50 protein-coding genes, 2 pseudogenes and 1 riboswitch (1 of these 53 only partly in view) are annotated in these 56,895 nt (G+C 64.3%); of the genes and pseudogenes, 11 read left to right on the top strand and 41 right to left on the bottom strand.

The features are described from left to right. The 6 genes and pseudogenes from ABE456_RS15625 to ABE456_RS15600 all read right to left on the bottom strand — a co-directional run. Positions 1–651: the 5' portion of a tryptophan 7-halogenase gene (locus ABE456_RS15625; protein WP_346644719.1), read on the bottom strand. It extends 645 nt beyond the left edge of the window; only the first 651 of its 1,296 coding nucleotides appear in the window; its start codon is at positions 649–651; the stop codon falls past the left edge of the window. Then, on the bottom strand, positions 644–1,321 hold the full coding sequence (locus tag ABE456_RS15620; RefSeq protein WP_346644718.1) for a peptidase S8 and S53 subtilisin kexin sedolisin: 678 nt from the start codon (positions 1,319–1,321) through the stop codon (positions 644–646). Before ABE456_RS15620 ends, ABE456_RS15625 begins: the two co-directional genes overlap by 8 nt. Further along, entirely contained in the window at positions 1,311–3,044 is a 1,734-nt protein-coding gene (locus ABE456_RS15615; RefSeq protein WP_346644717.1) for an ABC transporter ATP-binding protein, read from the bottom strand. The genes ABE456_RS15620 and ABE456_RS15615 overlap by 11 nt, the downstream gene beginning before the upstream one ends. Before the next feature lies 1 nt (position 3,045). After that, the gene (locus ABE456_RS15610) at positions 3,046–4,956 is read right to left on the bottom strand and encodes a sigma-54-dependent Fis family transcriptional regulator (RefSeq protein ID WP_346644716.1); all 1,911 of its coding nucleotides are present in this window, start codon (positions 4,954–4,956) and stop codon (positions 3,046–3,048) included. A 223-nt stretch (positions 4,957–5,179) separates the two neighbouring features. Further along, on the bottom strand, positions 5,180–5,416 hold the full coding sequence (locus tag ABE456_RS15605; RefSeq protein WP_346644720.1) for a hypothetical protein: 237 nt from the start codon (positions 5,414–5,416) through the stop codon (positions 5,180–5,182). Between the two features lie 514 nt (positions 5,417–5,930). After that, a pseudogene (locus tag ABE456_RS15600) lies at positions 5,931–6,144 on the bottom strand (CsgG/HfaB family protein); the annotation flags it as partial. Positions 6,145–6,309: 165 nt separating this feature from the next. On the opposite strand from ABE456_RS15600, the gene ABE456_RS15595 reads away from it, so the two are divergent. Further along, positions 6,310–7,335 (top strand): RHS repeat-associated core domain-containing protein, encoded by a 1,026-nt coding sequence (locus ABE456_RS15595; RefSeq protein WP_346644715.1) that lies wholly within the window; start codon positions 6,310–6,312, stop codon positions 7,333–7,335. A gap of 105 nt (positions 7,336–7,440) precedes the next feature. Here ABE456_RS15595 and ABE456_RS15590 read toward each other — a convergent pair whose 3' ends face one another. The 28 genes from ABE456_RS15590 to mdcA all read right to left on the bottom strand — a co-directional run bounded on the left by ABE456_RS15590 (position 7,441) and on the right by mdcA (position 36,899). Beyond that, positions 7,441–8,289, bottom strand: a complete 849-nt coding sequence (locus tag ABE456_RS15590) for a CsgG/HfaB family protein (RefSeq protein WP_346644714.1) — start codon at positions 8,287–8,289, stop codon at positions 7,441–7,443. A gap of 34 nt (positions 8,290–8,323) precedes the next feature. Further along, positions 8,324–8,737, bottom strand: coding sequence for a curli assembly protein CsgF (locus ABE456_RS15585; RefSeq protein ID WP_346644713.1), 414 nt, complete (start codon positions 8,735–8,737; stop codon positions 8,324–8,326). Continuing rightward, entirely contained in the window at positions 8,734–9,132 is a 399-nt protein-coding gene (csgE, locus tag ABE456_RS15580) for a curli production assembly/transport protein CsgE (protein ID WP_346644712.1), read from the bottom strand. Before csgE ends, ABE456_RS15585 begins: the two co-directional genes overlap by 4 nt. Next, entirely contained in the window at positions 9,129–9,656 is a 528-nt protein-coding gene (locus ABE456_RS15575; RefSeq protein WP_346644711.1) for a type II secretion system protein, read from the bottom strand. The genes csgE and ABE456_RS15575 overlap by 4 nt, the downstream gene beginning before the upstream one ends. Then, complete coding sequence (locus tag ABE456_RS15570) at positions 9,631–10,005, bottom strand: type II secretion system protein (protein ID WP_003247965.1); 375 nt, start codon at positions 10,003–10,005, stop codon at positions 9,631–9,633. Before ABE456_RS15570 ends, ABE456_RS15575 begins: the two co-directional genes overlap by 26 nt. 5 nt (positions 10,006–10,010) lie before the next feature. Next, a complete protein-coding gene (locus ABE456_RS15565) occupies positions 10,011–10,490 on the bottom strand; it encodes a type II secretion system protein (protein ID WP_346644710.1) in 480 nt (159 codons plus the stop codon). Next, on the bottom strand, positions 10,487–12,352 hold the full coding sequence (locus ABE456_RS15560; protein WP_346644709.1) for a secretin N-terminal domain-containing protein: 1,866 nt from the start codon (positions 12,350–12,352) through the stop codon (positions 10,487–10,489). Before ABE456_RS15560 ends, ABE456_RS15565 begins: the two co-directional genes overlap by 4 nt. Further along, complete coding sequence (locus ABE456_RS15555) at positions 12,349–12,858, bottom strand: hypothetical protein (protein WP_346644708.1); 510 nt, start codon at positions 12,856–12,858, stop codon at positions 12,349–12,351. The genes ABE456_RS15560 and ABE456_RS15555 overlap by 4 nt, the downstream gene beginning before the upstream one ends. After that, entirely contained in the window at positions 12,858–13,421 is a 564-nt protein-coding gene (pilO, locus tag ABE456_RS15550) for a type 4a pilus biogenesis protein PilO (protein WP_346644707.1), read from the bottom strand. The genes ABE456_RS15555 and pilO overlap by 1 nt, the downstream gene beginning before the upstream one ends. Further along, positions 13,408–13,950: a PilN domain-containing protein gene (locus ABE456_RS15545; protein WP_346644706.1), complete on the bottom strand. Its 543-nt coding sequence runs from the start codon at positions 13,948–13,950 to the stop codon at positions 13,408–13,410. The genes pilO and ABE456_RS15545 overlap by 14 nt, the downstream gene beginning before the upstream one ends. 1 nt (position 13,951) lies before the next feature. Further along, entirely contained in the window at positions 13,952–14,731 is a 780-nt protein-coding gene (locus ABE456_RS15540; protein ID WP_346644705.1) for a hypothetical protein, read from the bottom strand. Next, positions 14,715–16,493 (bottom strand): GspE/PulE family protein, encoded by a 1,779-nt coding sequence (locus ABE456_RS15535; RefSeq protein WP_346644704.1) that lies wholly within the window; start codon positions 16,491–16,493, stop codon positions 14,715–14,717. Before ABE456_RS15535 ends, ABE456_RS15540 begins: the two co-directional genes overlap by 17 nt. 60 nt (positions 16,494–16,553) lie before the next feature. Beyond that, on the bottom strand, positions 16,554–17,087 hold the full coding sequence (locus ABE456_RS15530; protein ID WP_346644703.1) for a response regulator: 534 nt from the start codon (positions 17,085–17,087) through the stop codon (positions 16,554–16,556). A gap of 249 nt (positions 17,088–17,336) precedes the next feature. Further along, positions 17,337–17,978 (bottom strand): SurA N-terminal domain-containing protein, encoded by a 642-nt coding sequence (locus tag ABE456_RS15525; RefSeq protein ID WP_346644702.1) that lies wholly within the window; start codon positions 17,976–17,978, stop codon positions 17,337–17,339. Positions 17,979–17,990: 12 nt separating this feature from the next. Then, positions 17,991–19,481, bottom strand: coding sequence for an ABC transporter substrate-binding protein (locus ABE456_RS15520; RefSeq protein WP_346644701.1), 1,491 nt, complete (start codon positions 19,479–19,481; stop codon positions 17,991–17,993). Between the two features lie 209 nt (positions 19,482–19,690). Next, entirely contained in the window at positions 19,691–20,356 is a 666-nt protein-coding gene (locus tag ABE456_RS15515) for an SCO family protein (protein WP_346644700.1), read from the bottom strand. Further along, the gene (locus tag ABE456_RS15510) at positions 20,353–21,009 is read right to left on the bottom strand and encodes an SCO family protein (protein WP_346644699.1); all 657 of its coding nucleotides are present in this window, start codon (positions 21,007–21,009) and stop codon (positions 20,353–20,355) included. Before ABE456_RS15510 ends, ABE456_RS15515 begins: the two co-directional genes overlap by 4 nt. Continuing rightward, complete coding sequence (locus tag ABE456_RS15505) at positions 21,006–22,982, bottom strand: cytochrome D1 domain-containing protein (protein WP_346644698.1); 1,977 nt, start codon at positions 22,980–22,982, stop codon at positions 21,006–21,008. The genes ABE456_RS15510 and ABE456_RS15505 overlap by 4 nt, the downstream gene beginning before the upstream one ends. Positions 22,983–23,291: 309 nt before the next feature. Then, positions 23,292–29,141 (bottom strand): manganese-oxidizing multicopper oxidase MnxG, encoded by a 5,850-nt coding sequence (gene mnxG, locus ABE456_RS15500; protein ID WP_346644697.1) that lies wholly within the window; start codon positions 29,139–29,141, stop codon positions 23,292–23,294. A gap of 326 nt (positions 29,142–29,467) precedes the next feature. After that, a complete protein-coding gene (madM, locus tag ABE456_RS15495) occupies positions 29,468–30,232 on the bottom strand; it encodes a malonate transporter subunit MadM (protein ID WP_346644696.1) in 765 nt (254 codons plus the stop codon). Positions 30,233–30,234: 2 nt separating this feature from the next. Next, positions 30,235–30,657: a malonate transporter subunit MadL gene (gene madL, locus ABE456_RS15490; RefSeq protein WP_346644695.1), complete on the bottom strand. Its 423-nt coding sequence runs from the start codon at positions 30,655–30,657 to the stop codon at positions 30,235–30,237. Between the two features lie 101 nt (positions 30,658–30,758). Further along, complete coding sequence (gene mdcH / locus ABE456_RS15485; protein WP_346644694.1) at positions 30,759–31,679, bottom strand: malonate decarboxylase subunit epsilon; 921 nt, start codon at positions 31,677–31,679, stop codon at positions 30,759–30,761. Further along, positions 31,676–32,290, bottom strand: a complete 615-nt coding sequence (locus ABE456_RS15480) for a malonate decarboxylase holo-ACP synthase (RefSeq protein ID WP_346644693.1) — start codon at positions 32,288–32,290, stop codon at positions 31,676–31,678. The genes mdcH and ABE456_RS15480 overlap by 4 nt, the downstream gene beginning before the upstream one ends. A 1-nt stretch (position 32,291) precedes the next feature. Continuing rightward, the gene (gene mdcE, locus ABE456_RS15475) at positions 32,292–33,083 is read right to left on the bottom strand and encodes a biotin-independent malonate decarboxylase subunit gamma (RefSeq protein ID WP_346644692.1); all 792 of its coding nucleotides are present in this window, start codon (positions 33,081–33,083) and stop codon (positions 32,292–32,294) included. After that, a complete protein-coding gene (locus ABE456_RS15470; protein WP_346644691.1) occupies positions 33,080–33,928 on the bottom strand; it encodes a biotin-independent malonate decarboxylase subunit beta in 849 nt (282 codons plus the stop codon). Before ABE456_RS15470 ends, mdcE begins: the two co-directional genes overlap by 4 nt. Continuing rightward, entirely contained in the window at positions 33,921–34,220 is a 300-nt protein-coding gene (locus ABE456_RS15465) for a malonate decarboxylase subunit delta (RefSeq protein ID WP_346644690.1), read from the bottom strand. The genes ABE456_RS15470 and ABE456_RS15465 overlap by 8 nt, the downstream gene beginning before the upstream one ends. 1 nt (position 34,221) lies before the next feature. Continuing rightward, the gene (locus ABE456_RS15460) at positions 34,222–35,238 is read right to left on the bottom strand and encodes a triphosphoribosyl-dephospho-CoA synthase (RefSeq protein WP_346644689.1); all 1,017 of its coding nucleotides are present in this window, start codon (positions 35,236–35,238) and stop codon (positions 34,222–34,224) included. After that, on the bottom strand, positions 35,238–36,899 hold the full coding sequence (mdcA, locus tag ABE456_RS15455; RefSeq protein WP_346644688.1) for a malonate decarboxylase subunit alpha: 1,662 nt from the start codon (positions 36,897–36,899) through the stop codon (positions 35,238–35,240). The genes ABE456_RS15460 and mdcA overlap by 1 nt, the downstream gene beginning before the upstream one ends. 287 nt (positions 36,900–37,186) lie before the next feature. On the opposite strand from mdcA, the gene ABE456_RS15450 reads away from it, so the two are divergent. Further along, a complete protein-coding gene (locus tag ABE456_RS15450) occupies positions 37,187–38,257 on the top strand; it encodes an enoyl-CoA hydratase/isomerase family protein (protein WP_346644687.1) in 1,071 nt (356 codons plus the stop codon). Between the two features lie 16 nt (positions 38,258–38,273). Continuing rightward, complete coding sequence (locus tag ABE456_RS15445) at positions 38,274–39,425, top strand: acyl-CoA dehydrogenase family protein (RefSeq protein WP_346644686.1); 1,152 nt, start codon at positions 38,274–38,276, stop codon at positions 39,423–39,425. A 147-nt stretch (positions 39,426–39,572) separates the two neighbouring features. Here ABE456_RS15445 and ABE456_RS15440 read toward each other — a convergent pair whose 3' ends face one another. Then, positions 39,573–40,505, bottom strand: coding sequence for a LysR family transcriptional regulator (locus ABE456_RS15440; protein WP_346644685.1), 933 nt, complete (start codon positions 40,503–40,505; stop codon positions 39,573–39,575). A 125-nt stretch (positions 40,506–40,630) separates the two neighbouring features. Between ABE456_RS15440 and ABE456_RS15435 the strand changes: the two genes are divergently transcribed. Continuing rightward, complete coding sequence (locus ABE456_RS15435) at positions 40,631–40,891, top strand: DUF2790 domain-containing protein (protein WP_346644684.1); 261 nt, start codon at positions 40,631–40,633, stop codon at positions 40,889–40,891. A gap of 1 nt (position 40,892) precedes the next feature. On the opposite strand, the gene ABE456_RS15430 is transcribed toward ABE456_RS15435, so the two are convergent. Next, positions 40,893–41,585 (bottom strand): tRNA (adenine(22)-N(1))-methyltransferase TrmK, encoded by a 693-nt coding sequence (locus tag ABE456_RS15430; RefSeq protein WP_346644683.1) that lies wholly within the window; start codon positions 41,583–41,585, stop codon positions 40,893–40,895. A gap of 137 nt (positions 41,586–41,722) precedes the next feature. On the opposite strand from ABE456_RS15430, the gene ABE456_RS15425 reads away from it, so the two are divergent. Both ABE456_RS15425 and ABE456_RS15420 read left to right on the top strand, forming a co-directional pair. Beyond that, positions 41,723–42,103, top strand: coding sequence for a RidA family protein (locus ABE456_RS15425; RefSeq protein WP_346644682.1), 381 nt, complete (start codon positions 41,723–41,725; stop codon positions 42,101–42,103). 248 nt (positions 42,104–42,351) lie between these two features. Further along, complete coding sequence (locus ABE456_RS15420; protein ID WP_346644681.1) at positions 42,352–44,352, top strand: U32 family peptidase; 2,001 nt, start codon at positions 42,352–42,354, stop codon at positions 44,350–44,352. 103 nt (positions 44,353–44,455) lie between these two features. Here the strand turns inward: ABE456_RS15420 and ABE456_RS15415 are convergent, their stop codons facing one another. Continuing rightward, positions 44,456–45,781, bottom strand: coding sequence for a sigma-54 dependent transcriptional regulator (locus tag ABE456_RS15415; protein WP_346644680.1), 1,326 nt, complete (start codon positions 45,779–45,781; stop codon positions 44,456–44,458). Positions 45,782–46,125: 344 nt separating this feature from the next. On the opposite strand from ABE456_RS15415, the gene ABE456_RS15410 reads away from it, so the two are divergent. Both ABE456_RS15410 and ABE456_RS15405 read left to right on the top strand, forming a co-directional pair. Then, positions 46,126–46,392 (top strand): hypothetical protein, encoded by a 267-nt coding sequence (locus tag ABE456_RS15410; RefSeq protein WP_013972506.1) that lies wholly within the window; start codon positions 46,126–46,128, stop codon positions 46,390–46,392. Positions 46,393–46,913: 521 nt separating this feature from the next. Then, positions 46,914–47,699, top strand: coding sequence for an RHS repeat-associated core domain-containing protein (locus ABE456_RS15405; RefSeq protein ID WP_346644679.1), 786 nt, complete (start codon positions 46,914–46,916; stop codon positions 47,697–47,699). Positions 47,700–47,777: 78 nt separating this feature from the next. Here the strand turns inward: ABE456_RS15405 and ABE456_RS15400 are convergent, their stop codons facing one another. The 4 genes from ABE456_RS15400 to cobW form a co-directional block, all read right to left on the bottom strand. Beyond that, entirely contained in the window at positions 47,778–48,347 is a 570-nt protein-coding gene (locus ABE456_RS15400) for a VWA domain-containing protein (RefSeq protein ID WP_346644678.1), read from the bottom strand. 101 nt (positions 48,348–48,448) lie between these two features. Next, positions 48,449–49,462, bottom strand: a complete 1,014-nt coding sequence (locus ABE456_RS15395) for an AAA family ATPase (protein WP_346644677.1) — start codon at positions 49,460–49,462, stop codon at positions 48,449–48,451. A gap of 1 nt (position 49,463) precedes the next feature. Beyond that, on the bottom strand, positions 49,464–53,225 hold the full coding sequence (gene cobN, locus ABE456_RS15390) for a cobaltochelatase subunit CobN (protein WP_346644676.1): 3,762 nt from the start codon (positions 53,223–53,225) through the stop codon (positions 49,464–49,466). A gap of 3 nt (positions 53,226–53,228) precedes the next feature. After that, entirely contained in the window at positions 53,229–54,296 is a 1,068-nt protein-coding gene (gene cobW, locus ABE456_RS15385) for a cobalamin biosynthesis protein CobW (protein WP_085623274.1), read from the bottom strand. 99 nt (positions 54,297–54,395) lie between these two features. Continuing rightward, a riboswitch (cobalamin riboswitch) is annotated at positions 54,396–54,613 on the bottom strand. 101 nt (positions 54,614–54,714) lie between these two features. On the opposite strand from cobW, the gene ABE456_RS15380 reads away from it, so the two are divergent. The 3 genes and pseudogenes from ABE456_RS15380 (at position 54,715) to ABE456_RS15370 (ending at position 56,729) form a co-directional block, all read left to right on the top strand. Continuing rightward, a complete protein-coding gene (locus tag ABE456_RS15380) occupies positions 54,715–55,092 on the top strand; it encodes a glyoxalase superfamily protein (protein WP_346644675.1) in 378 nt (125 codons plus the stop codon). After that, positions 55,089–55,447: pseudogene (locus ABE456_RS15375) on the top strand (hypothetical protein). Before ABE456_RS15380 ends, ABE456_RS15375 begins: the two are co-directional and overlap by 4 nt. Positions 55,448–55,709: 262 nt before the next feature. Continuing rightward, positions 55,710–56,729 (top strand): branched-chain amino acid aminotransferase, encoded by a 1,020-nt coding sequence (locus ABE456_RS15370; protein WP_346644674.1) that lies wholly within the window; start codon positions 55,710–55,712, stop codon positions 56,727–56,729. Positions 56,730–56,895 lie beyond the last annotated feature (166 nt).

Below are 56,895 nucleotides of genomic sequence, written 5' to 3'. Positions count from 1 at the left end.
ACGCCGCGCCACGCAGTAATCCGCCAACCCGGCCTTGCCCGGCAGGCCTGCGGCGTCCAGGGTGACCTGCCAGTAGCAGCGGCCATCTTCCAGCCGTGCCATCCATGCCCAACCATCCTCAAGGCTTTCCACCGCTGAGGCTGGTGCCCCGGGGCTGCCCTGCCAGACATTGAGCAGGCTGACCGACTCCGGCCCACGAAGGCGGTCTGCAGCCAGCGGTGCCTGGCGGCCTCGGGCCTCGACCAGGAAATCGGCCGCCAGCACCTGCCCATCGTCCAGGCGAACACGATGGTCGCCCTCGTGAGCGACCTCACGCACCCGCGCCTCGACCACACTCACGCCCGCCCGTTGAAGGTCTTCGCGCAGCGCCCGGTCAAAACGTTGCCGGTCGAGCAGAAATTCCTGGTTCATCTGCAGATGCTGGCCATTCCAGTGCACTTGTCTGCTGGCCGGCATGGCCGCCTGGCTCAAGGCCCCGCCAAGGCCTGCGTGACGCAAGCCTTCCAGCACCCGCTGGGATACCCCTTCGACAGCCGCAAAGCGGCGCCAATCCGATACCACCGTCACGGCGTATCCCTGCCGCCGCAGGCCAATGGCCGTAGCCGCGCCGGCAGGGCCGGCGCCCAGCACCACAATGCGCGGTTCAGCCATGGCTGGTACCTCGTCGCTCGGGGCCAGTGAAGGCCGCATGGTCACGCAACCAATCATGCACCTGCTGGCGGCTCATGCCCGGTTGATCACGCAGCAAGGCTGCAATCCTGCCGCTCAAGGCCGCGCAGCCGAGGCTCGCCCCCGCCCTGCCGCCCTCACCCACGTAACCGCCAAAATCCGCTTGCCGAGTACCCAGCCACGACCATTGGCCCGGTGTACAGCGGGCATCGCCGGTAATCCGGATGACCCCGGGGTAGCGAGCCGGGTATACCGGCCCACCCTGCGCCGGGCTGGAAGCGCACAACAGCACACCGGCGGCCAGCGCTTCGGCACAGGCCTGGTGCAGCACTGGCCGGTCCTGTTGCAGGCCAAGGCTGAGGTTGACCAGCGTAGCGCCCGCTTCCACCAGCCACAGCAAGGCAGCTGCCACCTGCAAGGCGCTGGTACTGGCCTGGGCACTGAATACCTGAGCCACCAGTACCGGCACCGGCCCGGCCTCACGTTGCAAGCCGGCAAGCACCGCACTGCCGTGCCCCAACTGGTCAGGCAGCATATCCCCTTCACGCAAGTGGCCGCCTTCCAGCCAGAAACGGCGGGCGTCGAGCAATGCGCTGGCCTGCTCTGGCGAGCAGCCACTGTCGATTACGCCAATGCGCACGTCAGTGCCCATGCTGGGTTGCCTCCTGCGGCAGCACCTGCAACTGGCCGTCATGCAAGTACAGGTGCAAGTCGGCATCGGCCAAGGTCGACGCACGGTGGCTGATCAGGATGCGTGTGCGGCCGGCGAACAGTTGGTCGATTGCCGCGATCACTTCGCGCTCGGTGGCTTCATCCACCGCCGAAGTGGCCTCGTCCAGCACCAGGATCGTCGGGCTCTGCAACACCGCGCGAGCAATGGCGATGCGTTGCTTCTGCCCGCCGGACAACTGCTGGCCACGCTCGCCGAGCAGGCCGTCCAGCCCCAGCGGCAGGCTCTCGACCAGGCTGTCCAGCCGCGCCAGGCGCACCACCCGCTCCAGCTCTTCAAGGCTGGCCTCAGGCACACCATAGGCAAGGTTCTGCGCCAGGGTGCCACGGAACAGCACGATGTCCTGGCTGACCACGGCGATGCGCCGGCGCAGCGCGGCGAGGTCCAGCTCGCGCAGGTCGGTGCCATCCAGCAAAATGCGCCCGGCGTCCGGGTCGTAGAAACGCTGCAGCAGGTCGATCAGGGTCGACTTGCCCACCCCCGAGGCACCGCTGATGGCCACCTTGAGCCCACCCGGCACGCACACCTGCACGTTGTTCAGCACTGCGCCCTGGCGGCCTTCATGGGCAAAGCTCAGCGCCTCCAGGCGCAATTCGCCCGGGCCATCGGGCATGGGCTGCGGGTTGGACGCCTGATGCACGGCCACCGCCTCCTGCTTCAATTCCATCACCCGCCCCAGGCTCACGGCCATGCGCTGCACCGCCACGTACAGGCCCAGCAGGCTTTGCACCGGCCCCACCGCCATGCCCATGTAGGTGGAAAACGCAATCAGCGCGCCCAGCTGCCAGGTGCCCTGGATCACCCACCAGCCACCGACCAGGAACGCGCAGGCGCGGCACCATGAGGTCAGCGTGCCGGGGATGGCCTGGGTGAAGAATTCGGTTACCTGCACCTTCAGCAGCTGGCGCATGTAGCCCTGGCCCAGCTGGTCCAGGCGCCCCGCCTCGCGGCCTTGCTGGCCGGCCGCCTGGATGAACTTCATCGCTGGCAGGGTCTCGACCAGGAACGACGACACATCCGCCGAGCGCTCGCGCAGGTTGCGCACTTCACGCTCCACCTTGCGCCGCATCCAGCGCAGCCACAGCACTTCGATCGGCACCAGCAGCGCCAGCAACAGCGACAACTGCCACGACAGCATCAGCATCAACGCCACCGCGCCAACCAGGCCGATCACCGCCGATACTGCCGAGAACAGCGAGTCCACGGCAAAGCGCTGGATCTCCGCCACATCGCCGTCCAGCCGCGAAAGAATGTCGCCGATGCGCCGCCGCCCGTAAAACGTTGGCGACAACTGCTGCAGGTGGCGGTACAGGTCGTCGCGCAGGGCAAACAGAATGCGCCCCGACAAGCGCGTGTGCAGGTAGCGATTGACCCCGGCCAGCACGGTACCCAGCAAGCCGGCGCCGATCATGATCGCCGCCATGTGCCAGAGGGTCTGGTAATCCTTCGCCAGCAACCCCTCGTCGATCAGGGTCTTGACCAGCCAGGGTTGCGCCAGGGCCAACAGCGAGGCACCCAGCGACAAGCCGAGCAACAGGCCGATGGCACGCCGATGCGGGCGCACGAAACCATACAGCCAGGCCAACGCCTGGCGCATGAGTACTGGGTCGCTGGAGTCCACCAGCCTTGCGAACAGGCCGCCCATGTCAGCCGCGCAACTGTTTGAGCTTGCGGTACAACGTCGCCCGGCTGATCCCCAGCGCCTCGGCCGCAGCCGAAACGTTGCCCTGGTGGCGCGCCAGGGCGCCGCGGATCTGTTCCAGTTCGTTGTCCTTGAGGCTGCCGGAGGGCGCCGTGCTGCTGGCCAGTTCGTCCAGCAGGCAGTCGGTGAGGTGGTCGAGGGTCAGCACCTGCTCGCCGTCCTCGCGCATGGCCAGCGCGGTGCGCACCACCATTTCCAGCTGGCGGATGTTGCCCGGCCAGTCGAAGCCTTCGAGCAGTGTGGCCAGTGCCGGGTCGAGGGTAACGCCGCGGGCTTCGGACTTGTCCAGCAGGCCCTGGATGATCGCCGCCAGGTCATCGCGCTCGCGCAACGCCGGTAGGCGCAGTGACACGCCGTTGACTCGGTAGTACAAGTCTTCGCGAAAGTGCTGTTCCTGCACCAGGCGCTTGAGGTCGCGGTGGGTGGCGCAGATCAGTGCCACGTCGATGTCCTGCTCGTCCCCTGCCCCCAAGGGTGCTACACGACGCTCCTGCAAAACCCGCAGCAGGCGCGCCTGCAAAGCCAGGGGCATGTCGCCGATTTCGTCGAGGAACAGCGTGCCGCCATGGGCCTGCATCAGCCGCCCGACCATGCCACCACGGCGGGAACCGGTGAAGGCGCCCTCGCGGTAGCCGAACAGTTCAGACTCGATCAGCCCTTCGGGGATAGCCGCGCAGTTGACTGCCACGAACGGCTTGTCGGCACGCGGGCTGGCCTGGTGCAAGGCACGGGCGACAACTTCCTTGCCAGTGCCGGTCTCACCTAGCAGCAGCACTGGCAAGCCATTGCCCAGCCCCTGGCGGGCCATGCGCAGGTTGCGCGCCAGGCGTGGGTCGCCACCGGCCAGCGCGTCCAGTGCGGGCGATTGCTTGCTCAACGCCGGTTTACTCACCGGCGTGCTGCCGTTGACCCGGCCATGGCGTGGCAGCTGCAAGGCGCGGAAGTAGAACTCGCCCTTGGCAGTTTGCACACTGCTTACCCCGCCCTGCCACAGGCGGGCGATGAAGGCTGGCGAGCGTTCGCCCAGCAGGTCGGTGCTGCGCCGGCCGATCAGCTCGTGGCGTGGCACTTGAAGCAGTTGGCAGGCACTGTCGTTGGCAGCCAGCACTTCACCGTCAAGGCTCAGCGCCAGCAGGCCATGCCAGGCGCTGTTGAGGTATTGCGGGCGGCTGTGGAAGGCCAGCACCAGCTGCTCCGGGTGGCACAGGCCGAACATGCGGCTTTCAATGTTGCCGGCGGCCAGCATCAGCGTCGACAGGCTGTCCTGCGGCTGCGCCATCACCCCTTCACGGGTGATGTCGAGCACACCGATCACCTCGCCGCGCGGATCGCGCAGCGGCACGGATGTGCAGGAAAACGCGCTGAGGCGGTCGAGGTAATGTTCACCGCAGTTGATCAGCGTCGGCCGGCCTTCCACCACGGCGGTGCCGATGGCATTGGTGCCGCGCAGCGACTCGCTCCAGCAGCTGCCCGGGTGCAGGTCACGCAGGCCCTCGCGGCTGAGCACATGGGTTTGGCCTTCGATTGCCAGCACGTTGGCCTGGGCGTCGCCGAGGATAATGATGCCTGCCTTGCCCTGGCGTGCGACCAGGTAGTCCAGTTCCGGGGTAACGGCGTCGACCAGTAGGCGGTTGCGTTCCAGCAGCATGCGCAGGTCGTGGCCCTGCTCCAGGCCCAGACCGACCTGTTCACCTTGCAGGCAATCCAGGCCATGGCCCAGGCTGCGCCGCCAGGAGGCATCGATCTCGTCGCGCAGCATGCCCAGCGGCAGCTCGCCTTCGCTGGCCAGCTTCAGGCGGGCCTGGCGGGATTCGTGCAGCGGGTCTTGGGCGTTTGTTATTAGTTGTCGCGCCATTTTCTACTCCGGCTGTGCCCCGCAAGGTGGCGGGGTACGGGCTTGGGAATTTTCCGCAGTGTGCGGGAGAAATGGCCGGGCGTCATCTGGTTGATGGATTGCGTAGTGGCTGGGGGTATGGCTTGGGTTTTGGGTGGGGCTGACATCGAGCGCCGCCCGCGCGGCGCTCGATCTCACAGGCGCCAAATCTCTATCGCCAGGCGCTTAGAAACCCAAACCGCGCTTAGACCGACACCACATTCCCCCGCCCGGGCAGCTGCTGCCGTTCAACCCCATCCAGCAACGCCTCCACCACCGCCTTGGCCGAGTCCAGCCCATGGTCATTGCTCAGCAACAGATCACGGCAGGTGCCCTTGGCCAGCTCCAGCGCCTTCAGATTGGTCGCAAACGCCCCTTTCAGCAGCGTTGACAGGTGCACCAGCGCATCTTCGTAGTCCACCCCCGAGTGCACGGCAAACAACGGCGGGTGTCTGCATTCACAGGTAGAGAAACTGGAGGACGCCGTGGTGGCGCGTACGGGAGGATCAGGTAAGCCTTTTGTCATTGTGTCGCTCCTTGATTCACTATAGCCGCCACAAATCGCTACCAAACGAAAGGGTGACGGCTGTACGCAGGTTGGTAGACCGGGAATCAAGGAAACCGGCGCGCACGAAGGCGCCCTACGCACAGCCGCCATAAAACGAAACAGCCGGGCACAAAAAAGCGCCAACTGTATCGCAGAGCGGGCACTTGTGCGCCTTGATTGATTGCGGGCTACCAAACCCGGCTGCTGGACTTACAGCAGCGGTGAAAGACTACCGGTGTCGGGGAGGCGTTTCAAGCGAAGGGTAAGCGCTGTAACACTTCTTCCGCCGGCCTTCACTTCCTCACCCGCGGACGCGGTCACTGTGGGAGCAACTGTCTTGCTCAATTTCTAAAAGCTGGCGCGATCCCTGTGGGAGCGGGTTCACCCGCGAAGAGGCCCTCAAACCCAATCACTGCTGCTGATTCTGGCTCAGGTACTTGTCCACCGTAGCCTGCCCTGCTGCCGTATCCCCGCCAGCTGCCACAACCGCCGCTCAATCCCCTGCGCCAGCAAATGCCCCACCGCCGCTTCGATCGCCGACAGCACGCACAGCTGCGCTGGCTCGTTGGTGTTGTACCCGCCTCGGCTTCCAGCAGCTTCTTCAACTCGATCAACTCGAACACCCGGCACTGCGCTCGACCGAGTGCGCTCGATCCCACAAGCGCCAGCCGCCTCGGTACCTCTCAAAGCATTCATCTTCGGCATTCCCACTGATAAATCTACCAGTTCTCCAATACTGCCTCAGCACCTTAAGCTACGCATGTCACGTCGACTCAGGACTTTGGCACATGGCTATCGATACCCGGTATTTCTATCAGAGATCACAACCCAACGTCGCATCGCGCCCTGGGCTGATAACGCACTTTTTCCGTGTAGGGTCGTTGCCACTGGCGGAAGCAGAACATGAAAGTGTGCAAACTCACGCCACACTACTGATCGCCGACAGCAACCACTCAGTATTGAATCGGCAAGGTGTAGACTCAAAGTCTTCAAGTGAAATTAACTACACCGCGTATGGGCTTGACGGTGCCCTGCTGCCTCTACAGCAAGGTTTCAATGGGCAGCTGAAAAATATCGCCCGTCCGCTATACCATTTAGGCAACGGCACCCGCATCTACAGCCCCACACTCATGCGTTTCTGCCAGGTGGACGCTTATAGCCCATTCGACGCAGGCGGCATTAACGCCTATGCCTACTGCAACAACGACCCCATAAATTTTACAGATCCTTCTGGCCATGTTAGAGGCCGGTCTCCCTCTCCGCTGAACACTCCACCCTCGAGCCCTCTTGCTACTCGTGGCCGCTCCCAGTCGCCAATGTATACGCCTGAATGGGGCAGCGTCTCTGAGTTTACGCGTGAACGCAGCCGCTCTCGATCTCCCATCACTGCCGTGGCGCCAGCAGAACGCAGCCGTTCTAAATCCCCCATCACTGCGCCTATATCACATCACCAGTCTGCTCCCGCCCCCGCTCATGAAGCATTGGGTTCGCCACAATATCCTGCCTTTCCAGGGAATGGCGATCAGGGCGCCATGACAGAGTTTTTTAACAGTCTGCCTAGAAAGGATCAACCCAGGCAGACCGGCACGTTAACATTATCACTAAATCAAGCTGTACATTTAAGCATGGAAAACTTGACAACCCAGCCGCTTGAAACCCAAAGGATTCGACAAGCTTTTATATATAGCAGATACACAAACAAACCCATAGGCGACATCACACATTCAATGTCAATTAAACACACCCCTGCAACACTGCCACTAGCAGCGAGCGCTTTTTTAAGATGGGCAAACAGCAATAAGGATGCTTCTTAAAAACAGGAGCGTAACCTATTACTAAAAACAAACGCTTACTCATTACCTATTTACCTGCCACCTCAGCACATATCCTGAGGTGGCAGAGGTCTCGATGAGTTTCCATCAAGGCTGCTGATTCTGGCTCAGGTACTTGTCCACCACAGCCTTGCCATCCCCCGCATCCCCCGCCACCTGCCACAGCCGCCGCTCGATCCCCTGCGCCAGCAAGTGCCCCACCGCCGACTCGATCGCCGACAGCACGCACAGCTGCGCCGGTTCGTTGGTGGTGTACCCCACCTCAGCTTCCAGCAGCTTCTTGAACTCGATGAACTTGAACACCCCGGCATTGCGGCCAACCGAGTAGATGGTCTTGCTGGTCATCACGTTGGCCAGCACCTGCCCGGTGCGCACGTCCACCGCGCGCAGGTTCACGGTCACCTGGTCGACCCGGTACTCGCGGGAGATGTCGATCCCCAGGTAGCGGGCGCCTTCGCCGCCGCTACGCACGTTGGTGTCGTAGGCGATGATGCCCCCCTCCAGCATCAGGTTGGCGGCCTGCAGCGGTGGCAGCTCGCCCATGATGTTTTCCGCCACGTCTGGCTTTTTCTGCGAAGCACGGATGATCTTGCGCTCGGTCAGCAGGTTCTGCAGGCCTTCACGCTCCAGCACCACGAACCAGCCACTGGCGTTCAGGGCGTCCATCAGCATGCTGGCTGCGCCCTGGGTGACGCTGGTGGAGAACGAGCTGGCCGGGGTCGGCTTGTACTGCCCGGTCTGGTCGCGGAAGCCATACACCACTGCCATCAAGCGGCCCTTGGGCCGGGGCATGTTGATCAGGTCGTAATAGGTGGAGGCGCGAGGGGTCAGGGTCGGGGTTTCCGAGTCCTGTTCGGCCGACATGGGTTCGCGCAGGCTGCAACCTTGCAGGCCCAGGGCGGTGAGGATCAGCAGCGTGCTCAGCAGACGTTTCATGGTGTTCTCTCCCCAACATAAAAGCCCTTCCCTCTCAGGGGTTCAGGCCGCTGACCTCAATGATCGAAGTTTCTCCTGTGGCGCGATCGGTGACCTTGATGCTCAAGGCCCCGGAATCGTCGATGACGTCGATGAGAAACGCATCGGTCGCCATGCTGCCGGTATTGCCGTTACTGATGTTGTCCAGCAACTGCGACAACATCCGTGACTCAAGCTGGTTGCTGAAGCGCTCCAGGGCCGAGGTGCCAGAAAACGCCGAGGCACGGTCCTTGAGGTCGGGGTCGTCGTAGTCGTTCTGCGCCTGGGCGTTGTTCAGCAGCCAGGTGCCATTCAGCGGGTTGCCGCCAAATGCCGGGTTGATGGGCGTGTACACCAGCTCGGTGGCCTGGGCAGCACATGCACTGGCCAACAGGCAGGCGGCGATGCAACGGGGTATGCGGTGATTCATAGCTCATCCCTCTCCAGATCGGTGGTGTCCTGTAGCAGGCGTTGCAGCTTGCGTTGAATGATTTGCTGCTTGACCAGGTCGGCAGCTGCCACGGCCTCGTCTTTAAGCTCGGTGGTGTTCGGTGGCAGGAAGCGCCGGTACATCACTTCGCGCTCGAACTCCACGGTCACCAGGCTGCCCCAGCGGGCATCCGGGCGTTCGCGCACCACCAGGTTGAAGTCCAGGCGGCTGGTGGCGCGCAGGCGGTCGGCGAAGTAGTAGTAAAAGTCGTGGCCAATGTGCGAGATGGTGTTATCGACGATAAAACCCTGCATCTCGTCTTCGGCCCCGGCCTTGGCCGGGTTGGCCAGCACTACCAGCAACAGGCTCAGGCACAGCGCAGCCAGGCGGTTCATGGCGTGTCTCCTGGGCCGCTGTGGGTCTGCACGCCGCCGGCACTTTCGGTAAAGGCCTGCTCGGCGACGAACTGCCAGTCGCTGTAGTGCTCCAGCCCTTCGAAACCGCTCCATTCGGTGCTGAAGCCACTGCGTTTGAACGGGGTGTCGTCCGAGCGGCTGTGCACGCCGGTGATACGGCCGTCGATCGAGCGCAGCAGGCCCCACTCGTCGCTGTTGGTGACGGGGTCGGGGTACAGCCGGCGAATGTGCCGTTTGGCCTGCGGGAAACGGTTGTCCTGCAGCAGGTCGGCCAGCTCTTGTGGGTACTGGGCCAGCCCTGGCGAGGCGCGGTAGTAGCTGCGCAGGGCCTGCGCGTACTGGCTGCCCACCCACAGCAGCTGGCGCTCGCGGTCACGTTGGGCGGCGCTGGCCCAGATGGTGCCGGTGGCGGCCAGGGCCACGCTGCTGACCGCAATCAGCAGCAGCACGCCCAGGTAGGTGAAGCCGCCGTTAGCCTTACCATTCAGCGAAGAGGCTGCCATCACGCGCCCTCCCTGTGGCACCGCTCTTGATATCAGCCACGCCGCCGGCCACGCCTTCAGGCGGTGGCACCAGCTGCCAGGCATCGCTGCGCTCGGTGATGGGGTCGACCGGGGTGTTGCGCAGGTAACGTTGCTCCACCAGTTGCTCCAGCGAGTCCGGGTAATGGCCGGTGTCGCCGTAGTAGTGGTCCAGCGCCTCGCGCAGCACCGCCAGGCTCTGGCGCAGGGTGGCTTCGCGGGAGCTTTCCAGGCTGTTGAAGTAGCGCGGCATGGCGATGGTCATCAGCGTGGCGATGATCGCCATCACCACCAGCAGTTCGATCAGGGTGAAGCCTTTGCTGCGTTTCATGGCTGTCACCATTGCCCGTAAGGGATGTTGTTGAGGCCTTTGCCGCGGGCCTTGGAGTACACGTCGAACACATCTTCGCCTTCACGCGGGTTATCAGGGCTGCTGTCGTAAGCGCGCAGGCCCCAGCCGCCTTCGTCCTGGTTCTTGGCCGCCAGCAGCGGGTCGTGCGGGATGCGCCGCAGGAAGTAGAACTTGGCGCCCTTGGCACTGCGTACATCGCGCACGCCATCCACCAGCACCTGCAGGTTCGGCGGGTAGCCGCTGGCATCCAGGCGTTTCTCGATGTAGCCAGCGTCAAAGGCCCGCTTGTAGGCGTCGATGGCATCGCGAATCTGGTACAGCGCCTCGCGCAGCTGCTGCTCCTTGCCGCGGCGCACCACGGTTTCGGTCAGCGGCGCGGCCATGCTGGCCAGCAGCCCGAGCAGTGCCAGGGTCAGCACCACTTCGATCAGGCTGAAGCCGTGCATGCGGCGCTGCGCTTTCATGGCCGTGGGCTCCCATTGACCGGGGCGACGGCCATCTGGCTGTCCGCTGCCGGTGCGTCGGTGGTCGGCGAATTGCCGGGTACATCGACCGGTGGCAGCGGCGCCATCTGGCGCACCTGCATGGCCGACTCGGTGCCGGTGGCAAACTCCATGTCCGACGGGCTCTGGTACGGCAGGTTGCGCACGATGCGCGGGGTGATTGCCAGCACCAGTTCGCTCTTGCTCATGTCGTCCTTGTTGCTGCCGAACAACCGGCCCAGGCCAGGGATGTCGCCAAGGCCGGGGATCTTGTTGCCGCTGGCGTTGTGGTCGTTGCGGACCAGGCCGGCCAGTACCTGGGTTTCGCCATCGTGCAGGCGCAGGCTGGTCTGGGCGTTGCGGGTGTCGACCTGGACCGGGATGGTGCCCTGGCGGGTGGCTTCCAGCGGGGTGGCGTTGCTCACTTCCAGGGCCACCTTGATCGCCACTTCGTTGTTCAGGTGCACGGTGGGCTGCACTTCAAGCTTCAGACCCACGTCCAGGTAGGTAACGCTTTCGGTGATCACCGGGCCCTGGGTGGACGGCACCGAGGTGGCGCTGATGATCGGTACCCGCTGGCCGATGTGGATGCGTGCCTGCTCGCGGTTGCTGACGCGAATCACCGGGCTGGCCAAGGTGTTGATGTCCTTGTCCTGGGCGTTGATCTTGGCTTGCGGCGCCGGCGCGATGCTGATGCGGCTGGAGTCGATACCCTTCAGTTGGTCGAGCACGCTCACCGGCTTGCCGTCGGAGCTCAGCACGCCGAAGGTGTTGGGCCATTGCAGGCCAAGGTCGAGGATGCGCGAGGTGGCCACCTCCATCACCTCCACTTCCAGCACCACCTCGGGGTTGGACTGGTCCTGCGACTGCAGCAGCTTCTCGGCCATGCGTATGGCATCGGGGGTGTCGCGCATGGTCAGGGTGTTGAGGCGCTCGTCAACGAACACGTCGCGGGTCTTGAGCATGGTCTTGACCATGTTCAGCGCGGTGTTGGCATCGATGCTGGTCAGGTAGAAGGTGCGCATGACCAGTTCCTGGTAGTCCTTGGTCTTCTGCGGCGAGTCGGGGTAGATCATCAGGGTGTTGTCGTTGACGATCTTCTGGCGCAGCTGGTTCTGCTCCAGCAGCAGCGCCACGGCGTCTTCGATGCGCACTTCACGCACGAAGATGGTGGCCTTCATGTCCGGGCGCATGTCCTTGTCGAAGATGAAGTTGATGCCGGCGACCTGCGACAGCACCTCGAAGATGGTCTTCAGGTTGGCATCGCGGAATTCCAGGGTCACCGGGCGCTCCAGTTTGCTGTGTAGCTGCGGGAAAGGCTGTGCGGTACGCGCCTGAACGTTCTCGATGTCGCTGCGCAGGGTCATGCCCTTCTGGTTTTGCGGGTCCAGGCGCATCACTTCGCGCATGTAGCGCTCCGCGCCGAACAGGTCGCCCTGGCGCAGCGCCGCCTGGCCCAGGGCCACACGCTCGTCGAGGGTGCGGATCAGCTCCAGCTGGCGGATGCCTTCCTGGGCGCGGCGGTTGTTCGGCTCCAGGGTCAGCACCCGGCCGTAACCCATGCGGGCGTTGGCGAAATCATGGCGGATGCGGTCAGCGTCGGCCTGGGCGATCAGCGCCTCGACCGCCGCCTGGCGGCCGTGGGCCAGGGCGATGTTCAGTTCGGTGTCACGCGGGTCTTCGCGCAGGGCCTCTTCCAGGCGGGCGATGCCGGCCTCGTACTGGCCCTCCTTCATCAACTGGTCGCTGTCCTTGCGTACCGCACTGGAGCCGCAACCGGCAATGGCCACGCATAGCGCCACAAGCAGGAACGGAGCAGGTTTGCACAGCTTTGACGACATCATGGTGCGCTCCCTACAGACAAAGTCTGCGACTGATGCAAAGGCAGGTAAACCAGGCTCAACTCGCTGGCCGATACCCGGTCGAGGCGATAGGTGTCTTCGATGACGTCACCCTGGCGCACGACGTAGAGCTTTTCGCCGCTCTGCAGGAAGACCTGCAGGTCGTCGCGTTCGCCCATGCGGCCGATGAACTGGAATGGCAAGGCCGGGGCAGTCGGGGCGGCGGCCACCACCGGGGCGGCTACCACGGGTTGTTCGGTGACGGTGGCCAGGGCTTGGGGTTTGGTCCATTGCTGGGTTGGGAACAGGTCGCGGGAGGCCTGTTCCGGCCCTTTCGCGGGCTTGCCCGCTCCCACAAGTTCGGCGGCACCCACGGGACCTGTTGGAGCTGGCTTGCCGGCGATGGGGGCCAGCTCATCTTCCTGGCTGAACCAATGGCCTGGTGCCCAGGCCAACACCGCGCTCACGCCGAGGAAGCCGGCCCAGATGACTGCACGTTGTGTGTTCATCATGACCTCGACAGGTAAAGGGTCATGCGTAGGCGGGCATTGAGCTCGCTGTCGCCGATGCGTTTGCGTTGCAGCTCAAGGTCTTCCAGCACCAGGGTCGGCAACTGCTTGAGCAGGCCCTTGAGGAAACCGCGAATCTGCGGGTAACTGCCGCGCACCGGCAGCACGATCTGGTAGCGCGCCAGCTGGGTCTTGGGGTCGACGCCCAGGGCGTACTCACCACGGGCCAGGCTGATGTGCTCGGCACTGGCCAGGTGGTACAGGCGCTCGATCAGCTCGCTGGCCTGTGGCTGCCCTGGCAGTTGCTGGCGCAGGCTGTCCAGCGCCTGCTGCTCGGGCTTGATGGCGATCTTCAGCTCGCCACGCTTTACCCGCTCGACCTGTACGCTGGCATCTGCTTCAGTGGCACGCAGCTCGCGCACGCTCTGCCACTGTGGCAGCACACCGACGCAGACCACGCCAATGGCCAGCAAGCCCACCGCGGCTGCGGCCAGGCCGACCGGGCCGACACGGCGCAGGCGCTCCTGGAGGGTCAGGCTGTTCAGCGATTCAAGGGCGCGCATGGCCGGTCTCCCAGGTAGCGGTGAGGGTGAAGCGCACCGGGTGCTCTGGCTGTGCGGCCAGCACTTCGTGGTTGAGCAGCGAGACGTCGCTGAGCTCGTCACTAGCCTCCAGGCGCTGGTGGTACTGCAGCATCGCTTCCAGGTTGCGTGCTTCGGCGGCGATGCGCACCTGGCCTTTGCGCGCATCCGGGGTCAGGCTGAGCAGCGCGACGTCGTCCTGCGGTTGCGCTTCGAGCATGGCGAACAGTTGCTGCCAAGGCCGTTGCAGCTGCTGCGAAACGCTTTGCATCTGCGCCAGGCGCTCGGCCTGTTCACGGCTGGCGGCACTGCTCAGGGGTGCAGCGGTGGCCGGGCGGCGGCCCAGTTGCAGTTCCAGGCCGTGCACGCTGGCCTCCAGGTCGACCTGCTCGGCTTGCAAGCTTTGTTGCAGCAGCACCAGGCCGACGACCACGGCGCTGCTCAGGGCGAGCAGCGACCAGGCCAACGGGCTGCTGCGCCGGGGCTGGAATTCCAGGTCGAGGCGGCGCATGTCAGGCCACCGCCCGCCACATGGCGCACAGCGGGTCGGTTTCGCTGGCCGGCTGGCACAGCTGCACCGCCGCCAGTTGCGGCACGTCGCCCCGGCCTGGGGCATGCAGGTACACACGTGGCAGATGCTCGCCGTACAGCTCGCAAGTGCGCTCGATCAGCGCTTGCAGGGCCTGGTCGCTGTCAGCGCAGCCTTGCGTCAGCACTTGCTGCCAGGCACCGCCGGCAGCCAGCAGCAGCACACTGCGGCGTGGCTCGGCCAGCACGAACAGGAAGTCGCCCTGCTCCAGTTGTGCCGAGCAGCGGTTGTAGGCGGCCATCAGGTACGGCTGTACCGAGCGCAGGTTCAGGCGGCTTTCCCGGCCCAGCGCCTGTAACCGTTGCAGCAGCGCTTCGGGCAGCGCGGTGGCGATGCGGGCGGCACCGGCAGGCTCCGGCGACAGCACGATGCGCCAGTCGTCCAGTGGCTGCCCGTAGAGGTTTTCGAAGCAGGCCCGGGCGTAGGCGTCCAGTTCGCGTGGGTGGCCAATGGCGTCACTCCAGGGCACCAGGCAGAAGCGGCTGTAGCGGGCCGACAGCAGCACCCGCAACTGGGCACCGCGTACGGCATGCTCGGCCAGCAGTGCGGCCAGCGCATCGACGGCGGCTTCCCAGGCCGGTTGGGCGGCATCGCAGCTGAACTCGCGGCTGCCCAGCCATTGGTGATGGTTGTTGTGCCAGCGACCCAGGCCGACACCCTCGGCGCCCAGTACGGCGCAGAAACGATCAGATGAATGTGACACGGTTGATCTCCTCAAGGGTGGTGCGGCCATCGCGGACCAGGTCCAGGGCCGAGGCCCGCAGCAGGCGCAGGCCGCGCTGGCAAGCGAGTGTCTTGATTTGCGACAGGGGGCGGCGTTCGACGATCATCTGCCGCAGGTCGTCGTCCAGGTGCAGCAGTTCGGCGATGGCGCTGCGGCCGCGGTAGCCACTGCCACGGCACTGGCCGCATCCCTGGGCGCGGACAAACTTCCAGCCAGCCACACCCTCGCGGGTCAGGCCCGAGCCAAACAGGGTGTCGTCATCGTGTTCGCAGGGGGTGGCGCAGTGCGGGCAGGCCAGGCGAATCAGGCGCTGGGCCAGTACCGCGTTCAGTGCAGAAACGAAGCTGTAGGGGTCGACCTGCATCTGGCTGAAGCGGCCGATCACATCGAACACGTTGTTGGCGTGGATGGTGGTGAACACCAGGTGGCCGGTGAGCGCCGACTGCACGGCGATCTGTGCGGTGTCCGGGTCGCGAATTTCGCCGACCAGGATCTTGTCCGGGTCATGGCGCAGGATCGAGCGCAGGCCGCGGGCAAACGTCAGGCCTTTCTTCTCGTTGACCGGGATCTGCAGCACGCCGGGCAGCTGGTATTCGACCGGGTCTTCGATGGTGATGATCTTGTCTACGCCATGGTTGATCTCGCTGATCATGGCGTACAGGGTGGTGGTCTTGCCGCTGCCGGTAGGGCCGGTGACCAGGATCATGCCGTAGGGTTCGGCGGCCAGCCGGCGCAGGGCGCGCAGGGTTTCGTCGGCAAAGCCCAGGGCTTGCAGTTGCACACCGCTGACCCGGTCGGACAGGTCCTGCTTGTCGAGCACCCGCAGCACCGCGTCTTCGCCAAAGATGCTGGGCATGATCGACACGCGGAAGTCGATTTGCCGGTCACCCACGGCGACCTTGAAGCGGCCGTCCTGGGGTACGCGTTTTTCGCCGATGTCCAGTTCGGCCATGACCTTGATGCGCGAGATCACCTGGTCGGCGAAAGCGCTGCCGCTGGCCTTGCCGGCGCCATTGAGCACACCGTCGATGCGGTACTTGATGGTCAGGCCCTGGCCGGTCATGCCCAGGTGGATGTCGCTGGCGTGCAGCTTGAGGGCGTCGTACAGGGTGGAGTTGACCAGTTTGACCACGCGGCTCTGGTCTTCGCTGATGCTGGCCAGCGACAGGCGTTGCAGCGGGTCGCTTTCATTGCTGGTTTCGGCTTCGTGGTCGAGGGCATCGACGGCGTGGAAACATTCTTCGTGGCGGGCCAGAAAGGTGGCCAGTTCGGCGGCGTGGGCCAGGTACAGCGGAGCACCTTGCAGCACATCATCGATCCAGGCCAGGCGGGCGTGGTCGAACGGGTCGGCGAACACGCCCAGCAGTTGGCCGCCCTGCTCGATCAGCACGAATTCGCGCTTCAGGCACACGGCCAGGCTGACCTTGTCGAAGCGTGGGGTGCTAGCCAGCAGGGTGTGGCTGTCCAGCACCGGGTAATGCAGGGTCAGGCCCAGGCGGCGGGTGAAGGTGTCGGGGGTGTCGCAGGCCAGGCGTTCCAGGCAGTTGAGCAGGCGCTCGTCGCTGGCTTGCAGGCGGGCCTGGGCCAAGAGGTCGCGGGGGTAGGCTGAGAATGGTGCTGGACTCTTCGCGAGCGAGCTCGCTCCTACAGGTTCAACGCAATCCTGTGGGAGCGGGCATGCCCGCGAATGGGCCGGTGCAGGCTGTAGAGCTTCCCGGGTTGCATCGAATGCTTCTGGCATGGCCTGCGACTCCGCTCAGGGGGCGCGTCGCAGGCTGGCTCGGCCAGGGTGCGGGCGCCGCTATTCCCCTGTGAGCAGTTGTTCGTCGTCGGGCCCTGGGGGCTTGGCGCCATTACGGCGGCGGTCAGCCAAAACCCAGCTTCCATCGTACAACTGCAGGGGGAACGATTCGTTCCTGTTCTGGCGTCGTTCGACGAACCCTTCAGCCGGGTTGTCCGTGGCCCTGCGCCGGCGCTCGATGCCCACCAGGTCGAAGATCGCACGTGCCAGTTCCGCCAACGGGAACGGCTTGAACAGGACATGACTCACACCGAGTTCGGCGGCCCGCTCACGCACCTCGACGGTGGGGTGGGCGGTAATCAGCACGAAGTGGCATTGCCTGTTCTTGCGTACGGCCTCCAGAACCTGAAAACCCTCCATGTCGGGCAAGCGGTAATCCAGCACAACTACTTGCGGTGCCAGGCTTTCAGCCTGCTCGATACCACTGGCACCGTCGTGGGCAACATGAACTTCCAGGCCTTGCGCCTGCAGATATGCTTGCAGGTTCTGCGCAAGAGTCTGTTCGTCATCGACTACCAATACTCTGTTCACCAAGGTCGACTCCCAAGAACTGCCCGGTTACCCGGTCTGCGAAGTGCGCCCTTGTACAAGCTTGAGCAGGCTTCGTGCCAGGCGTGAATAGTCATGTTGCACCGCTGTAAGTCATTGATTTGCCAAAGGTGCCGGCCAGCGCCCGAAACACCGCGGGCAGGCACACCCGCTCGGTTCCCCACAAGCGGGGAAACTGATGGCACATTGCCAAACCTTAATTCCCCAGCTTTGGGGGAAACGCCATCAGGGGCCTCAGTCGGCGATCTCCACTTTAGCGGATTCGCGCAAACGTTGGCGCACGGTATGACGCGCCTGCGCCTCCCGTTGGCTGATGAGCGTGGCCCTGGCCAAGACCAGGCCCTGTTCGTGTGTGACCAAAGGGTTATCACTTTGGTTCTGCGCTCCTTGCAACCTTTCTCGGTTGGCATCATAGAATGCCTCCACTTCGGCCTGGCTCGGCGCGTCGACTGCGCTGAGCTGGGCATACACCTGCTGTGCCGCCATCTCCTGCCGGGTGTATTCATTGTACTGTGCCCTATCGAAGCCCGCCTCTGCCAGACGCCGCTCGAAAATTGCCGGGCTGCCAAATGCCGCTTCCACCTCGCCGACGTGCGCCGACACCTGCTCATCACTGACGGCGATGCCTTGGCGTTGGGCCTCCTGCCATAGCAGCTCCTTGTCGATCAGATCGTCCAGGGCCTGGTCGCGCAGGCGCTTGTACAGGCCTGGGTTGCGGATACTGGTCACCGCGCGGCCCTGGGCGTTCAGGTATTCGCTGAAATAGCGCTCAAGGCGCATCAGCTCGATCTCCACGCCATTGACCCGCGCGGCGGGCACATCGGCCCAGCTCGCCCTGGCGACTACCAATAACAGGCACAGCAACACAATACGCATGGCAACCTCCGTTCAAGGGCTGTCCGGCACCGGCCGGTACGGGGTGACCGAGGTGAAGCGCGGCCCAGGCAGGGCCACCGCCACCACATGGGCACCGGCCATGCCCTGGCGGCGGCCGGGGCCAAAGCCCAGCGCCGGGGTCAGGCCGGTGGGCACATCGTGCAGGCCTTCCAGCGCGGCTATCAGCTGCTCGCGGCTGGCGTCACGGCCAATTTGTTTCAACGCCTCGCTCAACAGGCGCATGGCGCACAGGGTGTTGACCTGCAGCGACGCCTGGCGTGGGTCGAGGCCCTGGCGCTGCTGCAGGCCGGCCAGGGTTGCCAGGCCCTGCTCGGTCCAATCCTCGGGTACGTAGGGGTAGGCCAGGAACAGCCGTTGCGACCACTGCTCGGGCAAGTGCGCCACGGCGCCGGCCACCTGGCTGGAGGCGGCGAACAGATACGGCTGGCGGCCTGCCGCCTGCAACGCCGCCGCCAGTTCGGTAAAGGCCTGGGCGCGGCCGAGGAAGACGATGCCCTGCCCCTCCACTGCCTGGCCGTCAAAGGCCTGGATGGCGGGGGGCGCCCAGCCTTGCTGCAGCAAACGTTCGCGCACCTGCTCGGCCAACGCCGCCTGCTCGTTGCCGGCATACACCACGCGCAGTTCGCTCGGCGCCAGGCCCAGCGCTGCGCGGGCATGGCCGGCCAAGCTCAGCAGTTGCTCGGGTAACCCGGGTAGCGGGTCGAAGATCTGTGCACTGCCGCCACTGCGCGGGGTGTTGCCGATCAGGGGCACATTCTGTGGCGCCAGCAGGGTTGCCAGGCGCTGGTCGAGCATGGGCGCCAATGGCGAAATCAGGGCGAACACCCGCTCCTGCTCCAGCAACTGTTGCAAGGCCCGTTCGGCACTGGCCGGGTCGTAGCCCGGGTCAAGCACTACCAGTTCCAGGCGCCGCCCATGAATGCCGCCTTGCTGGTTGAGCTGCGTCACGCCGTCTTCCAGCACCGCACGCACCACCTGCCCGGCTTCAGCCAGCGGGCCGTTGGTGGGTAACAACGTGCCCAGGCGCAGCACGCCCTCTTCCACACCAGGGTCGCGGTCCTGGGCCAGGCGTTTGAGGTAGGCGGTAAGGTTGCGCTGGTCGGCCAGGGTCAGTTCGAAGCGCGGCATGGCCGGGTCGAGGCGGTTGCCGGCCGGGTCCACGCCATGCTGGATGGCCCGGGCCAGGCTGCTGTCGGTATAGGCCGGGTAGCTACGGCCGTTGGCCTCGCGCGCGCCCTGGCCAAGCGCCAGGCGTTGCCAGTCGAGGTTGGGCGGGCGCACACCGCCTTCGGCACGGCCGCGGCCATCGCTGCCATGGCAGCTGGCACACGGCAGCACGCTGGCTGGCACGCTCATGTCGCTGGCCCCGAGACGGGCCTGCAGTTGCGCATCGCCGCTGGAGGTGCCCTCACGGTACAGGCGTTTGCCGGCTTGTTCATGCTCGGTCAGGTCCAGGGCCAGGGCTGAAGCCAAGGGTGCCATGCCAAGCACGCATGCCAGCCATATCGCAAGCCTTGTGGGAGCGGCCTTGCGTCGCGAAAGGAGCGCGCAGCGCTCCCCGCTTTTTGCGGTAAAGCTGCCATTGCCGGGGCTGCTGCGCAGCCCTTTCGCGACGCAAGGCCGCGCCCACAAAAGCCATTCCCGCAATCGCTGATTCCACTGCGGCCAATCCCACAGGAGTCGCATGCTGCTCACCGACCAGCCAGTGGCTGAGCCAGCAGCTGCATGCGCTGGGCAATCGCCGCAGGCGGCGCATCCGGGCGGATCTTGCTCCAGCGCTTGCCGGCCACATCACCGGCAATCAGCTGCGTCGAGTGCTGTTCGGGGCTGGGCAGGAACTGGCCGATGCGGCCGAGCACCAGGTCGACATTGGCCTTGTCACCGGTCAGGAACAACCAGTTCGGCCCATCCACCCCCTGCTTCTCGGCAAACGCCTTGAGCGCCTCAGGGGTATCGTTCAGCGGATCGCTGCTGATCGACACAAAGGTTACCTGGCTGGCCAGCTGCGGCCCCATGGCTTCGCGCACTTCGCGCAGCTTGCGGGTAATCAGCGGGCAGGCGTCGGTGCAGTGGGTGAAGATCACGTTGAGCATCACTACCTTGTCCTTGAGCACATCGCTGTAGAAGCGCAGCTCGCGGCCGTTCTGGTCCTTGAGCACGGTGTCGGTGAACCAGGTTTGCGCATCGCGGGTGCCGCCGCCACTGGTCATCGCCTGCGGCGCTGGCTGCGGCTCGGGCGCCTGCGGGGCATGGCCTTCGTGGGCGAACGCCACCGAGGCGAGGATCCACAGGCAGCCGCCCAGTACCAGCCAGTCGAAGCCGCGCATGCTGGCGCGGCCGGAGGTTACCTGGCTCATGGTTGCACCTCGTGATGGTCGGCAATGGCGGTGCTCTTGGCATGCACGCGGCGGGCGCTGAGACGGTTGATTTCTTCGATCAGCACCGCCGGGTCGGTGAAGCCGTAGTAACGCGTCCAGTGCCCAGTGCGCCCGTCACCCACCAGTATCAACGGCGGGTGCTGGCTAAGGTCGGCACTGAAGCTGCCCAGGCCCTTGAGGGTTTCGGTGATGGCGTACGGGGTGCCGGTCAGCCAGCTCCAGCCCGGCCCTTTCTGGAAGGCCTTGGCATAGTCTTGCAGGCGCTTGGCATCGTCACGCTGCGGGTCGACGCTGATCGACACCATGTGGATCTCTTCGCCTACCCGGCCACCCAGTTGCTGCTGGACTTTGCCCATGATCGACGACACCACCGGGCACACCGTGGTGCAGCTGGTGTAGATGAAGCCCATGACCACCAGGTGGTCACCCACCAAGTCCCTTTCCAGGCGTACCGGCATGCCGTCCTGGTTCTGCAGCGAAACATCGGCAAAGCGTACGCTGGTCTTTTCCTGGCGCGCCGCCGGTGGTTGTTCGGCACTGCCGTTGTGGTCGTGGCCCGCATGGGCCAGGGCCAGGTTGCTGGCAAACGCCAGGCTCAGGGCCAGCAGTTTGAAAGAATGCTTGGTCTTCATCGCACATTCCTCGCGTCAGTCTGGGAGGCGTTGGTCGCTGCAGCCGGCAGGACACGCAGGCTGGTGTAGTTTTCTTCGGCAAACTTGCGCCCCAGCGAAGGTGACTGCACATGCAGGTACCAGGCGCCGGCTTCGGGCAAGGTCAGGGCCGCTTGATAGATGCCCTCGCCCACTTCCTGCAGCTGCAGGTTGCGTGGCATCGACGACGGCGCCAGGAAGTAGCGCAGGCTCAGGTCGTTCAGGCCCAGGCGCGGCTGGCCGTCGTCACCAACGATGCGCACCCGCGCGGTAAAGGCGCTGTGCTGCGGCAACGGTTGGTCCAGGCCGATGAACTCGGCATGCGCGCCCTTGCGCTTGCTGGCATTGGGTGACTCGGCCACGTCGGTGCTGAAGCAGTGGATTATTTGCGGCTGGTTGAGCAGGAAGGCCACGTCGAACGTGCCTGCAGCCGGCATTTTCACCGTCGAGCCATACACGCCGGGCGCCACCTCGCGCAGGCTGCGGTCTACGACGATGGCGGCGCGGGCCTGGTGGCCGCGGTTGTTGTAGCCGGACATCGGCGCGTTCATGCCCTCGGCATAGAAGTAGGTGGTGTTGTCCACCGGGTTGACCACGAACACCGAATTGTCATCGCGTGACACCGACAGGCCCTGCGCCAGCGGCAAGTCACCGGCCTGGCGCGGCGCCGCCGGGCCCGCCTCGAAGCCTTGGACGATCGGCGAGCGCCCTTCGCCCAGGCTGGCCAGGTTGATCATGCTCACCTTCGGCGAGGCCAGGCCACGCACATAGGCGTAACCCTTGGTGAACGTCAGCTGGTACGGTTCGGCCGCCACTGGGATGTGGTGGATCAGCTTGTCGGTACTGGCATCGATCACCAGGGCCTGGTTCTCCAGGGTATTGAGCACGATGCCATAGCGGCCATCGCTGCTGAAGCGCATGGGCCCCAGGCCCTGCTCGGCCTCGACGGTGTGGCGCAGCTGGTGGTTGCGGGCATCGAACACCCGCACGCTGCCTTCCTCGCCATCGACCACATAAACGGCCTGGGACAGCGCCGAATAGCTGACCGACAGCGGGTGCGGGCCAACCTTGATGGTCTTGGCCAGGCGCATTTCCGGGATGTCGATAATGCTCAGGGTGCCGCTGTCGCGGTTGCTGACGAAGGCAAAGCGCGAGTCGGCGCTGAAGGCGATTTCATGGTGCCCGGTGCCGGTATTGAAGCTTTTCAGGGTAGTGCGCCCTGGCACGTCGATTACCGTTACCCCGCCTTTGGCCGGGTCTTTGCTGTTATTGCCCACCCACAGCCGGTGCTGGTCAGGCTGCAGGGCCACCCGTACCGGCTGGTCGCCGGCGTCCAGGTCGGCCACGCGGGTGAAGGTTTCGGTGTCGATCACCGCTACCTTGCCGCGCTCGGGGATCGACACGAACACCTGCTTGTCGTCGCCAGTGGCCGCCCAGTCCATGGGCTGCCCGGGCAGGTCGATGCGGGCCATGGTGCTGGTCACGCCGCCCACCGACACGGTTGGGTCGATCACCGTCAGGCTGGCGTCCTTGTTCAGCATCAACAGGAAGTAGCTGTTCAGGTCGAGCAATGGCCGGGCACCGATGCTGCTTTTCAGAAACAACGCGACCCGCGCCTTGCAGCTTTGGTCGCGGTCACCCACCGGGGCCGATTGCGCCGGGTCGATCCACGCCCCCGGGGCCATGCCCGACAGCGGCTGGCCACTGGTCTGGTCGCTGACCTTGAAGCGGATGTTGGCGAAACTGCCTTCCTGCAGCTCGCCCCCGGCCAGCGGCCGGGCCTCGAACTCCACGGTTACGCCGTCCCGGCTGAGGCGGTGCAGGGCCTGCGGGTCGGCAGGTTCCTGCAACAGCTCGCGGGGGTCGCACCAGAGCTCTTCATAGGCAAGCCCAAGGCCGATCAAGGCCATGCTCAGCAGTAGGCCGGCATGAACCGGCCGCAGTTTGAGCTTCATGGTTGCGCCCTCTTGCTCAGGCGGTGCAGATGTTGCTCGAACGGGGCGGCGAATTCGGGTGGGACGACCATGCAACACCTCCACGAGGCTCATTGTTCTATGCAGTGCTCAAGCAAGTGGTATGCCATCTGCAAAATACTTTTAAAACAAAGCGTTAGCGCAACTACCGGAGAACATTGGGGAGGATGCCCCAGCGCTATTCCCCGAAAACGGGGGTCAACCGGCGAAAAAAAGCCGCTGGCATGTGCAGCGGCTTTGTTCTTCGTTATCCATCTGCACGAATGGGCGTCCTTGCCCGGTATTCAGTGACTATTGCGCCGGGGCCGTTGCTGGCGGCGCTTCGTTGGTCACCCGCAGGATCCCCCACAACCCCGAGAGGTTGCCGTAGGCGGCGTAGTCGCGGAACAGGTAGTCACCCGCCACTGCGTTAGCCCCGCCGGCACTTGGCAGCATGAAGCTGAAGTGCGCCGCTGGCAGTACACTTTCCTGGGCACCGATGTACATGGCCATCGGGTTGAAGCCAAAGCGCACCGAGCCGATGCCGGGCAGGCTCGTGGGGTAGCCGTTCACATCACTCTTCTCGGCCTGGTAGTTGTGCAGCGGCCACAGGTGCCCATCCAGCTGGTAAGTGATGCCGCGGCTGCCGCCACTGGGCATCAGCACATGGCTGCGCACTGGCTGGCCAGGCTTGGCATACAGCACCGGCGTTTGCGGATCACCGCCTACCAAGGCATTGCTGTAGGCCATGTGCGCGTTGGGCACATCCGCGAAGCCAAAGCCATCGGCATGGCCGAAGGGGGCGTCCGGAGCCAGGCCAAAGCGCAGCCACAGCGGCTCAGTCTTGTAGTTCAAGGCCATGTTGCCGTTGTCTTTCGGGTCGCCCGGTACACCATTACCCTCGGTAGCGATGCCTTCGACAGGACGGCCATCCGCCCAGCGCATGTTCATCGAGCGCTGCCACACCGTTACCAGGTCGCGATAGTCGGGCTGCCCGCTGACCTTGACCGTAGCCTGCGCACGGCTGGCGGTGTCCTCGGCCCAGGTCGCCGTCTGCGGCAAGATGCTCATGCCACCGACCAGGCCTTTTTGTGGCTGCTTGATGAAGTCCGACGGGGTCAGGTTGAGCCCACCGAACTCGATCGCCGTGGTGTTGATGTTGTCCACCGTGCGGCCCAGTTGCAGCATCGGCTTGCCTTCGCGCTCCAGGTGGCCGGCATAGTACTGGTACACCCGGCTTGGGTAGGCGCCGCTGTTGCCCGCCCGAGGCGGTACGGTCTGCACGGGGTTGGCCCCCACGTTGGCACCGTCGGACTTGGTGATGTCATAGGCCAGCAGCTGGGCATGCAGGCCCACATGGCTCGACGGCCGCATCAGGTTGTTGTTGAAGGCCGTGGAGCCTTCGCTACCGAAGCGGTCACGCTTGACCACGTTCTGCATCACTGCAGTGCTGGGCAGGTCCGGCATCACCAACGGCAGGCGGTTCTCCAGGGTGATACTGATGCAGTCCCCGGCGTTTGCGCGCAGTACCAGCGGCTCAACCGGCACGCCGGCCTTGAGCTTGCCAGTAGTCGCGTCCAGGTCGGCCTTGCGCACGTACAGCACTGCGGTCGGGTCATGCAGCGGTGCGCTGTGGCCGCCCACGGTGAAGGTGGTGCCATCCTCCTCGTCGACAACCGTGACCTGCGGGATGCTGGTCTTGCGGCTGTTGAACACCAGGGTGCCGCCATTGGCCTTCAGCGGGCCGCCGACATGCTGGCCGACACCGGCCGGGTCGTTGATGCTGACCCCGTTGCGGTTCTCGAGGATGTCGTTGGCCAGCGCCGCGACAATCTCGTAACTGCGCTTGACCGTAGTGCGGGTACCGATGCCGTTGGGGTTGGCTGTGGTTTTCGGGCAGATGCCGTCGAAGTTCACGGTATTGCGCATGGCCACCGGTTGCGGGTTGTTTGGCAAGGCGAACAGGTCCGCGCGCTGTGCGGTGTAGTTGCGCATCACCCCCCAGATGCCGTTCCAGTAACCTTCCAGTGCCGCGTCCATCGAGTACAGGTAGTCGCCGTTGGTGGCAGCGGAGCTGGAAATCATCGACACCGGCGCCATGAAGCCCATCTGTTCGGAAATACCGATCATCTGCGAGGACTTCCAGCCGGAGTTGGAGCTGCTGCCAAAACCAGAGCCGTTCTGCAGCCACTTGACGCCATGCAGGGTGACGTTGTGTTCCTCCTCATGACCGCCTGCATGCAGGCGCAGGCGCACGTTGTCCCCGGAGTAGGTACGCAGCATGGGGGTGAACGGGTCGCCTGGCTCGCTGCCCGCCTTGTTGATGTGGGGTGGGAACAGGGTCGTCCCGCCAGTTGGGCCAACCGCTGAAGTAATCGCCGAAGGCGCCATGTTCATGGCCGGGATTGCACGGTCGGTACGGCTCTGCAAGGCATAGCTCAGGTCGCCGCCAAGGCCGTCGGCCTGCATGCCACGCTTGCCGTCTGGGCCAACCTTGTTCGGGTCGAATACGCGCAGGGCCAGTGGCTCGTTGCGGTAGTTGACAACGAACATGCCTGGGTCATCCACGGAAATCGCCTGTGGGCAAGGCCGGCTCGGGCAACCTGGGCTCAAGCCGCCACGCGATTCAACCACCGATTCGAGCAGGTTGGATGCCTTCTGCCGCACGGGCGGGTTGATGGCGTAGCGGAAGCTGTCTGCCGTGGCTGGGTAGGACTGGCCGTTGGGGATACCGTCAGGGCCGGCCCCAACGTACACGCCGGCTTCATAGGCATGCTGGAAGTCGCTGTACTCCAGGAAGAACTCGCGGTAGCTGTCGTTCTTGCCGTCGCCATCGTGGTCACCGGTCTGGATCACCGCCTGCCACGAGGTCGGGCCGCCGTCCTGGCGCGTGGCCGGGTTGTATAGCTGCTCGCCGGTTTCGGCGTGGTACCAGGTGGAGCCGGCAGGCTCAGCCAGCACGGTGGCATACAGGCCCAGTTGCTGGTGGGTCGATGGGCCAAGGTGGTCGTGAGTGAAGATGGTACCCAGGCCACGATCCACGTTGTTCACGTTCACCAACGGGTCAGCGAACCAGCGTTGCATGGCCGTGCGTGCGCCAATCCAGTCAGCCCGGCCAAAGCGGCCAAAGTACGGGTGCTGTTTGGCTTTAGGGCAGGCGGCAGTGCCGTCGCGGGTATCACCTTCGGTGCAACCGTTGTAGGCACGAATGGCATGCACGCGCTCAACCACGCTGCCGGGCGAGAGAATGCCGTCTTCGTAGTTCCAGCCGTTGGCCGAGCCGTCGGCGGCGGTCAGGTCCCACTTGGGCAGGTGGATATGCTGGCCGATCACGTCGGTCGGGGTGCGCACCTGGTAATCGTCCATCTCATAGATGTTCGGGATCAGGTTGGTGTGCTGGTACATGGTGCAGTCGAAGGTGTTCATGCGCATCACCAGCGGCTCTGGTGGGCGCTGCTTGGTGATCACCGGCCAGGCGTCTTCCCACAGGGCGAGGATGCGCGCCTGCGGGAAGTGGTAGCCGACCTTGTTGTACACCGCGTCGAACTGGATGTTGGCACCCTTGTAGATGCGTGGGCGGTCGGCGGTAAAGGTTGAAGCGCCACGGAAGCTCAGGCCAGTAAGGCTTTCACCGCTGAAGAACTCGCCCACCCCCGAAGATTGGGTCAGGCGCTTGCCACGGTCATCCATGCACGGCTCGTAGAACGGCGCGCCGGCAGTCGGCAAGGCACCGTTGGTGCGGAATGCCTTGGCCACTGGCTGGCTGCCGGGGATCAGCGCATAGCTGGGGTGTTCGGCCATGGCATGGAACTGCATGGCCGCCTGTTCGACGTCGGTGCCCTCTTCCGGCAGGTAGATGGGCTTGGCCTTGTGTACCACCTTGGTGAAGTCCAGTTTGGTGGTGGTAGTCACGGCCTCGCCGCCAGCGGATACACCGTCCAGCGCGTGGCGACCGAGGCCACCATCCCAGCCATCGACCTGGTTCGCATCCAGGTTGGCCCACAGGGCCTTGCCGCTGGCCTTGAGCTGCCGGGCCAGGTCGGGGTCGAGCATGTCCAGTGGTGGGGTTGGCGGGCGGTTGCCGACGCTGCTTTCCATGCCACCGATCCAGAACGGGTAGCCTGGGTTTTTCAGGGTGCCGTCGGCGTTGCGGTTGGCATCGGTGCGGTCGACCATGGCCAGCGAGCCGATGGCCTTGCGCACGGGGGCTTCGTTAGCGTGGTCGTCATCGCCCTCTTCTTCGTCATCGTGATCGTCGTCATTGGCGGCGACCATTTCTTCGGAAAGTTTCGGCACCACCACAACCTTGCCTGGCATCGGCGCCATGGCCTTGCCGGGCAGCGGCACAATGGCCGGGATAGGTGTGCCAGCGATGATCTCGCCATCCGGCAGAGCCCGGGCGCCCACCGCTGGCTTGCCGCTGCGCAGGGCGAACGGCGTACTGTGGAAGCCATTCTCGCCTTGCCCGCTCACTTCCAGGCGGGTGCCTTCTTCAAACACGTCGTGTACCCGCCACATGGCCCACATGCCCTGGGCAAAGTGCGGGTAGAAATGGCAGTGGTAGATGGCATCACCCGCGACCCGGTTACGGTTACCCGAACCACCGTTGGCGATTTCGTAGGTGTAGCCGATACCCGGACCGATGCCTTGGGCATCGATATAGTCGGAGTTATCGTCGTTGGGGTTGAACAGCCACTGGTGGCCGTGCAAGTGGAAGATGTGCTGTTCATGGCCATTGTGGGTGTTGCGGAACTTGGTGAAATCGCCGATGTAGCTGTGGTGCACGTTGGCTGGTTCGGCAGGGTAAAGCGCCATGCTGGCTTTCACGCCCACGGCGTTTGCGGGGGGCGTTTCACCTGGGCGGATGTTCTCAAGGCCAACGTTGGCCGGCACGTCCACCAGGGTACCGATGTCACCTACCGTGTGGGCGCTGAGGAAGAACTCCTCGTAAGCGCACGACAGGCAGTCATGCATTGGCCCTACGCCCAGGCGGTTGGCGACCACTTCGGCGCCCATGCCGCCAGAGCCGTAGTTGATCATGAACGAATCGCGCGTCGGCTCCAGCACATGGCCCATCACCGGGTCGGCCCAGTAGCCGGGGAAGGCCTGGGTGGCAGCCACTTCGTCGGCAAATTGCGAGGTGAAATCGCGGAACGCCTCCAGACGGTTGGGCAGCGCCGGGTTGCGCTTGCCGATGTTCTCCAGCGGGTAGGTGGATTTGGGGAAGCTGCCGTCCGGGTTAGGGCCCATGACGATGGCATCGGTTTCACTGTTGAGGATCTCGTTGCCGTTGACCATGGCAATGATCGGTTTGCCGGCCTTGCCTTCGGCAAGCCACGGCTGCGCTTGCGGGTAGCGGGCTTCGTAGTCGATCACCGGCTGGCCGGTGGCGGTCCGGCCGGTGGTGGCCAGGCGCATCTCTTCTTCAGTCAGCGTGTTGCGGTAGGTGCGGCCACCTTTGGGCACTACCACCACTTGGCCAAACAAACCATTGGCGACGTTGCCAGCACCACCCTGGCCACCAAAGGTGGCCCCTTGGCTGGTGGCGGCGAAAGCCCCCTCGCGTTCCGCATAGAGCGTATAGCTGCGGGTGTTGCCCGGCGAAACCAGGAAGTTGCCATTGCGACCGGTGTTGGCTGCGATATCGCCAATGCTGTTCACGGCCTGCATGCCGTTGACCTGGAAGCCTACGTGGCGATCATTTACCTGCTCATCGGCGACGAAGTTTTCGTTGGCTTCGTTTTCGATTTCCGGCCCTTCCTCTTCACCCTCGGGCTCTTCAGCCTCGATGCCGTGCTTGTTCGGGTTGGCCCGGTAATCGAGCAAGTTGGTCAGGTTGACCGTGAGGCAGTCACCGGCGGCCACACGCAGCACGATGGGCCGTGGGCGCTTGTCCGGGCGCAGGGTGACTTTGCCCGGTACTGCGGCCCCGCCCATGCTGAGGGGGACGTTCTTGTCGTCTACCACGTCCTCGCGCAGGGCGAACATCATGCCATTGGCGTTTTGCGCGCCAAGGCGGTTGAACATCAGTGGCTGGTCCAGCGCCACCACGTTGGCGACCAGGGTGCGCTGGCACTGGACGGCCGCCTCGCTGGTCGAGTCCCAGCCGAACAAGGCCAGAACAAGTGATGACAGGATGGGGCCTTTGAGCGGTGTCGACATGCTGCACCTCCGGGACACAGGTTCTCTGCGGGGTGCTTCAGCAAGGTGTATGCCAGGTGAAAATTTCTATTTTTTTCAGCGAGTTGCGAAGGCGAGCGAAGCAGATTGGGGTGGATCCCCCAGCGGGTTTCCCCGAATTGGGGTGGGGATTGCTGGCGAAGCTGATGCCAGGTACCGCGTCGCCTGCGGGGGCTGCTTTGCAGCCCATCGCGACGCAAGGCCGCTCCTACAGCCGATACGGTCGATGTAGGAGCGGCCTTGTGTCGCGAAAGGGCCGCAGCGCGGCCCCGGCAATTTCGCAGTGATGTGAAGATCGTGCCGGCCTTCTAACCTACTAACCCGCGTACGCAGAAGTACAGGATCGAAGGCCCCATCAGGCAGCCCAGGCCAGTATGGAAGGTAGCGGTCAGCGCCCCGTACGGCACCAGGCGCCGGTCAGTCGCCGCCAGCCCGGCCGTCACCCCCGACACGGTCCCCGCCAACCCGCCAAACACCATCGCCGAACGCGGGTTGTCCAGCGCCAGCAAGCGCGCCGACACTGGGGTGAACACCATCACCAGGATCGCCTTGATCAGCCCTGTAGCAATCGACAATGCCATCACGTCCGAGCTTGCACCCAGCGCCGCCCCGGTCACCGGCCCGACGATATAGGTCACCGCACCCGCGCCAATGGTGGTCATGCTCACTGCATCGCGGTAACCGAAGGCATAAGCCACCGCCGCGCCGACAATGAACGGCAGCACCGTGCCCAGCAGCAACGCCACCGCGCCGATCATGCCGGCCCGCCGTGCTTCAGTGGCCTGCACTTCGAAGGCCGTGGCGACAATGGCGAAGTCACGCAGCATGGCCCCGCCCATCAGGCCGATACCGGAGAACAGCGCCATGTCGGCCAGGCCTTTCTGGCCGCCAGTGATGGTACCGCCGACCCAGGCCAGCACCAGGCCGATGACAATGGCGATGGCCGAGCCGTGCACGCGGCCAAAGGTCAGGTACTTCGACAACAGCACCGACAGCCACATGATCCCACCAACTACCGCAAAGGCAGTGATCAGGCCGTTATGTTCCAGGGCATTATCAATGATCGGCCACATGTTCAGCGCCCTCCTGCAGGGGCAGCCTGCACATTGGTTTCGGGGCCAGCCTCAACCGCTGGCAGGGGTTCGCCGCGATGGCTGCGGCTGATCAGGGCGATGGTCGCGCCGCACACCAGTACCGCGCCCACTGCCGCCAGCAGTGCCACCGGCCCGCCGTGCAGGGCGGTGACCACGTTCTGCTGGGCGGCCATGGCCACCACCACCGGGATGTACATGGCGCCCCAGAAGCCCACGCCGAATTCGCACTCCTTGCTCATGCCGCCGTTGCGGTGCATGTACAGGCGTGCGCAGATCAGCAGGATCATGGCGATACCGACCCCGCCCACATTGGATTTGACGCCCAGCAGCACGCCCAGGAAGTCGCCGACGATGACGCCAGCGAGCGTGCAGACCGCCAGCAGTGCCACACCATAGATGATCATTGTTGTTGTCCTCAGGTAGTGTCGAAGTTGCTTGTTGTTGTTCTTGTAAACACACACTTGTGCAGCGTTCGCAGTCTTTGTGGGAGCGCGTTAGCCAGCCATCATCGATCGTCAGCCACCTCCTGGCGCAGCAGCGCATCCAGGCTGTCCCAACGGGTGCCTTCCACCGCCACCACCCTGCCCTGTTCGAACACCGGCCGGGCCAGCCCGCTGAGCACGCTGCCAGGCGGCATTTCCAGGTGCAGGCGTACCCCGCGCTCATAGGCGTTGCGCAACGTAGCACGCCAGTCGACCACCCGTGCCATGTTGCCGGCCAGGTCGTCGCGCAGGCGCTGCGGGTCGAAGATCGGCCGCGCGCTGCTGCCACTGAGATAAGTGATACGTGGCCGTTGCAGTTCAACCGTGGCGAACGCACTGAGCAACTCCGCTGAAGGGCCAGCCAGCAGCGGGCAATGCGACGGCACGCTGACCGCCAAGCGCCGGGCTACACCTTGGCCAAGGCGGCGTGCCTTGGCAGCAACTGCAGCCATCGCCGTATCGCTACCAGCAATGACGATCTGGTTTTCGCTGTTGAGGTTGGCGACATACACCTCACCACCCACCTCGCCCAGCAAACGCTCGACGCTGGCCAGGTCCAGGCCGCTGAGTGCAGTCATGCCGTACCCTTGCGGATAGGCACGCTGCATCAGCTCGCCACGCAGGGCAACCAGGCGCACGGCATCGGCAAAGCCCAGGGCACCCGCCACGACCGCAGCCGGATAGGCCCCGATCGACAGCCCCGCCACATAATCCGGCGCAGGGCTGCGCTGCATCAGCCAGCGCGCCCAGGCCACGCCGCTCAGCAGCAGGCACAGCTGCACGGCGCGGGTAGATTGCAGGGCTTGCTGGCTGTCCAGCGCAAGTGCTGACTGGCCGAGGGTGTCGCTGGCCTCTTCCAGCAGTTGCCCGGCACCTTCAGGCAGACGCTGCAGCATGCCCACCTGCTGGGCGCCCTGGCCAGGAAAGGCGAACAGGCTACTCATGCGGCACGCTCCAGCGCCGCCCATGGGTCGCTGACCAGGCGCGGGCCATGGAGCGACTTGAGCAACACGCGGCGGGCGAAACCAGCCCATTCACGCAAGGCAACAGCACCTGCCGGGGTTTCCAGCTGAACGTCGATACGGCACGGCGCGCAGTCGAGGATATCCAGCAGTTCTCGCGCCTGTGCACGGGCCAGCGGTTGTGGCGTGTGCAGCAGCAAGTCGAGGTCGCTGTCGGCATGTACCACTTCAATACCGGTAGCAATCTGGTACCCCACCCCACCCGTTGGTCCCCAAGCCAGGCCACTGGCATTCAACACTGGGGCAATCGAGGCCAAAGCCCGCAACGCAGGCCACGGGCCTTGCCTTTGCCAGCGCAGCGCTTCGGGGCCTTGCTGACGCTGAATATCGGCCAGCCGCATCAACGCCCCCAAGCGCTGCGCCCGGCCCTGACCACGCAGCCCAACCGCCACCCAGCCGGCCTCACAGGTGGCACGGCGCACCACCACCGGCCGGCCGCTTGCCAACACCTCCCGCGCCCACTGTGGCGCATCAGCAGGCAAGCCCGAGGCAGGCATCCCCCAGAGCAGGTCGTGCGGCCTTGGCGCGCTCATCTCAAGCGCCCTGCCACTGGCGGCGCAGCTGCTCGCGTACCTGGCGCGAGGCACTGCGGTTCTCGCCCGCCAGCCGCGACGACAGGTCGGTCGAGCTGCCAATGTCGCGTACAGCGTCGGCCAGGCAAGCACGTACCTGGGTAATGTCGGCGCTGCTCGGTGCCTCGGCGTTGTCCACCGTCAAACGGCGCCACAGCAGGCCCAGCGAGGCGTAGCTGGCCAAGTCGTAGGCCATTGGCGGTACCTCGGCGGCCAGGGCTTCCAGCTGCTCGACGCTGCGCAGGGTTATGCGCGCCGCCGCTGCCTTGCCCATGGCGTGCACCATTACCCCGGCATCGTCCAGGGCGATCAGGCGCTGGGCCTGGTAGCCGTGGGCCAGAAAGGCGCCCGACATGGCCTTGCCGACCAGCAGCCCGATCACCGGGTGCCCGGCCAGCCGCGCCTGGGCATAGGCTTGCACGGCAGCGGCCAGCGCCTGGTGGATGCCCAACGCTTCCTCGCGGCGGCCATAGGCCTGGCTGGGTACATCGATCACCGCAACGATGGCGCGTTTCTGGCCGTTGCAGTCAGCCTCCACCGCCTCGCTCACGGCCTTGGCCAGGCCCCAACCCTCCAGCAGGCCGACCTCGCCCGAGCGGGCGCGGGGGAACGGGTTGTCGGCATCCGGCACCACGGCGATGAAGCGCGCCAGGCGGTTGTCCAGTTCGCCATCAATAACCCGCAACGACGCAGGGTAACCCGGCAAAGCTTGCCCGCCGGCCAGGCCCGGCAGCCAGTTCAAGGCACGGTTCATTTGGCTACTCCTTGATAAAGGTCACGCACCGCAGCGGCGTCCAATTGCGGGCAGTCACTGCCCAACCGGGCCAGGCGTTCGAGGAACCAGGCGTGCTGGCTGGCGCGGTCTGTGGAGGGTGCGTCAAGCAACTGCAGCAAGCGTTCGCGCAAGGCGTCAATGTCGTCAGCAACATAGCCATCGACCAGCCCGCTGGCATGGCGCTGCTCACCACCGCTCAGGCTCCAGATGAAGGGGCGGTCCTTGGCGTCGTATTCGCCGATGCCGGCCTCCTGCTCGATCACTTGCGGGCCGTTGAGGCCCAGGCGGGCTTCACGGGTGACCAGCAAGTGGCTGCACAGCCCGGCAGCGATCGACATGCCGCCGAAGCAACCAACCGAGCCTGCGATCAGGCCGATTACCGGCTGCCAGGTACGCAGCTCGACAATCGCTGCCTGGATTTCGGCAATTGCCGCCAGGCCGAGGTTGGCCTCCTGCAGGCGCACGCCGCCAGTTTCCAGCAGCAACACCGCGCAGGTGGCAATACCGTTACGGTTGTCTTCGATGGCCAGTTCCAGGGCACCGGCAATCTTGGCACCGCCCACCTCGCCCATGCTGCCGCCCTGGAAGCCGCCTTCGATGGCTGCTACCACAGCGTTGCGCCCGTTCAGCAGGCCCTTGGCGATGACCACGCCATCATCGGCCTGCGGCACGATGCCCTGGCGCGGCAACCACGGTGACATCAGCCGGTCGAACGGGCCCAGCAGTTCGCGAAAACTACCTGGGTCGAGCACGGCGCGGGCGCGCTGACGGGCGCCCAGTTCAACAAAGCTGCGGCTACGCAGCAAGCGGGCGGTGTCAGTCATGGGCGATCTCCTCGAAACCTTGCTCCAGGCGCAGGCGCACCACGCCTGGGGTGGCGCCGAAGTCATGAATGTCGATGTTCACGGCCGGCCAGGCGCGGCCTTCGAACAGGCGCTGGAACAGTTGTGCCCAGCGGGCGCCACTGCCGTTTACCGAAGTCACTACCTGAATCCGCAGGTTGCCGGCAGTGCCGGGTTCGATCAGCACTTCGAGGTCGCCGGAGCTGACACAGCCCACCAGCGTGCGACCACGCCCCGGTTCGGCGGCGGGGAAGTTGAAGGTCAGGGTTTCCATGTCACAGGCTCCCGGCTTTGTCGAGGAACAGGCAAGCGGCCAACAGATCGGCGGCGCCGCCCGGTGAGGCATTCAGGTGCAGCAGTTGCTGGTCAAGGTTGCGTAGTTGGCGGCGCCCTGCCAGCGTGGCACTACCGCCTTCGGCGAGTACGGCCTGCGCCCCGTGCTGGACGGCAGCCAGCCCGGCTGGGCCGCTGCGCCAGAGCACGCAGGTGTCGCTGAGCACGGCCATGATGGCCAGTAAGGCGTCGAGCCGGGCATGTGCTTCACTGGCGCCGTTGGCGCGGCTTCGCTGCAGTTGTGGCAGGCCGTGGCCAATGATCGCAGGGAAGCCTTGTTGCGCCTGTTCGCGGGCGCCGCTGCTGCCATAGCGTTGGCGCACCTGCAGGCCGTGGCTGTGCTGCTGCGGCATGGCCGGGTCGTCGAACAGGGCAATGCGCCCTGCCCGCGCAGCCACCGTGCCGGGGTCGGCATCGGGGCCAAGGGCCTTGGCGGCGACCAGCAGGCCCAGGGCCCAGATTGCGCCGCGGTGCGTATTGACCCCGTTGGTTGCGGCCAGCATCGCGGCTTCGCCTTCGCGGCCGAGTTGGCCCAAGGTGGTGCGCAGGGGTTGGCTGATGGTGCCAGCGGTTTGCGCGGCTTCGGCCATGTTGCGCAGGCAGGGCCACAGGGCCAGGGCCGAGGCGTGCATCAGGGCCAGGGTCATGTCGCTGTGGGCGCCGTTGCTGCGGCGGTCGACCAGGCCGGGCTTGGGCGACAGGTCGGCTTCGTCGATCAGGGCTTCTATGGCCAGGTCGGCCAACTGGTCGACCAGGGCGATTTGGGCTGGCTGGGCGGGCCTATTCGCGGGTGAACCCGCTCCCACAATGACCGCGTCTGGTTTAGGCTCAGCGTCCGGCCTCTTCGCGGGCATGCCCGCTCCCACAGGGACCGTGCTGGTTTCAAGAGTTGCGGTGTAATTGTAGGAGCGGGCGTGCCCGCGAAGCTCCGCATGCGGTTGCAAGTCGAGTGCTTTCATCACCAGCTCCTGAACCGTGCAGGCGGGTTGTACAGCCCGCCGGACCATTCGACCAGGTCGGCAATGCTGCGTGCAGCCAACAGCTCGCGGCTGGCGTCGGTGCGGCGGATGCCAAGGTCTTCGGGCAAAGCGACCAGGCCTTGCTGACGCAGGCGCAGGGTATCCTTGGGGTCATGCCGCAGGCCGATGGCGGTAACCCCGGCCACGGCGGCGATCATCTGCTGGCGTTCTTCCAGGCTGCGAGCCTTGTACAGGTAGGCGATGCCCTCTTCGGTCAGCAGGTGGGTAACGTCGTCGCCGTAGATCATCACCGGCGCCAGCGGCATGCCGGCTTTCTTCGCCACCTCCACCGCATCAAGGGTTTCCACGAAGGTGGGCTTGCCGCCTTCCTGGTAGGTCTCGACCATCTGCACCACCAGCTTGCGCCCGCGTTCGAGCATGGTTTCCGGTACGGTCATGTCGAGCCAGGCCGGGGTCGCGTGGCGTCGACCGCGCGGGTCGTGGCCCATGTTCGGCGCACCGCCGAAGCCGGCCAGGCGGCCGCGGGTCACGGTCGAGGAATGGCCATCGCCATCCACCTGCAAGGTAGCCCCGATGAACAGGTCCACGGCGTACTGCCCAGCCAGCTGGCACATCATGCGGTTGGAGCGCAGCGAACCATCGCGGCCGGTGAAGAACACATCAGGGCGCTGGGCGATGTAGTCCTCCATGCCCAGTTCGGTGCCGAAGCAGTGCACGCTTTGCACCCAGCCGGTCTCGATGGCCGGAATCAGCGTGGGGTGCGGGTTGAGCGTCCAGTTGCGGCAAATCTTGCCCTTCAAGCCCAGCGACTCGCCATAAGTGGGCAGGATCAGCTCGATGGCCGCGGTGTTGAAGCCAATGCCATGGTTCAGCGACTGCACCTGGTGTTTTTCGTAGATGCCGCGAATCGCCATCATCGCCATCAGCACATGCACCGGCTTGATATGGCGCGGGTCACGGGTGAACAGCGGTTCTATATAGAAGGGCTGGTCGGCAACCACCACGAAATCGACCCAGGACGCCGGGATGTCGACCCGTGGCAGGTCATCGACGTGGTCCACCAGCTGGTTGACCTGGGCGATGACGATGCCGTCGCTGAAGGCGGCAGGCTCCACCAGGGCCGGGGTGTCTTCGGTACTGGGGCCGGTGTACAGGTTGCCGTCACGGTCGGCCATGAAGCCAGCCACCAGGGTAACGTTGGGTATCAGGTCGACCAGCAGCCGCGAATACAGCTCGATATAGGTGTGGATGGCGCCGACTTCGAGCACGCCATCTTCCAGCAGTTGACCGATGCGCAGGCTTTGCGGGCCGGCGAAGGAAAAGTCGAGCTTGCGGGCGATGCCGCGCTCGAACAGGTCCAGGTGCTCGGCACGGCTGACGCTGGGCATGATCATGTGCAGGTCGTGCAGGCGCCCGGGGTCGACCTTGGCCAGCGCACGCGAGAGGAAGTCAGCCTGTTTCTGGTTGTTGCCTTCGAGCACCACCCGGTCACCGGGCGCGAGTAATAGCTCCAAGGCTTCGACGATACGCTCGGTGGGCAGCACCACGCCGTCGGCGAGGTGGCGGACCCGGTCAAGGCGGCGCTGCTTTTCGGCGCGCCGCCGCGACCATTGCGGCGGTGGAATTTGTGTTGTTGTCATGGTGACTCCACGGGTTCGCTGTCGTGGGAGTCACATTAGGGCTGGGGCCAGTCGAGCATCAATCAAGCTCAAAGCGCGATCATTACGATAAGGTTAACGAACTCCAGAGTTTCCTCGGTCGCCCTGGAACCTTGCTAGAGTGGCGATAGGGCCATGTAAGCAAAAATGCAGAATCCCCCTGCAGATTTGTCGATTGTGCAAGGCAAATTCGCATGACAGGATCCTGCGATCCTCCAGCGAACTCCAGACTTCACTTGGAAAATCAATAACAAAGCAGGGAGAACGCAATGACTGCGCACGCTCATGCCTCGGCAACCGACCACGTACTGGCCGAGGTTCGCAACCAGATCGGCCACCTGACCCTGAACCGCCCAGCCGGCCTCAATGCCCTGACCCTGGACATGGTCCGCAGCCTGCGCCAGCACCTGGACCAGTGGGCCGAAGACCCACAGGTGCGCGCGGTGGTGCTGCGCGGCGAAGGCCCCAAGGGCTTCTGTGCCGGTGGCGATATCCGCTCGCTGCACGACAGCTTCAAGGCCGGCGACACACTGCACGAAACTTTCTTCGTCGAGGAATACGCCCTCGACCTGGTCATCCACCGCTACCGCAAGCCGGTGCTGGTGCTGATGGACGGCTTCACCCTCGGCGGCGGCATGGGCCTGGCCCAGGGTTGCGACCTGCGCGTGGTCACCGAACGAAGCCGGCTGGGCATGCCCGAAGTCGGTATTGGCTACTTTCCTGATGTCGGCGGTAGTTACTTCTTGCCGCGCACCCCCGGCGAGCTGGGCATCTACCTGGGCGTCAGCGGCGCGCAGATCCAGGCGGCTGATGCCCTGTACTGCGGCCTGGCCGATTGGTACCTGGCCAGCGATCAGCTCGCCGCCCTCGACCAAGGCCTGGACCAGCTGAGTTTCGGCGACCACCCGCTCAAAGACCTGCAGAACCTGCTGGCCAAGCTCGGCACCCAGGTACTGGGCGATGCGCCACTGGAAAAACTGCGCCCGGTCATCGACCACTTCTTCGCCCTACCCGACCTGCCCGCCATGGTCGAGCAACTGCGCGCGGTGAGCATCGGCGACAGCCATGCCTGGGCGGTGGCCACCGCCGATCAGCTGGAAAGCCGCTCGCCACTGGCCATGGCGGTTACGCTGGAGATGCTGCGCCGCGGTCGCCAGCTAGGCCTTGACGACTGCTTTGCCATGGAGCTGCACCTGGACCGCCAGTGGTTCCAGCACGGCGATATCATCGAAGGCGTGCGCGCCCTGATCATCGACAAGGACAAGCAGCCACGCTGGAACCCGCCGACCCTGGCCGCGCTGCAACGCCAGCGGGTCGACCAATTCTTCGAAGGCCTGTGAGCCCGGGAGTACACAGATGCAAGACCTGGAACTGAGCGAAGAACAGATCATGATCCGCGACATGGCACGGGACTTTGCCCGTGGCGAAATCGCCCCGCATGCCCAGGCCTGGGAAAAGGCCGGCTGGATCGATGATGGTGTGGTACGCAAGATGGGCGAGCTGGGCCTGCTGGGCATGGTGGTGCCAGAAGACTTCGGCGGCAGCTACACCGACTACGTCGCTTATGCCCTGGCAGTGGAAGAAATCGCCGCCGGTTGCGGCGCCACCGGGGCGATGATGAGCATCCACAACTCGGTCGGCTGCGGCCCGCTGCTGGCCTACGGCACGGCCGAACAGCAACAGCAGTGGTTGCCGCGCCTGGCCACCGGCGAGGTGATTGGCTGCTTCTGCCTGACCGAGCCGCAGGCCGGCTCCGAGGCGCATAACCTGCGCACCCGCGCCGAGCTGGTCGATGGCCAGTGGGTGATCAACGGCGCCAAGCAGTTCGTCAGCAATGCCCGACGTGCCGGCTTGGCCATCGTCTTCGCGGTAACCGACCCGGAGCTGGGCAAAAAGGGCCTGTCGGCGTTCCTGGTGCCTACCGACAACCCGGGCTTCAAGGTTGACCGCAGCGAGCACAAGATGGGCATCCGCGCCTCCGACACTTGCGCGGTCACCTTCGACAACTGCCGTATCCCTGCTGCCAATATGCTCGGCGAGCGTGGCAAGGGCCTGGCCATTGCCTTGTCCAACCTTGAAGGTGGCCGTATCGGCATTGCCGCCCAGGCCTTGGGCATCGCCCGCGCAGCATTCGAAGCGGCGCTGGCCTACTCACGCGACCGCGTGCAGTTCGGCAAGCCGATCAACGAACACCAGAGCATCGCCAACCTGTTGGCCGACATGCAGGTGCAGGTGAACGCCGCACGGCTGCTAATCCTGCATGCGGCGCGCCTGCGCAGTGCCGGCAAGCCGTGCCTGTCAGAGGCGTCACAGGCCAAGCTGTTCGCGTCGGAAATGGCCGAGCGGGTGTGTTCGATGGCGATCCAGGTGCATGGCGGCTATGGCTACCTGGAGGACTACCCGGTAGAGCGCTACTACCGCGATGCGCGGATTACCCAGATCTACGAGGGGTCGAGCGAGATCCAGCGCATGCTGATTGCGCGGGAGTTGAAGCACTATCCGCTGTAAACACAATCTCGCCGAGAATTCGGCCCCTGTGGGAGCGGGTTTACCCGCGAAGAATGCGACGCGGTGGATGGCACCGGCTTCGCCGGTGTTCGCGGGTAAACCCGCTCCCACAGGGTTTGGTGATATGCCTGCGAAAGCGTCACTCGCCTAGCGCCAATACCGCGAATCATCCACCACCCTGGCATGCCCCTCGAACAGTGCCGGCAGCTGCTCCTTGAGGTAATCGATCCAGGTACGCACCTTGGCATCCAGGTAATGCCGTGACGGGTACATCGCATACAACGCACTCTCCCTCAGCCGATACGGCGCCAGCAGCCGGCACAAGCGCCCCTGCTCGATCGCCTGGCTGGCGGTATAGAACGGCAACAGGCCAATACCCATGCCCAGTTCGCTGGCCACCAGCATGGCGTCGGCGACGTTGGTGGAGAAACTGTCGTTCGGCGCGATCACGCACTGGTCAACCCCTTGCGGGAACACCCAGTCGCCTTCATACATCGGGTAAGCCATGCGCAGGCAGCGATGGCTGTGCAAGTCTTCGGGGCGTTCCGGCACACCATAGGCTTCCAGATACCCAGGGGCCGCGCAGGGGATGCTGAAAATGTTGCCCAGCGGAACAGCGATCAGCTGTGAATCCGGCAACGCCCCATCAACGGTAATCACCACATCATGCCCTTCGGCCAACGGGTCGGGGTTGCGCTGGGACAAGGTCAGCTCGATCACCACCTCCGGGCACAGCGCGTTGTAGCCGGCCACCAGCGGCATCAGCAACAGGCCCAGGCCGTGTGGGCAATGCAAGCGCAGGCGCCCACGCGGCGTCAGGTGAGCGCCACGGGCTTCGCCTACCGCTTCTTCGGTCAGCAGCATGATCTGCCGCGCCCGCTCAAGAAACCGCTCGCCCGCCTCGCTCATGCGCAGGCGCCGGGTGGTGCGATGCAACAAGCGCGTCTGCAGCTGGTTTTCCAGCTCGGCGACGATGCGCGATACCTGCGCTGCAGAAATGTCCATGGCATTGGCGGCTGCAGCGAAGCTGCCGCACTCCACCACGCGGGCAAAGGTACGCATGGCATGCAGCATGTCCATATAGGTGTGCTCCTTGTTCGGCCTTATTCTTACGTTACAGGCAGGAATCTATCACGGCTTAGCCCATTTATTGTGTGTGACCAGTGAATACATCATTAGTCATACATTGAAAAAAGGAGCCTGCCATGAAACGTTCGATCGCTGTCCTTGCCATTGCCGCTGCCCTCACCTCGTTTGGTGCCTTTGCCGATGCCGGCAACAACCAGCCGGTCAGCAGCAATTACGAATACGGCATGCCGCTGGATGTGGCCAAGGTCATCTCCATCACCCCAGCCAGCAACACCGCCGACTGCCAGGTGGGTACCGCACACATGGTGTACGTCGACCACCAGGGCCAGAAGCGCGAAGTCGACTACCGGGAAATGGGCAACTGCTCGCAGCAGTGAGTCAGCCCAGCACCTGGGTGATCCAGCCCACCTGCTGGTTGAAATCGTCAATCTTTGCCTGAGGCACCGCATCGCGGGCCCGCTGGAAATTGGCCAAGGTCTGCTGCTTCTGCCTTAGCATGCGCCGCCACTTGACCAGGAACGCCTCGCTTTTCTCCTGCATCAGCACCGGGCCGAAATATAACTGTTCTGCGCTATACGTCGCCCCGCCCGGCTCGGCAACGATGATCTCGTAGTCAAAGCGGTTTTCCCGTAGCAGCTCTTCGCTGACAATACGGTAGCCATTGCCCGCCAGCCACTGGCGCAGTTCACGCTCAGCGCCATTGGGCTGCAGCACCAGCCGCGCAACGCCGCCAAGCCGCTGTTTACCAGCCTCGAGAATTTCGCACATGGTGTCACCACCCATGCCGCAAATGCTGACCACCGTGATACGGTCTGGCGGCTCGACCGCAGCCAGGCCATCGGCCAGGCGCACGGTGACGCGGTCCTCCAGGCCGTTCCTGCGCACAGTGCGCTGAGCCGAAGCGAACGGTGTCTGCGCCACCTCACCCGCCACTGCGGCCTCAATCACACCGCGTAGCATCAAGGCCACCGGCAGGAAGCCATGGTCCGAGCCGATGTCGGCCAGGCGCGCGCCCTGCGGCACATGGGCGGCCACGCGCTCCAGGCGCCTGGACAATGTCTGTTCGTTCAAGGTAAACCCCAGGTTTTGCAATGGGGCGCGATTCTGACGGTGAACGCCGTGCTTTTCAAACACCGGGGCACCCTCGACCGGCCACGCCGGCTCGCGTAGGCTTGCCGCTTTCCTTCCGTTGCAAGGCAAAACACACCATGGCAAATGCAGACATCATCTACACCCCGGACCCGGACGCCGAGTCGATTTCCTCCGACGTCGCCGAGTACAACGGCGTACTGGTTACCACGCAGATCCCGACCCACGCCGATGGCAGCCTGGAGCTGGGTGGCATCGTCGAGCAGAGCGAGTGCACCTTGCAGGCGCTGAAAGTGGCGCTGGAGAAAGCCGGCAGCGGCATGGACCGGGTGCTGCACCTGACCATCTACCTGACCGACATGGCCGACCGTGCGGCGTTCAACGAGGTGTACCAGCGCTTCTTCAGCAAGCCTTGGCCGGTGCGCGCTGCGGTGGGTGTGGCTTCGCTGGCCTTCGACGGCATGCGCGTCGAAGTGACTGCGATGGCTGCCAAGCGCTGATTGACCTTTGTTGGGCGCCACCTGTGGGAGCGGCCTTGCGTCGCGATAGGGGTGCGCAGCACCCCCAGGTCCTGGGTTCACCACAAGATCGCCGGGGCCGCTTTGCGGCCCTTTCGCGACACAAGGCCGCTCCCACAGTGCGCGTACTCGCAACTACCTCCACACCTCTCGGCACCCCAATGATGCCGCCAGCCCGTTTCGCCGCTACAATGCCCGCCTAAACCGTGACAGCCCGAAAATATAACGACATGTCCCTTCCAAAGAATCACCTGGAACTGCTCAGCCCTGCCCGTGACGTGGCCATCGCCCGTGAAGCGATCCTGCACGGCGCTGACGCCATCTACATCGGCGGCCCGAGCTTTGGCGCGCGCCATAACGCCTGCAACGAAGTCAGCGATATCGCCGAACTGGTCGAGTTCGCCCATCGCTACCACGCACGCGTGTTCACCACCATCAACACCATCCTCCACGACAACGAGCTGGAGCCGGCACGCAAGCTGATCCACCAGCTGTACGACGCCGGTGTCGATGCGCTGATCGTGCAGGACCTGGGGGTGATGGAGCTGGACATCCCGCCGATCGAGCTGCACGCCAGTACCCAGACCGACATCCGCACCCTGGAGCGGGCCAAGTTCCTCGACCAGGCCGGCTTCTCGCAACTGGTCCTGGCCCGTGAGCTGAACCTGCAGCAAATCCGCGCCATCGCCGCCGAAACCGATGCCGCCATCGAGTTCTTCATCCATGGCGCGTTGTGCGTGGCCTTCTCCGGCCAGTGCAACATCTCCCACGCGCAGACCGGCCGCAGCGCCAACCGTGGCGACTGCTCGCAGGCCTGCCGCCTGCCCTACACCCTGAAAGATGACCAGGGCCGCGTGGTGGCGTTCGAGAAGCACCTGCTGTCGATGAAGGACAACAACCAGACCGCCAACCTGGCCGACCTGGTCGATGCCGGCGTGCGCTCGTTCAAGATCGAGGGCCGCTACAAGGACATGGGCTATGTGAAGAACATCACCGCCCACTACCGCAAAGAGCTCGACGCCATCCTTGAAGGCCGCCCGCAGTATGCCCGCGCGTCCAGCGGCCGTACCGAGCACTTCTTCCTGCCCGACCCGGATAAAACCTTTCACCGCGGCAGCACCGACTACTTCGTCACCGACCGCAAGGTCGATATCGGCGCCTTCGACTCGCCAACCTTCACCGGCCTGCCGGTGGGTGTGGTGGAAAAGGTCGGCAAACGCGACATGCAAGTGGTTACCGACGTGCCGCTGACCAACGGCGACGGCCTCAATGTGCTGGTCAAGCGCGAAGTGGTGGGCTTCCGCGCCAACATCGCCGAACCGCGTGGCGAGTTCGAGGAAGACGGCAACAAGCGCTACCGCTACCGCGTCGAGCCCAACGAAATGCCTGAGGGCCTGTACAAGCTGCGGCCCAACCACCCGTTGTCGCGCAACCTCGACCACAACTGGCAGCAAGCCCTGCAACGCACTTCGTCCGAGCGCCGGGTTGGCGTGGAATGGCACGCGGTGCTGCGCGAGCAGCGCCTGATGCTGACCCTGAGCAGTGAAGAAGGCGTGAGCGTGCAAGTGGCCCTGGACGGCCCGTTCGGCGCGGCCAACAAGCCGCAGCAGGCACTGGAGCAATTGCACGACCTGCTCGGCCAGTTGGGCACCACCATGTACCACGCCGACAGCATCCAGCTGGACGCACCGCAGGCGTACTTCATCCCCAACTCGCAGCTCAAGGCCCTGCGCCGCGAAGCCATCGAGGCGCTGACTGAAGCCCGCGTGCAGGCGCACCCGCGTGGCGGGCGCAAGGCCGAAACTACTCCCCCGCCGGTGTACCCCGAGTCGCACCTGTCGTTCCTGGCCAACGTGTACAACCAGAAGGCCCGCGACTTCTACCACCGCCACGGCGTGCAGCTGATCGACGCAGCCTACGAAGCCCATGAAGAGCATGGCGAAGTACCGGTGATGATCACCAAGCACTGCCTGCGTTTCTCCTTCAATCTTTGCCCCAAGCAGGCCAAGGGCGTGACCGGCGTGCGCACCAAGGTGGCACCGATGCAGCTGATCCAGGGGGACGAAGTGCTGACCCTGAAGTTCGACTGCAAACCGTGCGAGATGCATGTGATTGGCAAGATGAAGAACCACATCATCGACCTGCCGACCCCAGGCAGCGCAGTGGCGCAGGTGGTCGGGCATATCAGCCCGGAAGACCTGCTGAAGACCATTCCGCGCGGGCCGCATTGATCTTTAGCCTGTAAGGGCCCTTTCGCGGCTGAAGCCGCTCCTACAGGGATCTCCACAGACTTGCATGCTGTGATTTTCCTGTGGGAGGGGCTCAAGGCCTGTGCTAGCGAATCTGGTGCTTATGTAGCAGCCGATAGAACGTCGGCCGCGAAATGCCCAGCACCTTGGCCGCCACACTCAGGTTGTCGCTGTGCCGGTTGAGCACATCGCACAGCGCCTGGCGCTCGGCACGGTGCTTGTACTCTTCCAGCGTGCCCAGCGGCTGTTGCTCCTGGTCGAGGGTTTGCAAACCCAGGTCCTGCGCCTCGATCTGCCGCCCTTCAGCCAGCACCAGCCCGCGGCGCACCCGGTTGGCCAGCTCGCGCACATTGCCCGGCCAGTCATGCCGGCCCATCGCCGCCAGGGCATGGTCGCTGAACGAACGTGGCCGGCGCCCGGTTTCCAGGCTGTAGAATTGGGCAAAGTGGCTGGCCAGCATCGACAAGTCACCATGTCGGTCGCGCAACGGCGCGGTCACCACTTGCAACACGTTCAAGCGGTAATACAGGTCTTCGCGAAAGCGCCCTTGCTCAATGGCCCTTTCCAGGTCCACATGGGTAGCCGCCAGTACCCGTACATCCACAGGGATCGGCTGGCTGCCGCCAACCCGCTCGATGTGCTTCTCCTGCAGAAAGCGCAGCAGGTTGGCTTGCAGTTCCAGCGGCAGGTCGCCGATTTCATCGAGGAACAGCGTACCGCCATGGGCCGCTTCGATGCGCCCGGCCTTACGCTGGTGGGCACCGGTGAACGCACCCTTCTCATGGCCGAACAGCTCAGACTGAATCAGGTGCTCGGGGATAGCCCCGCAGTTGATGGCGATGAATGGCTGCTCGCTGCGTTGCGACTGGCGGTGCAGGGTGCGCGCCACCAGTTCCTTGCCGGTGCCGCTTTCGCCGCGGATCAGCACCGGCGATTCGGTGGGCGCCAGCTTGCCCAGAAGCTTGCGCAACTCACGAATCGGGCGGCTTTCGCCAAGCAATTCGTGGCTCGCCTCATCGACCCTGACCGCCCCCTTGCCACGCAGGCGCGCCATGCCGAAGGCGCGGCCGAGGGTAACCTGTACCCGCGAAACGTCGAACGGCAAGGTGTGGAAGTCGAAGAACCATTCACAGACGAAATCGCCGAACGCCGGCATGCGCAGCTGTTCGGCGCTGAGTACGGCGATCCATTCGGTGTTGCTGCGCTTGATCATGTCCTTGACCGCGTCCGGGTGCCTCAGGTGCGAAGCCTGCAAGCGCAACAGGCCCACATCACAAGGGTAATCCAGCGCGGCCCCAAGCATACAGCTGTCCACATCCCAGCCTGCGTTGTGCAGGCCGGGCAGTAAACGGTGGCAATCATCGCACGGGTCGACGATGAGCAAACGGCGTTGGGCGGCAGGCTGCTGCATGATCAATCCTTGGCGCCAGTTTTTGGTTTTTTGAAGTAAAACAGCAAGTTGTGGCGCCCAATTAACAGTAGCAACGAAGTTGACGGTGCCCAGTACCGTCTGTCTGCCGACGCATTTTTTTACAATGCATAACGGGAATTTTCGCACTTTATCGACATCACATGGCGGCGCAGGCAAGAACGGATTCGACTCTGACAAAAATTTTTACACCTAACGTGTGACTTGCCCCCGGGCAACGAGCATCAGTACACATAACCCCGCGCTGCACATCGCGATATTAAAGAGGCGACTTTGAAGCAACGCGGACTTCACTTCGATGTTTGGGACCATAGAGAGACCGAACCATGAATGCCCCGCTCCGTGTCAACGAAGCACTGCTGATTGCCGACCACGCCTTCGAACCTTTCCAGTGCGTAGCCTGGGATGCTCCCAACGGTACTGGTGAACTGAGCCTGGCAGTGATCGACCGGACCAGCACCCGCATCGGCAGCAAGCAAGTGTCCTCGCGCATCTATTCCGACCCGGCCCAATGGGCCAGCCTGATCGAGGAAGTGCGCGCCGAACTGTGCGAAAAAGGTTACGACCTGCAACCGTGGTCGATGCCGAAATAATAGGGCCGTTAAAAAAGTGCGTGCAGCGCCACGCACTTTCACGGCGGCCACCGCACTATTATCCTTGTAGCCTCGCAAGCGATGCAGAACTCTTACAGATCCATATATAAACCAAGCCTGAACAACCCCGATCGCGACGACACAGACAAACAAAACACTCAATAAAACCATTACGATTTCGCAAGCACAATTTATTAACGCAGCGCCTGTTCTTCGCTTTTTTCACGAAACTCCTCGCCTAGCTAGAACCGACCTCGCTGCATCTTCCACATTCCCCCTTCCTCCGCAAAAGCTACTCCATCCACGCCTTGGCCGCATGAAATCAACCCGAAGGTTTGCGACAAACATTGGCCACTAAAACCGTAATATGGGCTCAAATAGCAAAATGCGGTTCACCTAGTATTTTTATCAGTAGAAACCCTCAAAAAAATCCTACATCATTTATCGGTAGCAAGAGCCCCACGCCGGGCAACTTGAAGCAGCATTTTTCAGCGCTCCGGGTACCAGCAGGAGACCGTAAAGTGAGCAAAATCAAACTCTATCCATATACACCCTATGGATTTTCAGCGTCAACCGACTCGCTACTATCTGGCTTCATGGGTGAAGTATTCAGCACTAGAGTAGAAGGCTACATCTTAGGTAATGGGTATCGCACTTACAGCCCTACCATCATGAGATTTCACAGCCCAGACAACATGAGTCCGTTCCACGCTGGCGGCTATAATGCCTATGCTGCCTTCATGAATAACCCTGTTAATAAAGTAGACCCTACTGGACACTACCCGATGACGGTAATGCGCGCCGTTAGCCGGTTCAAAGCGAGTATCAGAAATCGAGCCATGAACAAGACACTCCCCGCATTAACAGACGCGCATCCAGAAGACAGATCAAAAGCTCTGGTGAGGTACAAAAAAAGAACAGACATCTCTGACTCCGACTTCAGGCTAATCACTAGCCATCGGGATATAAAATTCCTTGCTGGAGAGGAACGCAAATACATCCTAACAAACAGGGGTGACTTTGTCGTAGGCAACCAAAATACAGAATCATTCCCCCATCCAATGCTGAAATATTTTGCCGGAAGAGACTCAAATGTTATTTCCGCTGGATATGTGGCACTTCGCGAGAAAATAGTAGTTTTCTCTAATACCACAGGGCATTATCATTCAAGCATGGCGGGAAAAGACGTCAACAGCCCAGTTGTAGATTTTTTTAAAAGCATTGGCATTATCGCACGGCGGGTGCGAGGCGACGGCAACTCGGAGATTTCGTTATCCTATAACCCTTGGATAGATTTCAGTTTCTAGCAATGGGGCGTCGATTTCTGACGACAGCTCCAAGCAAACTTATTAGTTTATTCAATCTACGCCCCGTGACAGGCTCCGTTACTCATCCGCGACCTTGAACTGTTGCAAGTGCTGGTAATCGGCCTGCAATTGTTCGGCCAGGCGCTGTGCGCGGCCCAGGCGCACCGGCGCCAGTTCCATATCCACCAGCAAAGTGGCACAAGGCATCGGTTGTACGGCGTTGCAGTGCTGCAGGCGGCCGTCGGTAAATACCAGGCAGCGCATGGTTTCTTCTGGGTGGGCGCGCTGCCGTGCCTGTAGCCAGTGCCGCGCCTGCTCCAGTGCGGCGATCAGCGGCGTGCCGCCACCGGCGCCCAAGGCCTGCAGCCAGGGCTGCAAGGCGGCCGAAGCCTTAAGGCCATGGCGCTGCCACTGTGGCGTGCGCCCGCTGGCGGTAAGCAGGGTCAACCGGGCGCGCTGGCGGTAGGCCTGGTCGAACAGGGCCGCCAGCAGCCCTTTGGTCTGCGCCAGCGCCTGGTGGCGGCGGGTCGAGGCCGAAGCATCGACGATTACCAACCACAGCTCTGCGGGCTTGGCCTGGCGCTGCTGCCAGCACAGGTCCTGGCGCTGCCGTGGCCGGCCCTTGAGCAGGGTCGGCAGCCAGGCCACACGGCCGGACGCGGCACTGCGCGCGCGGCCACGGCTGGCACCGTACTGCTTACCTGCGCCGGCTTTGGCATCCGCCCCTTTGGCTGTTGGCTGGGGGATGCTCAGGGCTTTTTTGCCCAGTTCGGCACCTCGCGGCGGGCACCGCTGGCCACCGGCTGCACCGGCATTGCCCCCCAGTCACCCTGCCCGCCTTGCTCGCCACGGTTGCCAGCCCCCTGCAGACTAGGCTGCTGCTCAGGCTGCGACGGCGGGTTGGCCTGGGGCGTAACGCGGCGGCGATGGCGCAAGGCGAACTCGGCCACTGCATCGACATCGGCTTCTTCGATCGCCGCACCACCGCGCCAGGCGCAATGGGCACGGGCGGCGCGCAGCCAGACCAGGTCGGCGCGCAGGCCATCGACCCCGGCCGCGTAGCAGCGCTCGGTGATCCAGGCCAGCGCCTGGTCATCCAGGGCAATGGCGGCCAGGGCGTGGCGCGCCGCCTGGCAGCGCTCGCGCAATTGCGCCTGGGCTTGTGCCCATTGCGCGCAGAAAGCCTGCGGGTCACTGTCGAAGGCCAGGCGACGGCGAATGATCTGCTGCCGCGCCTCCGGCTCGGGCAAACCCTCCAGTGCCACATTCAAGCCAAAACGGTCGAGCAACTGCGGGCGCAACTCGCCTTCTTCCGGGTTCATGGTGCCGATCAGTACAAAGCGGGCACTGTGCCGGTGCGAGATACCGTCGCGCTCAACGCGGTTGGTGCCACTGGCGGCCACGTCGAGCAACAGGTCGACCAGGGTGTCAGGCAGCAGGTTGACCTCGTCGACATACAGCACACCACCGTCGGCCTGGGCCAGTACGCCCGGGGAAAACTGCGCCTTGCCCTGCCCCAGCGCGGCATCCAGGTCGAGGGTGCCGACCAGCCGTTCTTCACTGGCGCCCAGTGGCAAGGTGACGAACGGGCCCTCACCGAGCAGGTCGGCCAGGCCACGGGCCAAGGTGCTCTTGGCCATGCCGCGTGGCCCTTCAATCAGCACTCCGCCGATCTTCGGGTCGATGGCGGTCAGGCACAGCGCCAGCTTCAGGTCGTCGGCACCGACCACGGCGGCCAGCGGAAATTGTACGGGTTCACTCATTTCAAGCCTGTTCCTCGCCGTCGAGCAGTTGTTCCTCAAGGGCTTCGCGGTAGTCGCCCGGTGCCTGCCACAGGCCACGCTGCTGGGCCTCCAGCAGGCGCTCGGTGAGGTCGCGCAGGGCCTCGGGGTTATGCTCGCGCATGAAGTCGCGGGTCGCCGGGTCGAGCACGTAGGCATCGGCCAGCCCCTGGTAATGATGGTCGTCGATCAGGTGCGTGGTGGCGTCGAAGGCAAACAGATTGTCGACCGTCGCCGCCATCTCGAAGGCGCCCTTGTAGCCGTGGCGCTTGACCCCGTCGAGCCACTTCGGGTTCAGCGCGCGGGCGCGGATGACCCGGTTCAGTTCTTCCTTCAGGGTACGGATGCGCGGCCGATCGACCTGGCTGTGGTCGCCGTGGTAGCTGGCCACACCTGCCCCGCTCAGAGTTTCCGACGCCGCCAGCATGCCGCCCTGGAACTGGTAATAGTCATTGGAATCGAGCAGGTCGTGCTCGTGGTTGTCCTGGTTCTGCAGCACCGCCTGCACCCTGGCCAGGCGCTGGGCGAACTGGGCGCGGGCCGGGGTGCCGTCGTCGCTGGCGCCGTAGGCGTAGCCGCCATGGTTGAGGTAGACCTCGGCCAGGTCGTCGCGGCTATGCCACAGCCTCCCGTCGATGGCGTTCTGCACCCCGGCGCCGTAGGCACCGGGCTTGGCACCAAACACCCGCCAGCCGGCCTGGCGCGCGGCCTGTTCGGCGTCCACGCCCTGCTCCAGCAGTGCGGCCCGCTCGCTGCGCACGCGGGCGGCCAAGGGGTTGAGGTCGTCGGGCTCATCCAGCGCGGCCACTGCCTGCACGGCGGCGTCGAACAGGCGGATCAGGTTGCCGAAGGCATCGCGGAAAAACCCGGAAACGCGCAAGGTTACGTCCACCCGTGGGCGGTCGAGCAGGCTCAGCGGCAGGATTTCGAAATCGTCCACGCGCTGGCTACCGGTGGCCCACACCGGTCGCACGCCCATCAGCGCCATGGCCTGGGCGATGTCGTCACCGCCGGTGCGCATGGTTGCCGTGCCCCACACCGACAGCCCCAGCTGGCGCAGGTGGTCGCCATGGTCCTGCAGGTGGCGCTCAAGGATCAGGTTGGCCGAGGCGAAACCCAGGCGCCAGGCGGTGGTGGTGGGCAGGTTGCGCACGTCCACGGTATAGAAGTTGCGGCCGGTGGGCAGCACGTCGAGGCGCCCACGGCTGGGCGCGCCGCTGGGGCCAGCGGGCACGAAACGCCCGGCCAGGGCTGCCAGCAGGCCATTCATTTCGGCGGCGCCGCAGGCGTCCAGGCCAGGTGCCACCGCGTCGCGCAAGGCTTGTACAACGTCGTGCACCGGTTGCCATTCGCTCTGGCTGGGCAATTGTGCACTGCTGCTTAAGGCCTGCTCGATCACCTGCAGCGCCAAAAGCTCCAGGCGTTCGCGGGTGTCACCACAGGTACGCCAGGGTTCACTGCTCATGGCCTGCAGCTGTTCAGGGCGCGCGCCCTGCCACGGTTGGCCAAGTTCGCAATCGAGCGGGTCGAAGCCCGGCACTAGCGCCTTGGCCAGCGCCCGCAGCAGGCTGGCATTGCCGCCACGGCCGTCACCACGCTCGACCCTGAGCAACGCCAACAGGGTATCCAGGCGCAGCCGCCCTTCAGGCGATTGACCGAACACATGCAGGCCGTCGCGAATCTGCGATTCCTTCAGGTCGCACAGGTAAGTGTCCAGCCGTGGCAGCCATACGGCAGCATCGTCCAGTTGCCCTTCCAGCTGCAGCTCACGGTCGATGTGGTTGGCCTTGACCAGTTCGAGGATATCGCGCTGCAACTCGCGGGCACGCCGTGGGTCGAGCAGCTGCGCTTCGTAGAACTCGTCGGCCAGCTGCTCCAGGTGGCGCAGTGGGCCATAGGTTTCGGCGCGGGTCAGCGGCGGCATCAGGTGGTCGATGATCACCGCCTGGGTGCGGCGCTTGGCCTGGGCGCCCTCGCCCGGGTCGTTGACGATGAACGGGTAGATGTTCGGCAGCGGGCCGAGCAAGGCATCCGGCCAGCACTGCGCCGACAGCCCGACGCCCTTGCCGGGCAGCCACTCAAGGTTGCCGTGCTTGCCAACGTGGATCACCGCGTCGGCAGCAAAGGCATGGCGCAGCCAGAAGTGGAACGCCAGGTAGCCGTGCGGCGGCACCAGGTCGGGGTCGTGGTACACCGCACTGGGGTCCACCTGGTAGCCGCGTGCCGGCTGGATACCGACAAAGGTCAGGCCAAAACGCAGGCCGGCGACCATCAGCCGGCCACTGCGGTGCATCGGGTCCTGCTCGGGCGGGCCCCAGCGCTCCAGCACTGCCTGGCGGTTGGCCTCGGGCAGGCGCTCGAACGCTGCCTGGTAATCGGCCAGGCTCAGGCTTTGGGCGCAGGGGCGCTGGTCGAGGTGGTCCAGGTCGTTGGTCACGCCGCCAAGCAGCTGGTGGATCAGTTGCGTGCCGCTGTCGGGCAGTTCGGCCAGCGGGTAGCCTTCGGCCTTCAACGCCTTGAGGATGTTCAGCGCGGCTGCGGGGGTATCCAGGCCAACGCCGTTACCAATGCGGCCATCTCGGGTCGGGTAATTGGCCAACACCAGCGCTACGCGTTTCTGGGCATTCGGCAGGCGAGCCAGTTCGACCCAGCGGCGCGCCAGTTCGGCGACGAAGTCCATGCGCTCGGGGTGGGCGCGGTAGCACACCACATCGGACTGGCTGCGCTCGCTGCGCCAGGCCATGTCCTTGAAACTGACCGGGCGGGTGATGATGCGCCCGTCCAGCTCGGGCAAGGCAATGTGCATGGCCAGGTCGCGCGCGCCCAGGCCCTGCTCGCTGGTTTCCCAACTGGGCTGGTTGTCCTGCGCGCAAATGGCCTGCAACACCGGGATGTCGCGGCGGAACGGGCGCAGGTTGGGGCGCTCGGGGCTGGACAGGGCAAAACCGGTGGTATTGACCAGCACTTCGGCGCCGACCTCGTCCAGCCAGGCTTCGACCTGCTCCAGACAGGCGCTTTCCTTGAGGCTGGCCACGGCAATCGGCAACGGGTTCAAACCGGCCGCCTGCAGGCGCTGGCAGAACACGTCGATGAACCCGGTGTTGGCCGCCTGCAGGTGCGAGCGGTAGAACAGCAACGGCGCCACTGCCTGTTCGGGGTGCCATTGCGGGTACCAGTCCTCCAGCGTCGCGCTACCCTTGGCCGGGTGATACACCGCGGTGCGCGGCAACGGCTGCGGCTCGTCCCAGGCATAGTCACGGCCCAGCCACTGGCTGGCCAGGCAGTTGAACAGGTTGATGGCATTGGCCTTGCCGCCCTGGCGCAGGTAGTGCCAGAGGCGTTCGGCCTGCGCGCCGGTGACGCTACCCAGGCTGGTGAGTTCCGGGTCCGGGCGGTCGTCGCCCGGCACCAGGATCAGTTGCACGCCACGTGCAGCCAGTTCGACCAGTTGTTCGACGCCATAGCGCCAATAGCCGACGCCACCGTGCAGCGACACCAGGATGACCTTGGCATGGCGCAGCACTTCGTCGACATACAAGTCGACCGAGGCATGGTTCTGCACCTGCATCGGGTTGGCCAGGCGCAGGCTGGGGAAGTCTTCGGGCAATTGCTCGGCGGTGTCGGCGAGCAATGCCAGGTGTGAATCGCCGCTGCAGAGAATCACCAGCTCGGCGGGTGTCTGGCCAAGGTCGGCAATGCTGTCATCCGGCACAAAACCGCCGGGCTGGGTCCGCAGCAGGTGCATGGGTCAGGCGCCCAGGGCCTGGCGCAGGCGCGCTTCCAGTTGGGCAGCATCAAGGTCCTGGCCGATCAGCACCAGGCGGGTGATGCGCGGCTCGTCGGCGCGCCAGGCGCGGTCGAAGTGCTTGTCGAAACGGGTACCCACGCCTTGCACCAGCAGGCGCATCGGCTTGCCCGGGATGGCGGCGAAGCCTTTGGCGCGCAGGATGCCGAATTCCACCACCAATTGGGTCAGGGCGTCGAGCAGCAGGCTTTCGTCGGCTTCCGGCAGGTCGATGGAGATGGAGTCGAAGGCGTCGTGGTCATGATCGTCATGGTCGTCGCCGTCGTGGTGCGAGTCGTGGTGGGTGCGGCGGCCATCGATGTGCGCCTCGGACTCGGCACCCACGCCCAGCAGCACTTCCAGTGGCAGCTTGCCGCTGCTGGCTTCGACTACTTTTACCGCTGGTGGCAGTTCTTCGGCGACTTCGGCGCGGACCTTGGCCAGGCCTTCGGCGTCGATCAGGTCAGCCTTGTTCAGCACCACCAGGTCGGCGCTGGCCAGCTGGTCGGCGAACAGCTCGTGCAGCGGCGATTCGTGGTCCAGGTTCGGGTCGAGCTTGCGCTGGGCATCGACCTGGTCCGGGTAGGCGGCGAAGGTGCCGGCAGCCACAGCCGGGCTATCAACCACGGTGATTACCGCGTCGACGGTGCAGGCGTTGCGGATTTCCGGCCACTGGAAGGCTTGTACCAGTGGCTTGGGCAGGGCCAGGCCGCTGGTTTCGATGAGGATGTGGTCGAGGTCGCCACGGCGTGCCACCAGCTCGCGCATCACCGGGAAGAACTCTTCCTGCACGGTGCAGCACAGGCAGCCGTTGGCCAGCTCGTAGACCCGGCCGCTGGCTTCTTCTTCGGTGCAACCGATGCTGCACTGCTTGAGGATTTCGCCGTCGATGCCCAGTTCGCCGAATTCGTTGACGATGACCGCGATGCGGCGGCCCTGGGCGTTGTCGAGCATGTGGCGCAGCAAGGTGGTCTTGCCCGAGCCGAGGAAGCCGGTGACGATGGTGACGGGGAGCTTGGCCAGTGTTTTCATGTCGCATTGCCCTTGGCAGTATGGCGCGGGCATGCAGGACGACAGCCGCGGGCCAGGCCAGCCGGGCTTGTTCGCCACCGGATCACCCCGCCCGGTTGAAAGTCGAAAACGTCACGAGGCAGGTCTCCTGGCTCGCACCGTTCCAGTTGCCCATGCAGTTGAACAGTGGGCTGGCGGGATGACGCCTTCCCGCGCGTTGGCGCAGTGGCTGTGTCGATCCGTTGTCGGTGCTTACAGTTGCGGGGGCAGCCGCGGCTTGTACCGCGTTCCCGTCTTAGCTTCGGCCTGGCCGAAGAACCTCGAAGTGGCAAGGCTACGCAGTGGCTGGCGGGTGGTCAACCATTGCTGCCGGGGCGGGCGACCATTAGCGGCACAACTGGGTTACAGTGGCGCCTTCATCAACGGTCAAGGACGCCTCATGCCCCTCGCTCCCGCCATACCTGTGCTGCGCATTTTCTCGGTCGACAAGGCCCGCGAGTTTTACCTCGACTTCCTCGGCTTCAGCGTCGACTGGGAGCACCGCTTCAGCCCGGACCTGCCGTTGTACCTGCAGATTCACCGCGACGGCCTGATCCTGCACCTATCCGAGCACCACGGTGATGCGTGCCCCGGCTCCACGGTATTCGCCCGCATCGACGATTTGCCGGCGCTGGAGCGTGAGTTGCAGGCCAAACAGTACGGCTATGCCCGGCCCGAGGCAGAGCGGCTGGACTGGGGCCTGCAGATGCAGGTGTGCGACCCGTTCGGCAACCGCCTGCGTTTCTGCCAGCAGATCGATGACGAGACCCATCCGTGAAGGCGCTGGGCAAACGTGAGATGGCCCGGCTGGAGCGGGAACTGGTGGCGTGCCTGACCGAAGCCTGCGAAACCGCCAAGGCCGAGATCGTCGGTTTCAGTTGGCTTACCCATCGCCTTGATCCTGGTAATTTTCGGCCAGTCTGCGTATTACCTGGGTGTTCGAGCAAGAGGCTGACAAGGCCGCGGCCGTAGCGGGCACCGCCACGGCGCGCATGCTGGCGCTGACCGGCCTGGCGCTGGAGCAGGCCGGTATTCAGCTGGACCATCCGGCCTGGCATGTGCGGTTTGACAGTGAAGAAGCCTGCCAACAGAGCCACAATGGCGATTGGGCCAAGCGCTTGAAGGGACGCTGACCCCAAAGGCCCGGCGAAAGACTTGCAGCGCCTATGAGATCGAGCGCCGCGCGGGCGGCGCTTGATCTTGCATGCGCTGAAAATGTTGTGGCGAGCACCTCGCAGCCCCGGTGCACTACCGGCGCCGGGCCGCAAGCAATGCATCGCAGGCTATCAATTCGTGACTGGCCGTTCCCGATCCGCCAAGGATGTATTAAGGTGGCATGGTGCGCATATAACAGCAGCCCGAGCGATCGGGCACTTGCAAGACAATGAGGGTGTCATGAGCAACGAAAGCATTAACTGGGACAAGCTGGGTTTCGACTACATCAAGACCGACAAACGCTACCTGTCCGTATGGCGCAATGGCGAGTGGGACAAGGGCACCCTGACCGAAGACAACGTGCTGCACATCAGTGAAGGCTCCACTGCCCTGCACTACGGCCAGCAGTGCTTCGAAGGCCTGAAGGCCTACCGTTGCAAGGACGGCTCGATCAACCTGTTCCGCCCGGACCAGAACGCCGCCCGCATGCAGCGCAGCTGCGCCCGCCTGCTGATGCCGCACGTGCCGACCGATGTGTTCATCGAAGCGTGCAAGCAAGTGGTCAAGGCCAACGAAAAGTTCGTGCCACCGCACGGCAAAGGCGCCCTGTACCTGCGCCCGTTCGTGATCGGCACCGGTGACAACATTGGCGTGCGCACCGCCCCCGAGTTCATCTTCTCGGTATTCGCCATCCCGGTTGGCTCGTACTTCAAAGGCGGCATGAAGCCGCACAACTTCCAGATTTCCAGCTTCGACCGCGCTGCCCCGCAGGGCACCGGCGCAGCCAAGGTCGGTGGCAACTATGCAGCCAGCCTGCAGCCTGGCGCTGAAGCCAAGAAGGCCAACTTCGCCGACGCCATTTACCTCGACCCACTAACCCACACCAAGATCGAGGAAGTCGGTTCGGCCAACTTCTTCGGCATCACTGCCAACAACGAGTTCGTCACCCCGAAATCGGCCTCGGTGCTGCCAGGCATCACCCGCCTGTCGCTGATGGAACTGGCGCAAACGCGCCTGGGCCTGACCGTGATCGAAGGCGATGTGGAAATCAGCAAGCTGGACCGCTTCGTCGAAGCGGGTGCCTGCGGTACTGCTGCGGTGATCACCCCGATTGGCGGCATCGAGTACAACGGCAAGCTACACGTGTTCCACGACCTGGAAAAGGTCGGCCCGGTTACCCAGAAGCTCTACAACGAGCTGACCGGCATCCAGAGCGGTGATGTTGAAGCACCGGCTGGCTGGATCGTGAAAGTCGCCTGAGGCGCTTTAGCGGTTTGAAAACGGGGCATGCCAGCAATGGCATGCCCCGTTTTTTTGGCTAACGCGAACATCTGAAAGCTGCGCTGCACCTGTGGGAGCGGCCTTGTGTCGCGTTTGGGCTGCGGAGCAGCCCCGGCAATTGTTGCGTTTATGCTGATATCCCGGG

Source organism: Pseudomonas sp. TWI929, from assembly GCF_039673335.1.
Classification (GTDB): Bacteria; Pseudomonadota; Gammaproteobacteria; order Pseudomonadales; family Pseudomonadaceae; genus Aquipseudomonas.
This window is presented reverse-complemented; position numbering and strand designations above follow the sequence as displayed.

Excerpts from the sequence above, each read along its gene's own strand:
- pilO (WP_346644707.1), bottom strand. The coding sequence starts at position 13,421 with ATGCGCGCCCTTGAATCGCTGAACAGCCTGACCCTCCAGGAGCGCCTG.
- ABE456_RS15595 (WP_346644715.1), top strand. The coding sequence starts at position 6,310 with ATGGCTATCGATACCCGGTATTTCTATCAGAGATCACAACCCAACGTC.
- ABE456_RS15620 (WP_346644718.1), bottom strand. The coding sequence starts at position 1,321 with ATGGGCACTGACGTGCGCATTGGCGTAATCGACAGTGGCTGCTCGCCA.
- ABE456_RS15570 (WP_003247965.1), bottom strand. The coding sequence starts at position 10,005 with ATGAAACGCAGCAAAGGCTTCACCCTGATCGAACTGCTGGTGGTGATG.
- ABE456_RS15545 (WP_346644706.1), bottom strand. The coding sequence starts at position 13,950 with ATGCGCCGCCTCGACCTGGAATTCCAGCCCCGGCGCAGCAGCCCGTTG.
- ABE456_RS15615 (WP_346644717.1), bottom strand. The coding sequence starts at position 3,044 with ATGGGCGGCCTGTTCGCAAGGCTGGTGGACTCCAGCGACCCAGTACTC.
- csgE (WP_346644712.1), bottom strand. The coding sequence starts at position 9,132 with ATGAACCGCCTGGCTGCGCTGTGCCTGAGCCTGTTGCTGGTAGTGCTG.
- ABE456_RS15610 (WP_346644716.1), bottom strand. The coding sequence starts at position 4,956 with ATGGCGCGACAACTAATAACAAACGCCCAAGACCCGCTGCACGAATCC.
- ABE456_RS15450 (WP_346644687.1), top strand. The coding sequence starts at position 37,187 with ATGACTGCGCACGCTCATGCCTCGGCAACCGACCACGTACTGGCCGAG.
- ABE456_RS15560 (WP_346644709.1), bottom strand. The coding sequence starts at position 12,352 with ATGATGTCGTCAAAGCTGTGCAAACCTGCTCCGTTCCTGCTTGTGGCG.
- ABE456_RS15575 (WP_346644711.1), bottom strand. The coding sequence starts at position 9,656 with ATGGCAGCCTCTTCGCTGAATGGTAAGGCTAACGGCGGCTTCACCTAC.
- ABE456_RS15470 (WP_346644691.1), bottom strand. The coding sequence starts at position 33,928 with ATGACTGACACCGCCCGCTTGCTGCGTAGCCGCAGCTTTGTTGAACTG.
- ABE456_RS15515 (WP_346644700.1), bottom strand. The coding sequence starts at position 20,356 with ATGAGCCAGGTAACCTCCGGCCGCGCCAGCATGCGCGGCTTCGACTGG.
- ABE456_RS15480 (WP_346644693.1), bottom strand. The coding sequence starts at position 32,290 with ATGAGCGCGCCAAGGCCGCACGACCTGCTCTGGGGGATGCCTGCCTCG.
- ABE456_RS15410 (WP_013972506.1), top strand. The coding sequence starts at position 46,126 with ATGAATGCCCCGCTCCGTGTCAACGAAGCACTGCTGATTGCCGACCAC.
- ABE456_RS15535 (WP_346644704.1), bottom strand. The coding sequence starts at position 16,493 with ATGCCAGAAGCATTCGATGCAACCCGGGAAGCTCTACAGCCTGCACCG.
- mdcA (WP_346644688.1), bottom strand. The coding sequence starts at position 36,899 with ATGACAACAACACAAATTCCACCGCCGCAATGGTCGCGGCGGCGCGCC.
- ABE456_RS15555 (WP_346644708.1), bottom strand. The coding sequence starts at position 12,858 with ATGAACACACAACGTGCAGTCATCTGGGCCGGCTTCCTCGGCGTGAGC.
- ABE456_RS15425 (WP_346644682.1), top strand. The coding sequence starts at position 41,723 with ATGGCAAATGCAGACATCATCTACACCCCGGACCCGGACGCCGAGTCG.
- madL (WP_346644695.1), bottom strand. The coding sequence starts at position 30,657 with ATGATCATCTATGGTGTGGCACTGCTGGCGGTCTGCACGCTCGCTGGC.
- mdcE (WP_346644692.1), bottom strand. The coding sequence starts at position 33,083 with ATGAACCGTGCCTTGAACTGGCTGCCGGGCCTGGCCGGCGGGCAAGCT.
- cobN (WP_346644676.1), bottom strand. The coding sequence starts at position 53,225 with ATGCACCTGCTGCGGACCCAGCCCGGCGGTTTTGTGCCGGATGACAGC.
- madM (WP_346644696.1), bottom strand. The coding sequence starts at position 30,232 with ATGTGGCCGATCATTGATAATGCCCTGGAACATAACGGCCTGATCACT.
- mnxG (WP_346644697.1), bottom strand. The coding sequence starts at position 29,141 with ATGTCGACACCGCTCAAAGGCCCCATCCTGTCATCACTTGTTCTGGCC.
- ABE456_RS15465 (WP_346644690.1), bottom strand. The coding sequence starts at position 34,220 with ATGGAAACCCTGACCTTCAACTTCCCCGCCGCCGAACCGGGGCGTGGT.
- ABE456_RS15505 (WP_346644698.1), bottom strand. The coding sequence starts at position 22,982 with ATGAAGCTCAAACTGCGGCCGGTTCATGCCGGCCTACTGCTGAGCATG.
- ABE456_RS15395 (WP_346644677.1), bottom strand. The coding sequence starts at position 49,462 with ATGAGTGAACCCGTACAATTTCCGCTGGCCGCCGTGGTCGGTGCCGAC.
- ABE456_RS15370 (WP_346644674.1), top strand. The coding sequence starts at position 55,710 with ATGAGCAACGAAAGCATTAACTGGGACAAGCTGGGTTTCGACTACATC.
- ABE456_RS15585 (WP_346644713.1), bottom strand. The coding sequence starts at position 8,737 with ATGAATCACCGCATACCCCGTTGCATCGCCGCCTGCCTGTTGGCCAGT.
- ABE456_RS15525 (WP_346644702.1), bottom strand. The coding sequence starts at position 17,978 with ATGCGTATTGTGTTGCTGTGCCTGTTATTGGTAGTCGCCAGGGCGAGC.
- ABE456_RS15440 (WP_346644685.1), bottom strand. The coding sequence starts at position 40,505 with ATGGACATGCTGCATGCCATGCGTACCTTTGCCCGCGTGGTGGAGTGC.
- cobW (WP_085623274.1), bottom strand. The coding sequence starts at position 54,296 with ATGAAAACACTGGCCAAGCTCCCCGTCACCATCGTCACCGGCTTCCTC.
- ABE456_RS15420 (WP_346644681.1), top strand. The coding sequence starts at position 42,352 with ATGTCCCTTCCAAAGAATCACCTGGAACTGCTCAGCCCTGCCCGTGAC.
- ABE456_RS15460 (WP_346644689.1), bottom strand. The coding sequence starts at position 35,238 with ATGAAAGCACTCGACTTGCAACCGCATGCGGAGCTTCGCGGGCACGCC.
- ABE456_RS15590 (WP_346644714.1), bottom strand. The coding sequence starts at position 8,289 with ATGAAACGTCTGCTGAGCACGCTGCTGATCCTCACCGCCCTGGGCCTG.
- ABE456_RS15520 (WP_346644701.1), bottom strand. The coding sequence starts at position 19,481 with ATGGCACCCTTGGCTTCAGCCCTGGCCCTGGACCTGACCGAGCATGAA.
- ABE456_RS15415 (WP_346644680.1), bottom strand. The coding sequence starts at position 45,781 with ATGCAGCAGCCTGCCGCCCAACGCCGTTTGCTCATCGTCGACCCGTGC.
- ABE456_RS15445 (WP_346644686.1), top strand. The coding sequence starts at position 38,274 with ATGCAAGACCTGGAACTGAGCGAAGAACAGATCATGATCCGCGACATG.
- ABE456_RS15380 (WP_346644675.1), top strand. The coding sequence starts at position 54,715 with ATGCCCCTCGCTCCCGCCATACCTGTGCTGCGCATTTTCTCGGTCGAC.
- ABE456_RS15565 (WP_346644710.1), bottom strand. The coding sequence starts at position 10,490 with ATGAAAGCGCAGCGCCGCATGCACGGCTTCAGCCTGATCGAAGTGGTG.
- mdcH (WP_346644694.1), bottom strand. The coding sequence starts at position 31,679 with ATGAGTAGCCTGTTCGCCTTTCCTGGCCAGGGCGCCCAGCAGGTGGGC.
- ABE456_RS15435 (WP_346644684.1), top strand. The coding sequence starts at position 40,631 with ATGAAACGTTCGATCGCTGTCCTTGCCATTGCCGCTGCCCTCACCTCG.
- ABE456_RS15510 (WP_346644699.1), bottom strand. The coding sequence starts at position 21,009 with ATGAAGACCAAGCATTCTTTCAAACTGCTGGCCCTGAGCCTGGCGTTT.